Origin of the sequence: Roseateles sp., assembly GCF_047654805.1 — a bacterium.
Classification (GTDB): Bacteria; Pseudomonadota; Gammaproteobacteria; order Burkholderiales; family Burkholderiaceae_C; genus Pelomonas.
This window is the reverse complement of record NZ_JASGIV010000001.1, coordinates 1,593,633-1,651,303: the sequence shown is the minus strand read 5'-3', so window position 1 is coordinate 1,651,303 and position 57,671 is coordinate 1,593,633. Positions and strand designations below refer to the sequence as shown.

Genomic DNA, 57,671 nt, shown 5'->3' with positions numbered 1-57,671 from the left:
GCCCCACCACCATCTCCACCGAGCGTTCCATCGCGATGCCCACGCGCACGTCCGGCCCCACGCCGCATGCGATGAGCCGATGCGCCAGGCGATTCGCACGCGCGTTGAGCTCGGCGTAGCTCAGCGAGCCGCCATCGTGCGTGAGCGCCACCGCATCCGGCGTGCGCCGAACCTGCGACTCGAAGCGCTCATGCGCCCAGCCGTCACCATCACCATCACCATCACCGTCGCCGATGCCCGGCTCGCCATTCGGACCGCCGACGGCTTCGTGTCGCAGCTCCTCCGCGCCGATGCTCCACGCGCGCTGCTGCGCGTGCTCGTCCTCGTCCAACAGATCGATCTGCCGCAGCAACCGATCCGGTTCCGACGCCAGCGCTTCCAGCACCCGCAGGTAATGCCGACCGAGGCGCTCCACGGTCGCGACCTCGAACAGCTCCGCCGCATAGCTGAAGGTCCCGCTCAACCTCCCTTCGGAGGTCTCGATCGTGTGCAGCATCAGCTCCATCTGCGCCGTCTGCTCGCCCAGCGCGAAGGGCTCCAGCGTCAATCCCGGCAGCGTCGGCAGCGTCCGCAGATCGCTGCGCTGATGGTTGAACATGACCTGGAACAGCGGGCTCACCTCCAGGCTGCGCTGAGGCTGCAGCGCGTCGACGAGCTGCTCGAACGGCAGGTCCTGGTGCGCCTGCGCGCCCAGCGCCGCCTCCCGCGCCTGACGCAGCGCGTCGCGCAGGCTCATGTGGCCGTCCAGCCTGGCCTGCAGCACCTGCGTGTTGACAAACAGACCGACGACGCCGCGCGTCTCGCTGCGATGCCGGTTGGCGATGGGCACGCCCAGGCGCAGCGCGCCCGCACCCGTGTACCGATGCAGCAAGACCTGGAAGCCCGCCAGCAGCAGCATGAAGCGCGTGCAGCCTTCCGCCCTCGCCCGCGTGTCCAGCGCACGCGCCAGCGCCTGGGGCACATCGACGCTCAGACTGCCCGCCCGATAGCGGCCGTCCGGACGCCGCGGATGGTCGGTCAGCAGCTGCAGCGCGCCGGCCTCGTCGGTCTCGCCACCACCTCCCTCGCCCGCCAGATGCCCGCGCCAGTACGCCAACTGGCGGTCCTTCTCCCCTGCCTCCAACCAATGGCGTTGCCAGATCGCGTAGTCGGCGTACTGCACCTCCAGCGCCGGCAGCACCGTGGAGGGTGAGGCCCGTTCCTCGACGCCCTCGCGATAGAGCTCGACAAGCTCCTGCACGATCACCTCCATCGACGCGCCGTCCGACACCACGTGATGCATGACCAGCACCAGCACGTGCTCCCGATCCGACAGGCGCAGCATGGTGGCGCGCAGCAGCGGACCGGTCGCCAGATCGAAGGGCTCGTCGCACAGTTGCCGGGCGATACGATGCGCCTGCGCCTTCCGCTGCGTTTCAGGCACGTCGCACAGATCCAGCAGCGGGAGCGCCAGCGTCGCCTCCGCCCGAACCACCTGCTCCGGCTTGCCGTCCGCGTCGGTCGCAAAGACGGTGCGCAGCGCCTCGTGCCGCGCCGTCAGCGCGTTGAAGCCTTCGCGCAGCGCCTCCAGCCGCAACTCGCCGCGCAGCGTCAGCGCGCGGCTGATGTGATACGCGTTGCTCTCCGGCGCCAGCTGCCACAGGAACCATTGCCGCGCCTGCGCATAAGAGGCCGGGCAGCGCGCGCCCTGCGCCGCCGGCCGCCGCAGCACCGGGAACTGGCCGATCGACAGTCCCTCCGCCGTGATCTTGCGGTACACCGCGCGACGCTTCGCGTCGTCCAGTTGAGCGAATCGTTCCGCGATGCCTCGCGTCGCCACTGCGTCCATCAGGAGGTCTCCAAATCGTCGATGAAGGAATCGATGCCGGCGAGCGTCCGCGCCAACGGCACCGTCCGACGCTCCGCCTCGATGCGGCCCGCCAGTCCGGCGGGGGTCGGGTGTTGAAAGAGCTCGCGCACCGTGAGCGTCACGCCCAGCGCCGCCTGCAACCTGGCCATGGCCTGCACCGCCAAGAGTGAATGGCCGCCGAGCTCGAAAAAGTCGTCATGGCGCCCGACCTGGGGCAGATCCAGCACGGTGGCCCACAGCGCGGCCACGGCCTGCTCGGTCTCACCCACCGGCGGCTCGCCCTGCGCGCGCACGGGCGCGTCGGGCGCGGGCAAGGCCTTGCGATCGATCTTGCCGTTGGCGTTCAGAGGCAGCCGCTCCAGCACCACGATCACCGCCGGCACCATGTGCGCCGGCAAGGTCGCGGCCAGCGCCAGCCGCAGCGCCGCCGCCTCCAGCGCCGCGCCGACGCGCGGCGCGGCATGGGCCACGAGCTCGGCACCGCCTGCGCGCATGCGCACGGTCACCGCCGCCTGCGCCACGTCCGGCATCGCCAGCAGCGCGGCCTCGATCTCGCCCGGCTCGATGCGGAAACCGCGCAGCTTCACCTGCTGGTCGATCCGGCCGAGGTACTCCAGCTCGCCCGTCTCGCGCCAGCGCACGCGGTCGCCGGTGCGGTACAGCCGGCCGCCGTCGCCGAAGGGGTCGGCGATGAAGCGTTCCGCGCTCAGGCCGGGCCGGCCCAGATAGCCGCGCGCCAGTCCGGCGCCGCTCACGTAGAGCTCGCCCGCCACGCCCGCCGGCAGCGGCGCCAGCTCCGCGTCCAGCACGCGCAGACCCAGGTCGGGAATGGCCGCGCCGATGGGACTGCGGGTCGCGTCCAGGTCCGCGAACGCGATCGGTCGGTAGGTCACGTGGACCGTGGTCTCCGTGATGCCGTACATGTTGACGAAGCGCGGTCCCGACTCGCCGAAGCGCGCCACCCACGACCGCAGCCGCGCGGGATCCAGCGCCTCGCCGCCGAAGATCACGGTGCGCAGCGCCAGGCCGCGGGCATCGGGTGCGGCGTCGCCGCCGTCCGTGCGTGGCGCCTCGCGCAGGACCTCCTCCTGCAGCTGTCCGAAGGCGGACGGCGTCTGGTTGAGCACGGTGACGCCCTCACGACACAGCAGCGCCAGGAAGTCGGACGGGGAGCGGCTGATCCAGTACGGCACCACCACCAGACGACCGCCGGTGCACAGCGCGCCGAACAACTCCCAGACCGAGAAGTCGAAGGCATAGGAATGGAACAGCGACCACACGTCGCTTTCATCGAAGCGGAACCAGGCCTCGGTCGCGTCGAGCAGCCGGATCACGTTGCGGTGGCTGACCGCCGCGCCCTTGGGCTTGCCCGTCGAGCCCGAGGTGTAGATCACATACGCGAGCTGGTCCGGATGGACCGTCATCGATGGATCGTGCTCCGGCTCACCGGCCAGATCGGGCGCGTCAATGCGCAGCGTGGCGATGCCGGTCACGGGCGCGGCATCCGCCGCCCCGGCGGTCAGCACGAGGCTCACGCCGCTGTCGAGCACCATGTGGGCGAGGCGCTCACGCGGATAGTCCGGATCCAGCGGCACGTAGGCCGCGCCGACCTTGAGCACGGCCAGCAGGCCCACCACCAGCGCCGCCGAGCGCGGCGCCGCGACACCCACCTTGGCCTCCGGCCCGACGCCCAGCGCGATCAGGCGATGCGCCAGTCGATTGGCACGGGCGTTGAGCTCGGCGTAGCGCATCGACTGTCCGTCGGCCACCAGCGCGACCGCCTCCGGCCGCGCGCGGGCCTGCGCCTCGAAGCGCCGATGCAGGGCCTGCGCCCGCGCTGACTCGTGCGGGCTGGCCGGGTCGCCCCAGCGCCGGACCTGCGTCCGTTCCTCGTCGTCCAGCAGGTCGAGCTCGCCGCGGCCCTCGTCCGGGTCCAGCGACATCAGCCCCAACAGCAAACGCCGCAGATGCCGCCCGATGGTCGCCACCGCGGCGGTGTCGAACACCGCCACCGCATGGCGCAGGCTCAGCCGCAGCGTCTCGCCCGGCTGCACCACCAGCATGAGCGAATAGTGCGTCTCCTCGCACTTGATCGTCCGCGTCACGCGCAGCCCACCCGCCGCGCGATCGCGCAGGGCCTCGTCGATCGGATAGTTCTCGAAGACAAGCAAGGTATCGAACAGCCCCTGCCCCGCCTGGCCCGCCCAGCGCTGGATCTCGAAGAGCGGCACCTGGTCGTGCTCGCGCGAGGCGCCGTTCTGCGCCTGCAGCTCCCGCAGCCAGGCGGCGCCGGCCCGCGGACGCGGCGCGGTCACTACCGGCAGCGTGTTGATGAACAGGCCCACCAGGCGCTCGGCATCGGGCAACTCGGCGACACGCCCGGCGCTGGTCACGCCGAAGCACACGACGTCCTGCCCCGTGTGGGCCTGCAGCAGCAGCGCCCAGGCCGCCTGCACCAGCGTGTTGAGCGTCACCCGACGCGCCTGCGCGAAGCGCGTCAGCCGCGCGCTGTCCTCGACGTCGAGCTCCAGCCGCCACTCGTCCTGAACCGCTGCCGGTGCCGGCGTCGCCGTGGACGCGGCCACCGCAGTCGCCGTCGTGATGGCGGCATCGACGGGACGTCGCACCGACTCCGCCAGACGGCAAGGCTCGGGCAACTGATCCAGCACCGCCTGCCAGTGCAGGCGCGCCGCGCCGGCGTCGCGTCGGGCCAGGGCCACGATGTGATCGCGGAATCGGGATTGGCGCGGCGCGACCGTCTGCCCCGCGTAGCGGCCCAGCACCTCCGCCATCAGCTGCGAGGTACTCCAGCCATCCAGCAGCAGGTGATGCCAGGTCCAGATCAGGTGATGGCGGTCGCCGGGCAGGCGCACCGCGGTCATCCGCATCAGCGGCGGCGCGGCGAGATCGAAACCGCGCCGCCGGTCCGCGACGGCCAGCGCCTGCAGTCCGGTCTCGTCGATCTCCGGTTGCCGCGTCCAATCCAGCACCTGCCAGGGCAGCGTCGCCCGCTTGGCGACCCACTGCAGCGGCAGCTCTCCCGCGAGGAAGCCGGTGCGCAGCGTCTCGTGCCGATCGAGCGCGTCCTGCCACGCGGCCTGCAGGCGCGGCAGGTCCAGCGCCTCGAGGTCCAGCCGCAGCTGGTTCAGATAAGCGGTGCCCTCCGGCGCGCTGAGGCTGTGGAACATCAGCCCGGCCTGCAACGGCGACGGCGGATAGAGATCGGCGAGCTCGCGCAGCGGCAGGCGCAGTCGGTCCAGTTGCTCCTGCGTCGCGCCCGCCAGCGGGAAGTCCGACGGCGTGACGCCTTGCGGGCCGCGCGCGCAATGGTCGATGACGGCGGTCAACGCCCGCACCTGGCGGTCCAGCAGATCTTGGACGACGGCCTCCTCATGCACCGCGCCGCTGAAGGTCCAGCTCAGGCGCAGCTCGCCGCGATAGACCAGCGCGGAGACCTCCAGCCAGACGCGACGACGGCTGTGGGCCGCGCGCGCGGCGCCGGCGCTCTCCGGCGCCGGACGCCACAGCGCACCGGCGTCGACGCTTTGGTCCAGTTGACCCAAGTAGTTGAAGCTGACTTGCGGATACGCGCGCCCCGCCAGCGCCGCGCCGTCGACGCTCAGGTGGCGCAGCACGCCGTAGCCGACGCCCTTGCCGGGCACCCGCCGGAGCTGCTCCTTGACGCGACGGATCGACCGGCCGAGATCGCCCGGGTCCGGCGACAGACGCACCGGATAGAGGCTGGTGAACCAGCCCACCGTGCGCGACAGATCCGCCACCTCGTCGTCGACGCCCAGGTCCTCGCGGCCGTGGCCCTCGAGCTCGATCAACACGCTCTCGCGACCGTCCCATTCGCACAGCACCTGCGCGAGCGAGGTCAGCAGCAGGTCGTTGATCTGCGTGCGGTAGGCCTGCGAGACCTCGAACAGCAGACGCTGGGTGGTCGCCTCGTCGAGCGAGCGGCTGAGCGTGCGCGCCTGCGCGATGTGGTTGGCGCCACCGGCGTCGCCGGGCAACGAGGGCTCCGCCGGCCCGGCGACGTCCAGCCAATGCGGCAACTCGTCTCGCAGCGCGGTCGATCCCGCGGCGGCGTTCAATTGACGCGACCATTCGCGGAAGCTGGCCGACGACGGTGCGAGCTCGATCGGTCGGCCGTCACGCAGTTGGCGATGTGCGATCTGCAGATCCTCCAGGATCACGCGCCAGGACACAGTGTCCACCACCAGGTGATGGGCCACCAGCAGCAGCCGGCCCGGCCGACCGCCGCCCAGTTCCATCCAGACCGCCTTGAACGGCGCCGTCAGGCTCAGGCTGGCTTGCACCGTGTCGGCGGCCCGCGTGATGGCGGCGGAGGCGCCTTCGCGCTCCACCGCATCGCTCAGATCGAGCGACTCGAAGAACGCCGTCGGCAGACCGGAGGTCACGGCCTGCCGCCATGTTCCGGACTCCTGACGGAAGCCGGTGCGCAGCGCGGCATGCCGCAGCACGACCTGCACTACCGCCTCGCGGACCTGCGCGGGATCCACCACGTCGGTGGCGGCCAGCATCAACGACTGGTTCCAATGATGACGGGGCGCATCGCCTTGGAAAGCCGCCTCGAAGAACCAGCGCTGCACCGGCGTGAGATCGAAGCTGCCGCCGTCCTCGCCCGGCGTGGCGCTGGGCCTCGACGCGCCGGCGTCGATGGCGTCGGTGGCCGTGGTGCCATCAGCGCCGATGGCCGTCGAGCCGGTCGCCGGCAGCGCGGCGGCATCGACGCGAGGCGCGATCGCGGCGACGGTCTGCAGCTCCATCATCAGCTTGGGGCTGAGCTTGAGCCCACGGCGCCGCGCCCGCGCGACGATCTGCAGGCTCAGGATGGAGTCGCCGCCCAGTTCGAAGAAGTTGTCGTGACGACCGACGCGCGAGGTCCGCAGCACGTCGGCCCACACCTGCGCCAGCGCCTCCTCGACCTGGCCGATCGGCGCGTCGCCGTCCTGACGATGGACGCCGGAATCGGTCGCCGACGCCTCATCGGCGCGGACCAGTCCCGGCAGCGCGCGACGATCGAGCTTGCCGTTGGCCGTGAGCGGCAAGGCCGACAGCGTGGCGATCGTCGTGGGCAGCATGTAGTCCGGCAACGTCGCCGCCAGCGCCTGACGCAGCGTGTCGGTCGCCAGCGCGCGGCCCTCTGCGGGCACGACATAGGCGTGGAGCTGCGTGCGGCCGTCCTCGGTCTCGACCGGCAGCACGGCGGCATTCGCCACGCCGTCCAGCGCCAGCACGGCCTGGACCACCTCGCGCAGCTCGACGCGATAGCCGCGCACCTTGAACTGGTCGTCGAGGCGCCCCAGGAACTCCAGGCTGCCGTCGGGCCGCTGCCGCACGCGGTCACCGGTGCGGTAGAGCCGCCGGCCCGTGTCGAAGGGACTCGCGATGAAGCGCTCGGCCGTCTGGCCGGGCCGCCCCTGATAGCCGCGCGCGACCTGGACGCCGCCGAGATAGAGCTCGCCCGCCAGACCCGCGGGCACCGGCCGCAGCCAAGCGTCGAGCACATGCGCCTCGCCGCCCGCGAGCGGTCGACCCAGCGGCAGCGTCGCGGCCCGGCGATCGGCGGTGAGCGCCTCCTGCGTGAGCAGGCCGACGGTGGTCTCCGTCGGACCGTAGTGATTGAGCACCGAGGTGTCCGGGCTCAACTCGGCGACGCGCTCCAGCAGCGGCCAACGCGTGGCCTCGCCGCCCACCACCAACCGACGTCGCGGCAGCACGTGCGACGGATCGGCCGCGCTCATCAGCGCTTGCAGATGGCTGGGGACAATCTTGAGCACGTCCACCTGGTGGCGATGCATGTAGTCGGCGAAGCGGTCGGGATCGAAGGCCGTCTCGGCCGAGACCAGATGCAGCAGCCGCGCCGAGCACAGCGCGCCGAACAGCACGGTGTGCCCCAGGTCGGCGGCCACGGTGGAGACCATGGCCATGCTGGTCGCGGAATCGTCCAGGGCCAAGCGCTGCAGCACGGACCGAACGTAGTGGGCCAGCGCGCCGTGGCTGACGACCACGCCCTTGGGTCGCCCGGTGGAGCCGGAGGTGTAGATCAGGTAGGCGGCTTGCGCGGGATGCGTGGAAAGCCCGGCGAGCTCTGGAGCGCTCGCACGTTGCGCACCTTCGCTGATCGCCTCGATCTCATCGAAGCCCAGTACCGGAACGTCGGACTGCCAGCCAAGCGGCGCGGCAGCCAGGATCAGCGCGGCTGCGCTGTCCGCCACCTGATGCGCGAGCCGGTCGGCGGGTAGCGCGGGGTCCAGCGGCACATAGACGCCACCGGCCTTGAGCACGCCCAGCAGGCCGACGACCAGCGGCACCGAACGGTCCGCGCACACGCCCACGCGTGTCTCGGCGCGCACGCCACGCGCGCGCAGCACGGCGGCGAGCTGATCGCTGCGACGGTCCAGCGCCTCGAAGCTCAGCACCTCAGGCTCGGCCATCACCGCGGCCGCTTGCGGTGCCTGGCGGACCGAGGCTCGCCACAGCGACAGCACGTCCGGCGCCTCCGCGATCGCGGACGCGTCCTCAGGGACCACCACCGGCACGGCCACCGGTTGAGCGGCGTCCGGCCAGGGCAGATCGGCCACGCGGGCCTCCGGTTGTCGTGACAGCAGGTCGACCAGCCCCAGCAGCAGGCCCTCGAACAGCGTCGACAGACGCGTCATGGTCGGCTCGTCGAGGGCGCGGAGATCGTGCAGATACTCGATGCCCAACTGCTCACCGAGCTTGACGCGCAGCGTGCAGGGATAGTGGTTGCCGTAGGCGGCATGGGCCGTCCCGAACCGCAGCGGACCGTCGCCGACCCGCGTCAGGATCTCGTCGAGCGGATAGTTCTCGAAGACGATGATCGTGTCGAACAGCCCCTGTCCCGCGCCCAGGGCCGAGACCGCGGCGGCGCGCTGGATCTCGGACAGCGGCGTGTGCTCATGCTCGCGCGACGCTGCGTTCTGGTCCTGCAGCGCGGCGAGCCACTGGCGCAGCGACTGATCCGGTCGCGGATGCGCGACCACCGGCAGCGTGTTGATGAACAGCCCCAGCGCCTGCTCGATGCCGGGCACCTCGGCCGGTCGGCCGGCGGTGGTCGCGCCGAAGCACATTGGCTCGCGACCCAGCACCGCCTGCAGCGTGAGGCCCCAGGCGCCCTGGATCAGCGTGGAGACGGTGAGCCGCTCGCCGCGGGCGAAGGCCGCCAAGCGCGCGGTATCGGTGCGCGCGATGGTGGTGGCTCGCGTGCGGAAGTCTTGCGTGCGATCCAACGGCCGGCCCGCCGCGAAAGCGTCGGCCAAGCGCGTGGGCCGTTCGAGGGACGAGAGCAGCTCGTGCCAGTAATCGCGCGAGGCCCGCGCATCGGCACGAGCCAGCCAGCCGATGTAGTCGCGGTAGCGGATAGGCGGCGCTTCGGGGATCTCACCGCCGTAGTGGCGCAGCACCTCGGCCATCAGGCGAGACGTGCTCCAACCGTCGAGCAGCAGATGGTGGTGGGTCCAGATGAAGTGATGGCGGCCCTCGTCCAGCCGGACCAGCCGCAGCCGCATCAGCGGCGGCGCGGCCAGGTCGAAGCCGCGCGAGAGCTCCTCGCCGGCGAGCGCGTCCAGCGCGTCCAGCGCGGCCGCGGCGTCGGCGCGATCGCGCCAGTCCTGCTCGATCAGAGGCGGCTCGACCGAGCGGGACACCCACTGGCGCGGTGTCTCGCCGTCCAGGAAGCCGGTGCGCAGGATGGCGTGGCGGTCGAAGGCCGCGGCCCAGGCCGCCGCGAAGCGCAAGACGTCCAGTCCGTGCACGTCCACGCGCAGCTGGTTGACGTAGGTGCCGGACTCCGGATCGACGACGCTGTGGAACAGCATGCCCTGCTGCATCGGGGACAGCGGATAGAGGTCTTCCAGTCGGGCGGATTGATCGGCGCTCAGCGGCAGGTGGTCGAGCTGCGGCTGCGTGAGACCGGCCAGCGGGACGTCCGAGGGCGTGAGGCCGCGCGCGCCGGACAGGCAATGGGTCACCAGCGCGCGGAGCTCCGCGCCGAGCTGGTCGGCGAGGCGCTGCACCGCAGTGGCTTCGTGTCGAGCGGCGCTGTAGCTCAGCTGCAATCGGAGCTCACCGGCGTACACCTGACCGTTGATGGAGAGCTCGTGCGTGGCCCGCGAGGACGGATCCAGCGGTTGGCCCGCGCGCTCGCCGGCGATACGCCAGGGCGCGTCGTTGCCGAAGCTCGCGTCGAACTGGCCCAGATAGTTGAAAACGACCTGCGCGCGCGGCAGACCGCGCAAGACCTGACGCTGCGCCTCATCGCCGAAGTGCTTGAGGACGCCGAAGCCCAGTCCTCGCGTGGGCACCTGCCGCAAGGTCTCCTTGATGCGCTTGATCGCCTCGCCCGGCTCACCCTCGGCTTGCAGCAGCACCGGGAACAGGCTGGTGAACCAACCCGCCGTGCGTGAAGGGTCAACGCTCAACGCAGCCGATGCCTCGGGGGAGGTCGCCGCGCCGGCGATCGCATCGCTCAGATCCTCCCGCCCGTGGCCTTCGAGGTCGACGAGCACGCGGTCGATTCCGCCCCAGGCGCACAGCGCTCGACCCAGCGCGGTCAGCAGCAGGTCGTTGACCTGCGTGCGGTAGGCCGCCGGCGCCTGCTTGAGCAGTTGCGCGGTCGTGTCGACGTCGAGCCTCAGCTCCACCGAGCGGCGCTCCGCCACGGTGTTGCCGCCTTCGGGGTGCTCGATGGGAAGCGTTGACGGCGAGTCTCCCTGCGATTTCCAGTACACCACTTCATCCTGGTGGTGATCCGCATAGGCGCGCAGCGCGCCAGCCCAACGGCGCAGGGCTGATCTCGCGCGAGGGAGTTCGATCTCCCGACCCGCGATGCTCAACGCCTGCGCGGTGCGCAAATCCTCCAGCAGCACGCGCCAGGACACGCCATCCACCGCCAAGTGGTGGATCACCAGCAGCAGCCGCTGGCCGCCGTCCGGCAGCTCAATCAGCAGCGCGCGCAGCAGCGGGCCGCGCTCGATGTCCAGACTACGTTGGGCCTCGTCGCACAGCGCTTCAATCGCGGCGCCTTGCGTGGCGCCAGCCTGGACCTGCCGAATCCACAGCAGCTCTTGGAGCTCGCGCTCGTCCGCCGGCTCGCAGCGCTGCTCCCATCGGCCATCGGCGTCCTGGATAAAGCGCAGCCGCAGGCTGTCGTGATGACGCACCAGCGCTTGAAGAGCCGTCTTCAGCGGCTCGATGCTCAGCCGCTCGCGCGGCTGCAGCAGCACCGACTGGTTCCAGTGATGCCGAACCGGGACGTCCATCTCGAAGAACTCGGCCTGCATCGGCAGCAGCGGCAGGGGCTCGCCGTGCTCGGGGGGATCGATGAGGACAACGCCCTCGCCGTTCTCGCTGCCGACCTTGACCGCCTCGGCGACCGCCGCAAGCTGCGCCACCGTCTGGCGCTCGAAGAGCTGCCGCGGCGTGATGCGCCAGCCGCGCTGACGCAGCCTCGCCACAATCTGCAGGCTCAGGATGGAGTCGCCACCCAGCTCGAAGAAGTTGTCCTCGCGCCCGACCTGCTCGAGCTTGAGTACCTCGGACCACACGGCGGCAAGCGTCCGCTCCGCCTCACCCTGGGGGGCTTCGTGCACCCGCGCTACGGGCTCGGGCTCCGGCAAGGCCTTGCGGTCGATCTTGCCGTTGGCGTTCAGCGGCAAGCGCGACAGCACCATCAGGATGGACGGCACCATGTACTGCGGCAGCGAGACCGACAGGCGCTCGCGGATCGCGTTCACATCGATTGCACTGGCTTCGTCCTCTGCGACGTCGCTCTCGGCAGCGTCGCTCGCGCTGGCCTTCGGCGCGATGTACCCCACCAGTCGCTGCGCGCCCGTCGGTCCCGGCCGGGCCACGACCACCGCCTCGCCCACACCTGGCTGCGCCAGCAACTGCGCCTCGATCTCGCCGAGCTCGATCCGCAGCCCGCGGATCTTGACCTGATGGTCGAGTCGGCCCAGGTACTCCAGTTGACCATCGGCGCGCCAGCGCACCAGATCGCCGGTGCGGTACAGGCGCTCGCCTGGTTCGAACGGGTCGGCGACGAAGCGCTCCGCCGTGAGTGCCGGTCGGTGCAGGTAGCCGCGTGCAAGACCCACGCCGCCCAGATAGAGCTCACCGGCCACGCCACGCGGCACGGGCGCGAGCTGCGCATCGAGCACCCACGTGCGGATGCCCGCGATGGGCTTGCCGATCGGCACCGCCGCTCCGCCCTCGTCCTGGCAGTGCCAGAACGTCACGTCAATGGCTGCCTCCGTCGGGCCGTACAGGTTCTCCAGCGCCACTCCGGGCAGACGCGCCAGCACCTGCGCCTGCGCCGGCGCGGGCAGCGCCTCGCCGCTGCACACGATGCGCTTCAGCCCCGAGCAGCTCGAGGCGCCCTCATACGCGAGGAAGGCTTGCAGCATCGACGGCACGAAGTGCAGCGTCGTCACGCGTTGGTCGACGATGCGCCGCACCAGTCGCGCTGGATCGCGATGCTCGCCCGGCGCGGCCAGCGCGAGCCGCGCGCCAGTCATCAGCGGCCAGAAGAACTCCCACACCGACACGTCGAAGCCGAATGGCGTCTTCTGCAGCACCGTGTCCGACGCGTCCAGCGCGTAGGCCTGCTGCATCCAAGCGAGCCGGTTGCGCAGCCCGCGATGCCGATTGGCCGCGCCCTTGGGTCGGCCCGTCGAGCCCGACGTGTAGATCACATACGCCAGATGCTCGCCGTGCAGCGTCAAGCTCGGGTCGTGCGAGGGCTCGCCCTCGAGCAACAGCGTGTCCAGCGTCAGCACCGTGAGGTCTTTCGCGTCCCCGCGCGTTCGTGCCTCGTCAATCAGCGGCAACAGCGACGATTGCGTCAGCAGCAGCTGTACCCCGCTGTCGCTGAGCATGTAGCCGATGCGCTCGGCCGGGTACTCGGGATCGATCGGCACATACGCGCCGCCGGCCTTGAGGATGCCCAGCAGCCCCACCACCATCTCCACCGAGCGTTCCATCGCGATGCCCACGCGCACGTCCGGCCCCACGCCGCATGCGATGAGCCGATGCGCCAGGCGATTCGCACGCGCGTTGAGCTCGGCGTAGCTCAGCGAGCCGCCATCGTGCGTGAGCGCCACCGCATCCGGCGTGCGCCGAACCTGCGCTTCGAAGCGCTCGTGCGCCCAGCAATCACCGTCACCGTCACCGTCACCGTCACCGTCGCCGATGCCGATGTCCGCCTCGCCATTCGGCCTACCGACGGCCTCGTGTCGCAGCTCCTCCGCGCCGATGCTCCATGCGCGCTGCTGCGCGTGCTCGTCCTCGTCCAACAGATCGATCTGCGACAGCGGCCGATCCGCCTCCTCGACGAAGGCCGCCAGCACGCGGTCGTAGTACCGCGCCACGCGCCGCGCCGTGTCGGCGTCGAACAGATCGGTGTTGTACTCCAGCCGTCCCCGCACCCTGCCCGCGTTGATCCCGATGTCGAGCGAGAGCTCGAACTTCGCGCTGTCCTGCGCGAGCCGGATCGGCTCGACCGCCAGGCCCTCCAGGGTCAGGTCTCGCGCCGGGTCGCCCATCTGCAGCCCGAACAGCACCTGGAACACCGGATTCCTGGCCGGATCGCGCCGCTCCTTGCGCCGCGCCACGATCAGCTCGAAGGGCACCTCCATGTGCGCCATCGCCGCCAGCGTCTCGGCGCGCACGCGCCGGCACAGCTCGCGCGGCGTCGTCGCCCCGTCCATGCGGACACGGAAGACCTGCGCGCTCACGAAGCAGCCCAGCACGCCCTGCAGTTCCTCGCGATGCCGCCCCGTGACCGGCACGCCCACCGCGAAGTCCTCCTGCCCGGACAGTCGCGCCAGCAGCGTCTGCCAAGCCGCCAGCAGGACCACGAAGGGCGTGCAGCGTTCGGCGCGGCAGAAACGCTCCAGCGCCACCGCGCGCTCGGGCGCGAGCTCGACCGGCTCCTCGGCGCCGGCGAAGGTCTGGCTGGCCGGACGCGGACGATCCAGCGGCAGATCGATCGGCGCGAGCGACGGTCCGAGCACCTCGTCCCAATGACGCAGGCTGCCATCCAGATGCCCCTCGTCATGCCGCCGCCGCTGCCAGACCGCATGGTCGGCGTACTCGACGGGCGGCTCGGACAGATGAATGGGCTCGCCCGCGACGGCCTGTCGATAGGCCTGGCCCAGATCCCGCGCGAGGATGGGATTCGACCCGCCGTCGGAGGCGATGTGGTGCAGGCACAGCGCGAGCACCTGATGCCGCTCGTCCAGCCGGATCAATCGCGCGACCAGCGGAGGCGCGACGCCCAGATCGAAGACATGCCCGGCGATCTCCCGCACCGAAGCCTGCAGACGCGCCTCGCGCTCGGGCTCCGGAACGGCCGACAGGTCCACGCGCTCCAGCCGGAAGTCGACCGACCCGTTCACCCGCTGCATCGGCACGCCGTCGATCTCCTGGAAGCTGGACCGCAGCACCGCGTGACGCGTGATCACCGCCTGGAAGGCGCGCTCCAGCGCTTGCGGGTCCACCGCGCCCGTCAGCCGGAAGGCGCGCGGCAGGTTGTAGGCGGTCAGGCCCGGCCTCAGCCGTTGCAGCAGCCAGAGCTGTTCCTGGGCATGGGACAGCCGGTACGGCTGGCCCTGCGGCGCGAGTCCGCGCACGAGGGCATCAGCGTCGGCGTCGGACGCGGAGCGCCGGGCCGCGGCGGCGAGGGAGGCGATGGCCGAGTCGGAAGCTGCGTCATTCATCGTGGATGTCCGGTGGCGCTGGACGCGTCCAGGGAAGAGAGGGATGGGAGGGAAGGAAACTCGGCGTGCAAGGCGGCCGCGAGCGCGCTCGGCGTGGGGTGGTCGAACACGAGCGCATGCGCCACCTCGACCGCCAGCAGCTTGCGCAGGCGAGCCACCAGCCGGATCACGAGCAGCGAATGCCCGCCGTGATCGAAGAAGTCGTCGTCGACGCCGAGCGGCGCGCGATCCAGCAGCTCGCCCATGTGGACGGCGATCCGGCCCGCGAGGCTGTCATCGGCGGCACCAGCACCAGCACCAGCGACCGCGGTCACGGTCGCGCCCTTGTTCGCGCCTTCGTCCGCGTTCCCGCTCGCGCTTGCGTGCCCGGCGATGTTCTCGACGGGATTGACCGCTGCCTCCGTCGTGGAGGTCGTGGAGGTCGTGGCGACCTGTCCGGCCAAGGCCAGGCGATCCACCTTGCCGTTGCCCAGCCGCGGCAGTTCCACCATGAATCGATAGCGCGACGGTCGCATCGGCTCGGGCAGGCGCGCCGTCAGGTGGGCGCGCAGCGCGGGCTCCAGCGCGGCCTCGTCCGCGCCGTGTTCCGGTACGACGATGGCCGTCAGCTCCGGACCGGACGACCCCGCGCGCGCCAGGACCACGGCCTGGCGGACCTGCGCGTGCGAGAGCAACGCGGCCTCGACCTCGCCCGGCTCGATGCGGTGGCCGCGGATCTTGAGCTGGTCATCCGCCCGTCCGGCGAGTCGCAAGCCGCCCTGCGGCAGCAGCCACGCCAGATCGCCGGTGCGGTACAGGCGTCCTCCGGCATGGAAGGGATCGTCGACGACGACCTCGCCCGGCCGGTTCAGGTAGCCGCGGCACAGCTGCGCGCCGCCGATCCAGACCTCGCCCATCGCGCCGACCGGCACCGGCCGCATCGCCGCGTCGAGTACCCGCACCCGGTTGTTGGCCAGCACCGTCGACAGCGGCAACACCGCCGGCGGCGCGGCGTCACCGGCCTCGGGGCGGCGCACGGCATGCACCATCACGCCGACGGTCGTCTCCGTCGGGCCGTAGTGGTTGTGGATGTCGCAGTGCGGCGCGATGCGCCGCAGCCGCTCGATCAGCGCGCGGGGCGCCGCCTCGCCGCCCAGGACCAGGCAGCGCGGCAGGCTCGGCTGGTCGGCGTCGAGCAGCGCCTCCAGGTGCGAGGGCACGATCTTCAGCGCGTCGATCTCGCGCATGCGCATGAATCGGGAGAAGGCCTCGGGATCCTGCGAATCCCGCGACGAGGCGATCACCAGACAGGCCCCGTTGAACAGCGCGCCGAACAGCGCGGTGTTGCCCAGATCCGCCGCGACAGTGCTTGTCAGCGCCCAGCGCCGGCAGGCCTCGAGTCCCATCGCCGCGCTGGCCGCCGCCACGTAGTTGAGCAGCGCGCCGTGTTCGATGACCACGCCCTTGGGTGTCCCGGTCGAGCCCGAGGTGTAGAGCAGATAGGCGGCATCGCTCGATCGGCCGGGCTCGAACGGGGCCGGGTCGGACGCGCCGGCGCCCGGCTCTTCGCCAAGGCGCTCGATGTCGATGACGTCGCCGTCACCCTCCTCGCCTTCACGGCCGCGCAGCACCACGCGCGGCCGCGCGTCGTCCAGCACGGCCTGCCGGCGCGCGATCGGCCATTGCGGATCCAGCGGCAGATAGGCCGCGCCCGCGCGCCAGGCGGCGAGCATCGCCACGACCAGGCTTGCCGAGCGCGGCAGCGCCAGCGCCACGATGTCGCCCCGCGCCACGCCTGACGCGCGCAGCCGGCGTGCCAGCCGCAGCACCTCGTCGTCGAGCTCGCGATGGCTCAGGCGCCGGTCTCCGTCCTCCAGCGCCGGTGCGTGCGGCGTTCGCTCGGCCCACTGCGCCGTGCGCGTCGCCACCGTGGCGGTGCCGACATCCAGCGGCGCCGGGTCGGCCAGCAGCTCGGCTCGCCGCGCCGCCGGCATGAATTCCAGCGCCTCGACCGGCGTCTCCGGACGGGCCGACGCATCCTCCAGCAGCGCGAGCAGTTGCTCGCACAGCCGCTGCGCATCCGCCGCCGAGTAGTGGGAGGACGACGCCCGCACCGAGATGAGCACGGCATCAAGGTCGCCCTGCCCGCCATGCCGACGCCAATCGACGTGCACGGCCAGCTCGGTCCCGAGGCTCGCCCCATCGCCGGGTGAGCCGATCTCGCGCACCGACCAGCGCGCGCCGCCCGTGACCGCCTCCGTCCACATCGAGGCCGACGCGCCGAAGGCCAGATGACGGCGATCGGTGGGCGCGTCGACGGGCCAGTACTCCTGCGCGGCCGCATGTCGCTCCTTCGCCGCCGCGAGCCGATCAAGCCAAGCGCCGAAGCCCTCGCCGGCGACCGGGTCGACGACCAGGGGCAACAGCTTCTCGTAGGGGCCGACCGCGCCGAGCATCAGCTCGTAGTCATCCCGGCAGTCGTGCGCCCAGCCGGCGACGAAGGGCGTCCAGCCCTGCAGGCGCGACAGCAGCAGCCACCAGGCGGCATGGATCACTTCCGGCGCGCGCAGGCCGTGCGCGGTCCCGATTTCATCGATGCGCCGCGCGAGCCGGCCCTCGCAGCTCGCCGAAGCGGACTGCGCCGCGCCGGCCGAGCCGACGGCCACATCGGTCGGGGCGTCAACGGCACCCGAGGTCGCCGCTTCCACACGGTCGCGTCGGAAGGACAGGCACGCGGCCTGATCGCCGATGACCTGCGCGAGGTGATCGCTCCAGTAGGCCGCGATGGCGGACGCGTCCTCCTCGTCGGCCAGTTCCTGGCGCCAGGCCACGAACGCGTCGTACTGGAAGACCGAGGCCGGCGGCAGACTCGTCGCATAGGCCTCGGCGATCTGTCCGGCCAGCGCGATGAGACTGCCGCGGTCCGCGACCCATTCGCTCAGGCGCAGGGTCAAGGTGGTCCGCTCCGGCCCGACGGCGTTCAGCACTGCCCGCACGTTCGGCGCGTCGAGGCGGTCCTCGTCGCCCTCTTCCCGCCACCGCGGCAATGGCCCCTCCTCCATCGCCTGCCGCAGATCGCGCCGCCCGCTCACCCGCAGCAGCCGATGCCGCAGCCCCTGATGCGCGCCCAGCACACGCTCGACAGCGTCACGCAGGCGGGCCAGGTCCACGGACCCGATGACATCGAGGCTCAAGCGCCAGCCGTCGGACGCGACGTCCACCACGCCGTCGCCCTCCATCGCCGACAGCCGCGCGCACGCGGCGCTCACGCCCGGCAGCGCGCGCTGCTCGGGGCTCAACGGCAGGCTGCCCAAGACAGTCCGTTCCGGCGCGTTCATGGCGCGCCTCCCACGTCGCGCCAGCCCGCCAGATCGACCCGATCGAACATGGCGCCCATCGCCACGACGATCTTGCGCGGCCCCTCGTACGGATCACGCGCATGCGCCGCGACCATGTTGTCCAGCATCACCACGTCCCCGCGCCGCCACTCGAAGCGCACGGCGCAGTCCTCGTAGGCGCGGCCGATGATCGCCATCGTCTCGTCGGCGATGGGCGCGCCGTCGCCGTAGCGAACGTCGCGCGGCAGCCGGCCGGGACCGGCCGTCGACAGCAGGTCCTCGCGCAGCTGCGGATCCAGGCAGGCCGGATGGTGCAGCTGCACCTGGTTGAAGAAGACCCGGTCCCCGGTATGCGGATGCGTGATCACCGCCGGGCAGCGCGTGCGCGTCTGCAGCGTCCGCTCGTCCAGCCAGCTCCAGGCGATGCCGGCGCGATCCAGGCGCTGCTCGACCTCGTCGCGCCGGTCGGTCTTGTAGAAGTCCTGCCAGCTGACGTCCAGCCGCGGCGTGAAGGTGCGCACGTACAGCAGGTGGCGGCGCTCGAACTCCTCGACCAGCGCGGCCGGCAGCCGGCGCAGCATCTCGCGGCCGTCCACGATCGGCGTGGCGCCGCCGACCGGCGACGGCAGCTCGCAATAGAACCACTGCTTGCGCGGCCAGCGCTCCAGATGGGCGCTCTCGTTGTGATACAGGATCATCTGGCGCTCGGGATAGGGCGTGGACTGGTAGGTGTTGCGGCCGCCCTCCTTCTTGGGCAGGTCGCCGTAGCTGCCGTAGAGCGCCGGCTCGATGGTCTCGGCGAAGGTCTCGAACGCCTGCGGCGTGCGCAGCCCAAAGTCGCGAAAGAGCAGCGCGCCGTGCCGCCGCACCAAGGTCTCGACCTCGTCGGCATGGGCGCGGGCCCAGGCGGCGGCGTCCAGATCGGGCGTCGTCGCCTCCAGCACCAGCGGGAACTCGCGGCCGGGGGCGAGGAAGCCGCGGCGGACCTGCGCCGCGCCGCCGTCCAGCGGCTGGCCGGCGCCAGCGGCGCCGGATCGCGCGGCCAGGCGACCCAACCGGGCCAGCTTGTCCTGTGTCGAAGGCATGCTCATGGAAGAACGCTCCGGGGAAAGAGAAGGAGTCGAGGACGCGCCGACGGCGTCGGCCGGCGCGATGAGAAGGCGGTCCGGCGCGTCGACCCATTGCCGGAGCACGCGCTCCCATTGCGCGGCGAACGCGGCCACGGTGGCGCGGCGATAGAGCGCCGGGGAGAACACCCAGTCGATGCCCAGGCCGCCATCGGTCAGGGGTCGCAGGAACACGGCCAGATCAAACTTGGACGCGACCGCCGGCTGGGCCACGATCTCCACCGCGACGCCGGCCATCTCGAAGCGCTCCGGCGGCGTGTTCTGCAACACGAAGAGCACCTGCACCAGCGGATTGCGGCCGCGGTCGCGCGGCAGCGCGAGCCGGTCCACGATGCGGTCGAAGGGCATGTCCTGATGATCGAAGGCACCCAGCAGACTGTCCTTGACCCTCGCCAGCCAGGCGCGGACGGTCCCGGTCGCTCCGGCGTCCGCGTCGTCGGGCAGGCGCGAGCGCACCGGCACCACGTTGACGAAGAAGCCGATCAGGCCCTCCAGCAGCGGGTGCTCGCGACCGGCCACGTCGCTACCGACGATCAGATCGCGTTGACCGGAGCGCTCATGCAGCACCCACAGGAAGGCGGCGAGAAGCACCGTATAGGGCGTGGTGCCGGCTTCGCGGGCCAGCGCGGCCGCGGCGCGCGCGAGCGGCGCCTCCAGCCGGCCGGTGATCGTGTCGGCCGTGTGCGATGCCCGCCTCGGTCGTTCCAGATCCTCTGGCAGCGTGGACACCGCCGGCGCCTGCGCCAGGTAGTGGGTCCAGAACGCCAGACCGCGCTGCCCCGCTTCGCCGGCCAGTCGCCGCTCGTGCCAGCGCGCGTAGTCGCGGTACTGGACCGGCAGCGCCGGCAGCGCGGACGCACGCCCGTGCCGGAGCGCCTCGTGCAGGGCGCTGAACTCGCGGGCCAGCACGGCGGCCGACCAGCCGTCGAACGCGATGTGGTGGATCACCAGCACCAGCGCGTGATGCGCGGCGCCCAGGCGCACCAGGGCCGCGCGCAGTAGCGGGCCGGTCGCGAGATCGAAGGGCTGCGCGGTCAGGTCGCGGACCAGCGGCGCGAGGTCCTCCAGGGATGTGACGGCGTCCGGCGACCCGGTCGTCGAGATCGACAGTCGCCGCAGCGGCACCGGCGCCGCGTCCAACACCACGGCCGCGGGCTCCCCCGAGTCGCGCTCCGGGTACACCGTGCGCAGCGCCTCGTGCCGCGCGATGACGCCGGCCAGGGCCTGCTCGATCAGGTCGGGATCGATGTCGCCGCGCAGCGAGAGCACCGCGGGCTGGTTGTAGGCGGCGCGACCGGCGGCGTCGGCCAGCCGGTCCACCATCCAGAGCCGGCGCTGGACCGGCGACAGCGGCGAGAAGTCCTCGCGCGGCGTGGGCACGAGCGCGTCCTGCGCCCGCGGCGACAGCTGCCCCGCGACGGCGGCGGCGAGATGCGCCACCGTGGGCTGCTTGAAGAAGTCGCTCGGATGCACGCTCGCGCCGTGAGCGGCGCGGACCCGCGAGAGGATCTGCACGGCGAGCAGCGAATCGCCGCCCAGCTCGAACAGGTTGTCCTCCAGGCCGATGGGCGTCAGCCCGAGCAGCTCGCCGCAGATCTCCGCGAGCGCCAGCTGCAGCCCCTCCGAGGGCGCGACGTAGGGCGTGCGCAGCGCGGGACGGGGCTGACAGTTCCGCGGTGTCGGTACCGTCGAGGCCGGCGAGGCCGACGAGGCCGGCGAGGCCATCGCGTCGACGGTCTCTTCCCACCCCCGCAGACGCTGCCGCAGGTCGGTGGTGGACACGAGCACCTGCGCCGCCGCGGGCGCGCTCAGGATGCGCTCGAGCGCGAATCCGCCCGCTTCCGGCGCGATGCCGATGCCTTCCGGCATCGCGACGCCGGCGGCCATGCCGATGCCGCGCCAGCCGTCCCAGTTGACCGACACCAGCCGCGGGCCCGACGCGCCTCGCAGCGACGCGATCGCGTGGGCGTCGAGGTAGGCGTTGGCGCCCGCGTAGTCGATGCGGCCCAGTCCGCCGGCGATGCTGGCCAGTGACGAGCACAGGACCACGAAGGTCGGCGGACGATCGGCCAGCGCGTCCAGCAAGACCTGCGTGCCGCGGAGCTTGGGGGCGAAGACGGCCTCGACCTCGGCCTCGCCGCGAGCGCCCGGCCGTCCGGTCCCGGCCGCGCCGGCGGCATGGATCACGCCGTGCAGGTCGCCGAAGCGCTCATGGGCCTGGGCCAGCGCGACGCGGACCGACTCGGCGTCGGTGACGTCGGCCCGCAAGACGAGCAGCTCGGCGCCGAGGGCCTCGATCTCGCGCAGCTCCCGCGACAGCGCGTCGCTGGTGGGCACGGCGCCGCGGCCCACCAGGACCAGCCGCGCCTGATGATGTCGCGCGAGGTGGCGTGCCAGCGCCAGGCCGACGCCGCCCAGCCCGCCGGTGATCAGGTAAACGCCGCGCGAGCGCAGGCCCGACGGGCGGTTTCCGGTCGCCGCGCTGACGTCGAGGCGCTCGAAGTCCTTGACCCAGCGATGCGGCCCGCGCCACGCCACGACCGCCTCGTCCGGCGAGCCGAAGCCCGCGATCGATTCATCGCGCAGGCGCTCGGCCAAGTGCCGCTCGGACTCGCCGCCCGCGGACGGCATCACGATGTCCACGAGTCGGCAGGACAGGCCGCGCAGCTCCTGCGGCATCACCCGGCAGGGACCATGCAGCGTCGCCTTCTCGGCGTTGAGCGGCTCCGCGCCGGTGACGTCCTCGACGCGGTCCGTCACCACGGTCAGCCGCAGCGGTCGGTGGCCGCGCTCCGTGGCGGTCGCCTCCAGCGCCTGCGACAGGGCCAGCAGGCCGTGGAAACCGCGACGCTGTGCCGCGTCCTCGCGACCGAGGCCGCCATGGTCGCCCAGGCTGTCGAGGTGCAGGATGCGGGCGATCGGGCCGGCCTTCGCGCTCACGCGGCGCAGCAAGGCGGCGAGGCTGTCGGTGTCGGAGAGCTCGGCGTGCTCGGCGTGCTCGGCGACGGAGCCTGTGTCATCACCGTCCCGCGCGGACGAGGCTCGCCGTTCGGCCGAGTTCCTCGCGCGGATCGGCCGGTCGCCGTGTCGCTTCAGCACGGCGACGAGCGCCGTCGCCAAACTGTCGGGACCGCCCAGCAGCAGAGTCGATCCCGTGGTCGAGTCCTTGTCCACGCCCATGCCCGCGCCCACAGCCGAACCCGCGGGCACAGCCTCACCGGCCGGCTGGACCGGGGTCGCCAAGGCGGTGCGCCTCCAGGTCGGCACCAGGAACCAGTCATCCATACCGAGCGGACCGGCCCGGCCCGGTGCATCGGCGGTGGCCGCGGCGGCCCCGGCCGCGAGCGGGCGCTCATCGGCACGCGCCGCCGGTACCCAGAAGGTCGCGCGCTCGAACGGATAGGTCGGGAGCGGCACGCGGCGAAGTCGCGGGCCGGACTCGCCGACGCGCGCGCCGGCGGTGCGCACCGGACGACCCTGCGTCGCCCGCGTCTCGACGCCCGCGATCCACAGCCGCGCACGCGCGCGCGCCGGCTGGTCGCGGCTGTCGTCGGGCCGGTTCGGATGCGCCAGCGTGGACAGCGCCGGCCGCAGCGCCGTGATGCCGGGATGCAGCCGCGCGAGCGAACTCAGCGTCTCGCCGGGACCGACCTCCAGCGGCAGGCGATCGGCCTTGCCCAGCAGCAGGTCCAGCCCCTCTGCGAATCGCACGGTCGAGCGCAGATGACGGGTCCAGTAGTTCGGGCTCGTCGCCTCCTCCGGCGTGATCCAGTGGCCGGTCAGGTTGGAGATGAACGGGATCTTGGGCGCGTGCATCGGGATGCGGCGCAACTGCGCCTCGAAGTCCGCCAGCACCGGGTCGAGCAAGGCCGAGTGGAAGCCGTGCGAGACCTGCAGCCGGCGCGCGGCGACGCCCTCGGCGAGCAGCGCGCGCTCGGCGGCCGCGATCGCCTCCGGGGCGCCCGAGAGCACGCAGCGATCCGCGGCGTTGATCGCCGCCAGGTCGCAGCCGGCCGACAGCCAGCGCGCCAGCTCCTCGGGCGTGGCCTGCACCGCCAGCATGGCGCCTGGCGCCGACGCCTGCATCAGCTGCCCGCGCAGCGTGACCAGCGCCAGCGCGTCCTCCAGCGTGAAAACGCCGGCCAGGCACGCGGCGACGTACTCGCCCACGCTGTGACCGAGCAGGGCATCGGGCCGCAGGCCCCAGGACATCCAGAGCCGCGCCATCGCGTACTCCACGACGAACAGCGCGGGTTGCGTGACGGCGGTGCGCGTCAGCCGCGCGGTGGCCGCGTCGGCGTCGACCCCGGCCTCCGGATAGATCAGCGACCGCAGGTCCTCGCCCTCGAGCCGGACCTGCGCGCAGCAGTGGTCAACGAGCTCGCGCAGCAGCGGCTCGCGTTCATACAGTCCGCGCGCCATGCCCACGTGCTGGGAGCCCTGGCCGGGGAACAGAAAGGCCACGCTCGGCGCTTCGGAGAGGCGCTCGCCACGCAGCAGCCCGTTGGCGCCGGGATCACGCAGGACCCGCGCCGCCTCCGAGGTGGAACGCGCCAGTACCACGGCGCGCTGAGCGAAGCGTTTGCGGCCGACGTCGAGCGTATGGGCCGTGTCGGCCAGCGACGGCGCATGGTCGGAGGCCAGATGCTCGCCCAGGCGAACGGCCATCGCGGAAAGAGCCTCCGCGCTGCGGGCGGACAGCTTCAGGGCCAGCGGATCGGACGAAGGCTCGGGCGCTCCATCTGCCGTTCCACTGGTCAAACCCTCCGTCGGACCAGTGGTCGGACCAATCGACGAGCCGTCGGCCGAGCCGTTGACCAGGCGATCGGCCGTCGACGTCGAGACGCCGGTCCGCGGCGACTCCTCCAGCACGACGTGGACGTTGGTGCCGCCCATGCCGAAGGAGCTCACGCCCGCGCGACGCGGCGTCGCACCCGCGGGCCACGCCCGGGCCTGGGCATGCACGCGGAACGGACTCGCCTCGAAGTCGATGCGCGGATTCGGCCGCTCGAAGTTGGGACTGGGAGGCAGCGTGCGGTGCTTGAGCGCCATCACGGCCTTGATCAGCCCCGCGACGCCGGCCGCCGCGTCCAGGTGGCCGATGTTGCTCTTGACCGATCCGATGGCGCAGCCCCGCCGCGCCGCCGCCAACGGACCGAAGGCCTGCGTCAGCGCGGCGATCTCGATGGGATCGCCCAGCGTCGTGCCGGTGCCGTGCGCTTCCACATAGCCGATCGTGTCCGGCGCCACGCCCGCGAGCGTCTGCGCCGCGCGGATCACCGCGGCCTGGCCGGCGACGCTGGGCGCGGTGTAGCCGACCTTGTCCGAGCCGTCGTTGTTGACCGCGCTGCCCTTGATCACGGCATGGACCGTGTCGCCGTCGCGCAGCGCCTCGTCCAGCCGCTTGAGCACCACCACGCCCGCGCCGCTGCCCAGCACCGTGCCGTCGGCCCGCGCGTCGAAGGCGCGGCAATGGCCGTCCGAGGACAGGATGGCCCCGGGCTGATGGCGATACCCTCCTTCCTGCAGCAGGTTGAGCCACACGCCGCCGGCCAGCGCCATGTCGGATTCATGGCTCAGCAGCGATTGGCAGGCGGCGTGTACCGCCATCAGCGAGGTCGAGCACGCGGTCTGCACCGTCACCGCCGGACCGCGCAGATTCAGCTTGTAGGCGACCCGCGTGCTCAGCGCGTCCGCGGCGTTGCCGTTCATCAGACCGATCAGCCCGGCGATGTCCGAGGCGCCGGCCTGACCGTGCCGCGGCAGCAGGTGACGCATCAGGTAGAGGTTGGCGCCGGTGCCCGCGTGCACGCCCACCGCGCCGTCGATGCGGTCCACGTCCTGCCCGGCATGCTCCAGCGCCTGCCAGGCGCATTCCAGGAAAAGCCGCTGCTGCGGATCGAGCTGCTCGGCGTCGCGCGGCGAGTAGCCGAAGAAGGCCGCGTCGAAATCCGCCATGCCGTCCAGCAGCACGCCGGCCTTGACGTAGGCGGGATCGGCCAGCGCCTCGGGACTGACCCCGCGCGCCAGCAGATCCTCGTCGCTGAACGCGGTGACCGCCTCGACGCCGTCGCGCACCAGGCGCCACAGCGCATCGACGTCCGGCGCGCCCGGGAAGCGGCCCGCCATGCCGATGATCGCGATCTCCAGGCCGCTGGTCTCGTCGTCCATCGCGTCGTCCATCGCGTCGCTCATCGTCCGGTCCTCCCCGCCGTCTCGGCGTCGGAAGCGGCATTGGCGCCCTCGACGGCATCCGCGGGATCGGCGGGATCGGCGCCTTGCGCCCCTGCGCGTCCCGAGCCCGCCTGACGGCGACGGCGCAAGGCCTCGCGCTGCCGGCGGCCCCGGTCGTCGTCGTCGTCGGCCGGCGGCATGGCCGCGACCCCGTCCGTCCCCGGGCCGGCCATGCGCGCGGCCAGGCTCGCGGCCAGTCCCGCCACCGTCGGATGCTTGAACAGCTCGACCACCGACACGGCGATCCGCAGGCGCTCCTCGATCAGGCGATGGGCGCGGATCAACAGCAGCGAGTGGCCGCCCAGGTCGAAGAAGTTGTCCTGCTGCCCGACGCGTTCCAGGCCCAGCAGCCCCGCCCAGATCGCGGCGATGGTCTCGGCCACGTGGCCGCGCGGCGCCTCGAACGCCCCGCCTCCCGCGCCCAGGCCGAGCTCCGGCGCGGGCAGCGCCTTGCGATCGAGCTTGCCGTTGGCGTTGAGCGGCAGCGTCTCCAGCCACACGATCAGCGACGGCACCATGTAGTCCGGCAGGACCCGTGCGAGGCTGGCCTTGAGCGCGCCGGCATCACCGCCCGCGCCGATGGCGTCGCCGGCCTGCGCGGTGACGTAGGCCACCAGCCGCAGCCCCGCGGCCGTGGGCTGGGCCATGACGACCGCCTCGCGGATGCCGGGCTGGTCACGCAGGGCGGTCTCGACCTCGCCGAGCTCGATGCGGAAGCCGCGGATCTTGACCTGATGATCGATGCGGCCGAGGTACTCGATCTGACCGTCGGCGCGCCAGCGCACCAGGTCGCCGGTGCGATAGAGCCGCTCGCCACCGCCCGCCGGGTCGGCGACGAATCGCTCCGCCGTCAGGCCGGCCCGGTGCCAGTAGCCCCGCGCCAACCCGACGCCGCCCAGATGCAGCTCGCCCGCGACGCCCTGCGGCGCCGGGTTGAGGTCGCCGTCCAGCACATGCAGGCTCAGGCCGGCGATCGGGCGCCCGATGGGGACGGCGCGTCCGCCCTCGTCGCGGCAATCCCAGTAGCTGACCTCGATCGCAGCCTCGGTGGGGCCGTACAGGTTGAGCAGCGACGTGCCCGGGAAGGCCTGCAGCACGCGCTGCTGCAGCTCCGCGGGCAGCGCCTCGCCACTGCAGACGATGCGCCGGGGCGCGGCGCAGCGGCGCGAGGCCTCGTGCGCCATGAAGGCCTCCAGCATGGAGGGCACGAAGTGGATCGTGGTGACGCGGTGCTCGTCGATCAGCGCGGCCAGGCGCGCGGGATCGCGGTGATCGCCCGGTCCGGCCATCGCCAGCTGGGCGCCCTGCGTCAGCGGCCAGAAGAACTCCCAGAACGAGATGTCGAAGCTGAACGGCGTCTTCTGCAGCACCGTGTCCGACCGGTCCAGCGGCTGATGCCGCTGCCCCCAAGCCAGCCGGTTGCACAGCGCGCGGTGACGGTTGGCCGCGCCCTTGGGCCGTCCCGTCGAGCCGGAGGTGTAGATCACGTAGACCAGCTGCTCGCCGCTCATCGGCACGGCTGGGTCCTGGTCGGGCCGCTCGGCGAGCGCCAGCGTGTCGAGCTCGACGATTCGGCAACCCTTGGCGGCGGGCAGACGCTCGCGCAGCGCGCGCTGCGTGAGCAGCAGCCCGACGCGGCTGTCCGCCAGCATGTAGGCGATGCGATCGGCCGGGTGGTCGGGGTCGATGGGCACGTAGGCGCCGCCCGCCTTGAGGATGCCCAGCAGGCCCACGACCATCTCGATCGAGCGCTCCATCGCGATGCCCACCGTGGTCTCGGGCCGCACGCCGAGCGCGATCAGGTGATGGGCCAGCCGGTTGGCGCGCGCGTTGAGGTCGGCGTAGCTCAGCACCTGCTCGCCCATGCGCAGCGCAGGTGCCGCAGGCGTGGCCGCGACCTGGCGCTCGAACCAGACGTGCACCGTGTCCTCCGGACGGTCCAGGCCGGGACCGCCGCCGGTCCAGCCGCTCACCGCGCGCTGCTCGTCCCGCTCCGGCAGCGCGACATCGCCGACCGCCGCCGCCGGCGTGGCGACGAAGGCCCGCAGCATCCGCAGGTAGTGGCCGGCGAAGCGCGCCATCGTGGCGGGCTCGAACAGCTCGGCCGCGTAAATCAGGCGCAGCTGGGCGCCCTCGCCCGCCTGCTCGCGGACCTCCACCGACAGCTCGAACTGGGCCGCCTCGGGCTGGACCGTCGCGCCGCCCGCGCGCAGACCCGTCAGACGATCGAAGCCGCGGAGGTCCTCCCGAAGATGGTTGAACAGGACCTGGAACAGCGGCGCGTGGCTCAGGCTGCGCTCGGGTTGCAGCGCCTCGACCAGTTGCTCGAACGGCAGGTCCTCGTGCTCGCGCGCCTCCAGCGCGGCCTGGCGCACCTGGGCGAGCAGCCGCTCCAGCGGCATCCGGCCGTCGATGCGCGCGCGCATCACCTGCGTGTTGACGAACAGGCCCAACGTGCGCTCCAGCTGCGGATGACGGCGGTTGGCGGTCGGAACGCCGACACGTGTGTCGCGCTGGCCGGTGTGGCGGAACAGCAAGGCCTGCAGGCCCGCCAGCAGCACCATGAAGACGGTCGAGCCGCCGCCCGCGGCCAGCGCGGACAGATCGGCCCAAAGTGCGTCGGGCAGGCGCAGGGCGTGCACCGCAGCCCGATGACGCGCCACCGCCACGCGTGGCTGGTCCGTCGGCAACGTCAGCACCGGATGCTCGTCGCCCAGCTGCGCGCGCCAGTAGGCGAGCTGACGCTCCCGCAATCCGTCGGCCAGTTGCTCGTGGTGCCAGCGGGCGTAGTCGAGGTACTGGACCGCGGACGGCGCGCTCGTGGTCGTGGTCATGGCCGAAGTCGAGGCGGAGGCTGTCGTCGAGGCCCCCGCCGCCGTCGACTGGGCGGCAGCGAGCAGCTCGCCCAGTTCCTCCACCATGATCTGCATCGACGCCGCGTCCGTGACGATGTGATGCAGCGCCAGCACCAGCCGATGCTCGCGCTCGCCCAGGCGCAGCAACGCGGCGCGCAGCAGCGGCCCCTGCGTCAGATCGAAGGGCTCGGCCACGACGCGGGCGATCTCGTCGTCGCAGCGGATCTCGCGCACCGCCTCGGGCAGATCGGACAGATCGACGATCGGCAGGTCGACCCGGGAGGCGACGTCGGCCTCGACCGTCGTCGCGGCCGGTTGCACCAGCTGCTCGCCCAGGCCGTCCGCCCCGGAACGGAAGACCGTGCGCAGGATCTCGTGGCGCGCGACGAGCGTCTCCAGCGCCTCCCGCAACGGCGCCGGCGCCAGCTCGCCGTCCAGCCGCAGGACTCCGCCCACATGGTACGCGCTGCTCGTCGGATCGAGGCGCCACAGGAACCACTGGCGCTGCTGCGCGTGGGACAGCGGCCGCGGCTGCCTCCGGGCCTGCTCGGAGAGCGCCGGGATGCGCGCGAGCTCGCCACGACGGCGCCCCGTCGCGAGGACCCGTCGCAGCGCCTCGGCGCCGTCGGCCAGGCGGGGATGCTCGAAGAGAAGGCGGGGCGCCACCTCGACGTCCCAGCGCTCCGCCAGCCGCGCCGCGGCCTGCGTGGCCGAGATCGAATCACCGCCCGCGGTAAAGAAGTGGCTGCCCCGACCGAGGATCGCCGTCGGCTCCAATCGCAGCACCTCACGCCAGACATCGACCAGCGACTGCTCCTGCTCGTCCAGCGGCGTCACATCCGCCGTCGCGGAAGATGCCGCAGGCACCCACTCGCCGCCGCGGACGAACACGCCGTGCTGGTGGATCGCATATGCATCGATGCTGCCGTCCAGCCAGCCCCGGCGGCAGGCGTTGCGCTGCAGCTTGCCGCTGGTGGTGCGCGGCATGCCGCCCGCGTTGAGCAGCACCACGACCGACAGCGGCTCGCCGCATTGCGCGCTCACCGCGGCGCTCAGCGCCTCGACCAGCGCCGCCGGCGACACGCGGCGGCTCGCGCTGCGCGCGACCTCGACTGCCAGGCCGATGCCCTCGCCGCGCGGGCCCTCGACCGCGAAGGCCGCGCTGCGGCCCTGGCGGATCGCGTCCACCTCGGCCTCCACCGCGCGCTCCAGGTCCTGCGGATAGAGGTTGTGGCCGCGGACGATGATCAGATCCTTCAAGCGCCCCGCGACATACAGCTGACCGTCGACCTGCAAGCCGAGGTCGCCCGTGCGCAGCCAGCGCCGGCCGTCGCGTTCGACGAAGGCCGCGGCGGTCTCGCGCGGCTTGTCCCAATAGCCGCCGGCCACGCTGGGACCGCTGACCCAGATCTCGCCCACCTCGCCGTCGGCCAGCACGCGGGCGCTCTCGGGCGCCACGATCCTTAGCGCGTGTCCGCTCACCGGGAAGCCGCAGCCCACCAGCGTGCGGTCGCCGCCGTCATGGGCGCGGCTCGCGAGCCCGCCGCCGCGATGGCCGCCGGTCACGAACAGCGTCGACTCGGCCAGCCCGTAGCAGGGATAGAGCGCGTGCGCGTTGAAGCCCGCCGGCGCGCAGTGCCGCGCGAAGGCCGCCATCGTGTCCGCCCGCACCGGCTCCGCGCCGGAGAAGGCCACGGTCCAGCAGGACAGGTCCAGGCGCTCGATCTGAGCCGGCTTGACGCGCTCGACGCAGAGCCGGTAGGCGAAGTCCGGACCGCCGCTGATGGTGGCGCGATGGCGCGCGATCGCCTCCAGCCAGCGCGAGGGGCGCTCCAGGAAGTACAGCGGCGACATCAGCGCAACCGGCACGCCGCGATGCAGCGGCTGCAGCAGCCCGCCGATCAGCCCCATGTCGTGGTTCAGCGGCAGCCAGGACACGAAGCGGTCCCGCGCATCGACCGACACGCCCTCCTCCAGCGCCCGCATGTTGGCCATCAGGTTGCCGTGCGACACCATGACGCCCTTGGGCGCCGAGGTCGATCCCGAGGTGTACTGCAGGAAGGCCAGGTCGTCCGGCGCCGGTCGTCGGGGCGCCCAGTCGGCGGTCGGCGAGGACGCGGACTCGAGCGCGTCCACCGTGACCATCGGCGTCGCGCCGAAGGCGTCCGCCGCACGCGGGTCCTCGGCCAGCAGCGCGCGGACCGCGGTGCTCGTCAGGATGCAGCAGGCGCGCGCGTCCTGGGCGATGCCGACCAGGCGTCCCAGATGCTGCCGACGCGTCGATTCGGGCGGGAACACCGGCACCGCGACCAGACCGGCGTACAGGCAGGCGAAGAAGCTCGCGACGTAGTCCTCGCCGTTGTCCAGCATGATCAGCGCTCGCTCGCCCACCGCATGCCGCCGGCTCAGCAACGCGCCCAGTTCACGCGCGCGACGGTCGAGCCCCGCGTAGCTGATGGGCTGGTCCTGCGTGCGGCCGTCGCGGTCTTGCACGACGATGACCGCGGGATCGTCCGGCCGCGTGGCGGCCAGCGCCATCAGGTGGCTGACGAAGTCCGCCGGGAACGCGCGCTCCGCCGGTCGCCTTGGCACGAGGACCGCGGGGGCCCCGGAAGCCGAGGTCGGGCGATCGCCCGGTGCTGCAGTCGAGCTTGTCATGAACCGCCCTCGTGAATCTCAGAAGCGACCCAGGTTCCCGTGGCCCTGCGCCATCGCGACGACCACCTTGCGCGGGCCCTTGAACGGCGCCCGGGCATGGGCCACCAGCATGTTGTCGAGCATCAGCACGTCGCCGGCCTCCCAGCGGAAGGACACGGTCTCTGCGTCGAGCACGGCGCGCACCTCGTCCAGCAGCGCGTCCTCCAGCGGCCGACCCTCGGCGTCGTAGACGTTGCGCGGCAGGTTCTCCACGCCGAGCAAGTCCTCCAGCGACTCGCGCACCTCGGGCTGCAGGTTGGAGATGTGGAACAGGTGGGCCTGGTTGAACCAGACCTTCTCCCCGGTCACCGGATGCGTCTCCACCGCCTGGCAGCGCTGCACGGTGCGCAGCTCGTCGTCGGGCTTCCATTCCCAGCGGATGTCGTTACGCCGGCAGAAGGCCTCGACCTCGTCGCGCCGGTCCGTGTTGAACACCTGCTGCCAGGGCACGTCGAACTCGCCGTAGTTGCGCACGTACTGCAGACCGGGCTCCAGGCGCGCGCGGACCGACTCGGGCATGCGCCGGTAGACCGCGCGGCTGTCGGCGATCGGCGTCTCGCCGCCCTCCGGCGACGCCGTCACGCAGTGGAACCAGATCCGCATCGGCCACTCGCGCGTGTAGGCCTGCTCGTTGTGCAGCGGGATGTGCTGATGGGCGGGGTACTCGGTGGACGTGTAGACGCCCTGCGACGAGACGGCGCTGCGCGGCGTGGACGCGAACTCGTACTTGAGCAGCGGATGGCCGAAAGCGCTCGCGAAGCCCTGGAAGGCCGCGACGTCCGGCACCGCGAAGCCGCGCAGCAGCACGCCTCCGACGGTGAGCAGCGCGTCGTCGATGCGGCCGCGCAGCCGGTCCACCGCGTCCAGCAGCGTCTGGCCGGGCTGATCCGGCGTCATCAGCAGCGGCAGCGTGGACCCGGCGGGCGCCAGGCGGTCGAATCGGACGAGACGGTCGTTCATGGCTATTCCCTCCACTGCCACGCGAGCGCGGCCTGATATCCGGTCGGCGCGGCGATGGCCACCGCCCCGACCTCCCCCCATGCGGCGGGCTGACCGCGCACGGCCAGCGCCGCGCCGGGCCCCGGCCGCACGGCGATCGCCCGCAGGTGATCGGCGATGCCCACGCCCACGGCCTTGAGCACCGCCTCCTTGGCGACCCAGCGCCGCAAGGCGGCCGCGCCCGGATCCGGCGCCGCGACAAGCTCCTCGCATTCCCGCGCGCTGAAGGCGTGCGGCAGCAAGGCCGGCATGTCCAGGGCGCGGTCCTCCGACTCGATGTCGATTCCGACCTCGCCGATGCGCGCGCCGACCCCGATCGCGATCAGCGCATAGGCGCCGGCGTGGCTGGCGTTGAAGCGGGGCCCGTTCACCGCGAAGGGCTTGCCCTGCGGTGCGCGGTCGATGCGCACCTGTGCGGGCGCACAGTCCAGACGCCGCGCCAGCAGCTGACGCAGCGCGGCGCGCGTGCGCGCGAAGCGCACGCGGTCGGCGCGGCGGACGAAGCGCGCGACGCGGGCGCGTTCGTCCTCGCTCAGCAGCGCCAGTGCGTCGCGCGGCTCGATCAGCAGGTCGAGGTCGAGGCGATGGACCTCGATCTCGCCTGCCACGGGGTCAGGCAATGGCATGAGTCTCATGGGTTCCTCCAGGCACGGCGCCTTGCAGCCGCCGCGTCAGCGTGCGCAGCACCTCCTGCTCGCTGTGACGGATGAAGAAATGGCCGCCGTCGAACCAGTCCTCGCCGTAGGGCCCGGCGATCTCCTCGGACCAGGCGCGGATGCGCGCTGGCGCGATGTCGTCCTCTCGCCCCGCCAGGACCTGCAGCGGCACGGGCAGGCGCGGGAGCGACGGATCGGACGCCTGGCGGAAGCTGTCGCAGATGCGGTAATCGGCGCCGAGCGTGTCCAGCGTCATGCGCAGCAGCTCCGGGTGGGCGAAGACGTCGGGCGGCGTGCCGCCCTGGCGCCGCAGGTCGTCGAGCAGTCGCTCGTCGTCATGACGGCCGGCGTAGCGCTCCTGGTCGCGGCGCGAGGGCGCGGGACTGCCGGACACGATCAGCAGCCGCGGCAGGGTCATGCCTTGCGCCTGCAGGCGCCGCGTCATGCCGTAGGCGAGCAGTGCGCCCATGCTGTGCCCTAGCAGCGCGCAAGGGCCGGCGAGCGCGCCGCGATGCTCGTCGCAGAGCTGCTCGACCAGCGCGTCGAAGCGCTCGGCGAAGGGCTCGCCCAACCGGCTGCCGCGGCCGGGCAGCTCGATCGGCTGGACGGCGACCCAGGTCGGTAGCAGGCGCCGCCAGCGCAGGTACATGGTGGCGCTGGCGCCGGCACAGGGCAGGCACAGCAGCGCCAGGCGCGCCGGCACGGCGCTCACTCCGCGGCCCGGGTCCCGTCCTGCTCGGGTGCGGTGTCGGGTTGCCGCGCCATCCATTCGCGCAGGGAGCGCGGGCGCATGTCGGTCCAGGTCTTCTCGATGTGCTCGAGCACCTGCTGCTTGGGGCCCTTCACGCCGGCCACGGGGGTCCAGCCGGCCGGCACGGCCTTCCAGTGAGGCCAGAGGGAATACTGTTCTTCCTGGTTGACGAGGGCGATGAAAGTCTCGTCCTCGCGATCGAAGCAACTCGTCGACATGCGCGGTCCTCTTGCAGTTGGGTCGGATCGGAGGACGCCGCGGTGATGCCGAGGCGCCGTCCGTCCCTACAAGACGAAGCAGCCGTCGATTTGTTCAGCGCTCAGTCGAGCGGGCCGTCTCCCGACGGCGGCACCAGGCCGGTCAGCAGCCAGAGGCGGCGGGCCTTGTCGTAGGCCTGGCGATGACCGGGATCCTCGGCCAGCCAGCGCGCGAGCGCGGTCAGGGCCTCGTCGTCCCAGGTCGCGGCGTCGTGTTGACGCTGGACCCATGCCCAGGCGTCCGCCCAGACAGGATCGTCCGGGACACTTGCTTGTGTGGCGCTCATTGGCTGCGCCCGCTGCGATGGCGGGCCCCGATGCGTCGGTTCTTGATGACCGGTGATGTACCCCTGCGGGCCGCCCCACTGGGGCGGAGTGCCGGCGGATGCTAGCGACTCGCCCGGGCCGTGTCAGTCGGTGCCATCCACGAGGTGGGCGCAGGACGACAGCGCGGTCGTCACTTCCTTGATCATGGCGTTGACCGTGGCGGCGGAGCAGTCCAGCTCGGCGGCGATGTCGCGCTGGGTGGCGCCGCCCAGGCGGTACAACTCGAAAGCCCGGCGCGTACGAGCTGGGAAGCACTGCAGCAGCCGCTCGATCGCCTTGATGGCGCGCCTCTCCACAAGCGCGCGATCTGGTCGATAGCCGCCGGGACGGTCGAGCAGCTCTTCGCCGTCGGTGAAGACGCGATAGCGCTCCTCGACCATCTTCTGGCGGCAATGGTCGTAGGCCAAGTTGCGCACGACCTGACAGCAATACGCGTAGGGGCGTCGCACTTCCGGGGGACAGGAGCCATCCATCAGACGCACATAAGCGTCCTGAAGGATGTCCTCCGCAGTCTCGGGCGAATGGACGATCGACCGCGCCAGCCACAGCAACTGCCGGCGCCCGTCAATGAAGGTGCGTTGCAGACTGGGCTGTGGCCCGGACAGGCGGGTGGTGGCCTCGACAGGCAACAGGGTGGGAACGGCGAGCGGCGCCGCGCGGTGATCCGGGAACTCCATCGCGTCTCCTAGGCAACGATTCGGGACCACTAGGCGATGCGGAGGGGGGACCTGCGGCTCAGCGGCTCTGCCTCCCAAGACGTTTGACGCGGATCAAGTAGGACAGCCATAGGCTTCTGTTCGATATCGAACAAGGCCCTCCAAGTCTTAGCTGTGGCTACTGCGTGATGTTGAACGAAGCAGTATTCGCACGACACACGCAGCACGGCGAAGGGACACATGCGCAACATGGGCATCTCGAACGAGATCTCCGAGATCGCCTTGAATCACGTCCTGCAAGGCATGAAAGCCATCTACGACGTGCGGGAGGAAGTCCCCGAGCGCCGAGCCGCCCTAGAACAATGGGCGAACTTCATTGCCGAATGCGAAATGACGGCACTGCAGACCGAAAGTTCGCCGCAGACGTGCTGCGCCGGCAAGGTTGCGATAGCGTCAGACCGCCGCCTGGCACCATGAAGGCGCCTTCCCTGCGGCATTGCCCGGCCTCGCGCCGGGCATGTTTCATGAGGTCAGCATGACGTCGCTTGCTGTCTAAGTCGAAGCACTTGCGCTGCTCTGCTGGCCGAGCCAACGGAGGAGGAGTTCATGGAAGACTCGCGCACCGTGGATCTTGAGGCGACCAATTGGCTACACACGGCGATCCTGAGCGCCATCTGCAATCACCTCGGTCGCGACCCCTCGTTCTCGCTGGAGCTGTCTGAGCAGCTTGCCGTGGTCCAGGGGCGCCTTGAGGCCATGAAGGGCGGCGACGCAGTGCTCTAGATGTGAAGCGTCAAGACGTTATGTCCTGAAGCATTGAGCCTGGTCATTGGTGGGACATCGCCGATGCCGCTATGCGGGCGATGCCAGTTGTAGTGATGCATCCAGCTGGCCAGGGCGGCGGTGCGATGCCGGGAGTTCTGGTAAGTCCAGCCGTAGGCCCACTCCCGTAGCGCTGACTGGATGAAGCGCTCGGCCTTGCCGTTGGTCTGTGGTCGATAGGCCCGCGTGAAGCGATGCTGGATGCCCAACTCCTTGCAAGCCGCAGCGAAGTCGCGCGACCGGAAGGCCGCTCCGTTGTCGGTCAGAAGCCGCTTGAGCCGCACGCCCAACGACGCGTAGTACGCCGCGGCATCGCGCAGGAACTGCACGGCCTGCGGAGTCTTCTCATCGGGCTGCATCTGCGTGAAGGCGATGCGCGCGTGGTCGTCGACCGCCACGAACAAGGTTTCCCATCCAGCACCAACCACGCTGTCACGGCGGTCGCCGGTGACGCGATGGCTGGGCCGCACGATACGCCCGAGCTTCTTGGTGTCGATGTGCAGCAGATCCCCCGGCGCTTCGTGCTCGTAGCGCTGCACGGGCTCGACCGGCTTGAGGTCGCTGAGTTTGGAGAGCCCGGCGCGCGCCAGCACGCGACTGACGGTCGACTCGGAAACGCCCACCGAGCGTGCGATGCGCGCTTGCAGCAGGTGTCGGCGCCTGAGCTCCACGATCAACAGCGCCTTGGCCGCAGAGATCGAACGCGGGGATCTGGCGGGCCGTGAAGACGCGTCTTCCAGAGCAGATTCACCGCCCGCGAGATAGCGGGCCAGCCACTTGCGGGCCGTCGCCGGTGTCACGCCGTGCTCGGCTGCGGCCTGGGCGAAAGAGAACCCTTCGAAGGTGAGCTGCTGGACCATCTGGAGTCGACGCGCGAAGGTGAGTCGGGCATGCTTGTGGGTGTTCATCCGGCTGCTCTCCTGAGTGACTGGGGGTTTGGCGATTTCCAGTCTCTCAAATTCAGCCCGGGTGAACACCCGACACAACCTGTTGAAGCTTCACAGCTAGGCGCCGTCCCGATCTCGCGCGAGCACCGCGAACTGCTTCGCCAAGGCCGGAGTCCAGCGAATGTCCTTACAGCCGCCCTCGGGTGCGGGCGCCAACGGCTCGAAGTACGCGCTGGCTGCGTGCAAAGCCCTGCACGAGAACCAACGCGAGAAGCGGCTAACGGGATGCCTCTTGGTCGGTGGCTCCAACAGCCTGCGCAGCAGTCATAGGCCGAAGCGGCCAGGCATTCCGAGTAAGCGCAGCATCGCCAGCCTCACGAAGTCCCTCAAGGTAGTCGGCCCAAAGCTGCATCATGCGACGGCGCTGCTCAAGCCAAACGGTACGGTTGTAGGCACGCCCGTTCGCATCCTTCACGGCATGAGCTAGCTGCGCGTCGATGACTGCCTCGTCGACGGACAAGCGCTCTGCCAGCATGGTCCGAGCCATTGCTCGAAAGCCGTGCCCCGACATCTCTTCCTTTGGATAGCCCATGCGCCTGAGCGCCGACAGAACGGCGTTGTCGCTCATAGGACGCTCGGTCGTTCGATGGCCTGGAAAAACATACCGCCCTGAGCCAGTCAGCAGCCGCAGGTCCTTGAGGATCTCCACCGCCTGCAGGGGCAGCGGAACGAGATGCGAGATGCCGTGCGCCTTGCCCTTCTTGTCCCGCTTCATTCGCTCGGGCGGGATCTCCCAGACCCCTTCATCGAGTTGGAACTCAGCCCACTCCGCTTTGCGAAGCTCCCCCGGGCGCTGAAAGACCAGCGGTGCCAGGCGAAGTGCTGCGCGAACGACGGGCGTGCCGCGGTAGTCCACAATCGAGCGCAGCAGAGCGCCTGTTCGCACGGGATCGGTGATCGCCGCGAGGTGCGTTGACACGACGGGCTGCAGCGCGTCCTTGAGGTCGCCGGCAGGGTTGCGAGAGCAGCGCGAGGTCGCGATCCCGAAGCGAAACACCTGGCCGCACGAATCCTTCGCTCGGTGGGCCGTTTCGATCGCCCCCCTTTCCTCGATGCGGCGCAGCAGCTTCAACAGCTCCGGCGCATCCACCTGATCCATCACCTTGCGGCCGATGTAGGGAAACACGTCGGCCTCAAACCGCCTCAGGGTCCGGTCCGCGTGGGAGGCGCTGACCTTCACCCGGTGGATCTTGTCGATCCACTCGCGAGCGACGTACTCGAACGAATCGGGCAGCGGCTTGCCTTCGGCCAAGAGCTTCTCGCGCTCGCGCGCCGCGGCCACTGCCGCCTTCTTCGCACGCTTGGCTGCCACGGGGTCAGTGCCTCCCGCCAGACCCCGGCGCGCGTCGTTTCGCTTTTGCCGCGCCATGGCCAGCGTGGTGTCTGGATACGAGCCGGCGCTCATGCGGTTGGCCCTGCCATCCACCCAATAACGGATGCGCCACCAGCCGGTGCCGGAGGGTTGCGCCTCGAGCGTCAGGCCTGCGCCGTCATTTATTGTGATGACACGCCCTTCGTCCTTGGCTCGTCGCTGCGTCGCCCTGACGGCGCTGTCGCTCAAGAGATCTGTTCCTGCCATACCGCACAACTCCTGGCCGGGATCGGCCTCAAAAGGCTGTTGTGCAAATTGTTGTGCTGCCCAGGGTGGGATGCAAAGGGCGAATATGGGATGGTCTGAAAATCGGCATAGGGGGCCTCCTTGAGGAGGCGCCCCTGCCACACCACCTGGCATGCGGGTCCGCACCCGGCGGTTCGAGAGCTTGAGGTCAGGAGAGTCGGGGCAGGCCAAGTCGGTCGAACGACGCAATGTCCAGGACCGCATTGAGTCCCTTTGCGCTGTTACGCCACCAGCGTCGGCTGTTGGCCGCTACACGGTGAGCAACATCAGCGCGGGCGCCCAGCGCCAGCAGTTCCCGATACATAGTCGTTCCGCGTTTCCAGTGCTTAAGCTGTAGGGCCCTCAGCCGGTGGCGTAGCCATTCGTCCAGCTCGCGCCAGACGGTTGGTGTTTGCGCCATCCCGAAGTACGCCTTCCAACCCAGTAGATAGGGCCGCAGCCCTTGCACCACCTGCGCCATGCTGCGCCCGCCTGAGCGGCCGGTGAGTTGCCGGATGCGCGCTTTGAAGTTGTTCAGGGCCTTGTGAGCCACTTTGCATTTCACCTCGCGCCCCTTAGCCACCCACAGCGTGTAGCCCAGGAATTTGCGTCCGAAGACGCTGCAGACCGCGCTCTTGGCTTCGTTGATCTGAAGCTTCAGCTTGCCGTACAGCTTCCTGAGCCACGCCATCACCCGCTCGCCGGCCTTCACGCTGCCCACATAGACGTTGGCGTCGTCGGCATAGCGCGCGAAGCTGTAGCCCCGCGCCTCCAGTGCCTTGTCCACCTCGTCGAGCAGCACATTGGCCAGCAGCGGACTCAGTGGCCCGCCTTGCGGCGTGCCCTGGTCTCGATCCACCTTGACCCCGCCCTCCATGATCCCGGCGTTCAGGTACGCGCGGATGAGCCGCAGCACGGCCATATCCGGGATGCGTTTCTTGAGCCGGTCCATCAGGATGTCGTGGTTCACCCGGTCGAAGAACTTCGCCAGGTCTACGTCCACCACCACGCGCTTGCCGGACTGGACATACGCCCGCGCGGCTTTCACCGCGTCGTGCGCTCGCCGGCCCGGGCGGAACCCGTGGCTGTGGTCGCTGAAGCTGGGGTCGATCAGCGGTTGCAGCACTTGCAGCAGTGCCTGCTGGATCAACCGGTCCGTCACCGTCGGGATGCCCAGCTCGCGCTGGCTGCCGTCCGGTTTGGGGATCATCACCCGCCGTACCGGCGATGGCCGGTATCGCCCCGCCAGCAGCTCTTGGCGGATCTGCGGCCACTTCGTTTGCAGCAGGCGCTGGGTGTGCTCAATGTCGAGCCCGTCCACGCCCGCTGCGCCCTTGTTGGCCTTGACCCGCTTCCAGGCCGCTTGCAGGTTCTCTCTCGTCAGCGCCGCTTCCAGCAGGGTGCCAGCCCCCACCGTCTGCTTTGCCGACCCTGTGCCCTGGTGTTCATGGGACGGGCCGCAGGCTTCGTCACTGGCAGGATCACGCCCGGCTTCACCGTGCGCTACGCCTACCCGCCCGGACGCTGCCGGCATCTGACGCATGGCCTTTGGCATTCCCACGTCCTTGGTCACTCACTCCCGTTCGGTCCTTCGCCTCTCGCTGGCGGCCTCGGCGGCCCCGCTACCCAGCTACTACGACCTCTGCTGAGACCTCGCTCCGGCAGCGCCGTCGGCCTTTCAGCCATAAGGCGAGGCGTCCCCAGGTAAGGCACGCGCTCCTTCACCGCACAACCGCCGCATCTACGCCGCCTCGCCTTGATCACGAGAGCTTCGCGGTTTTCAGCCCGCTCGCCCTGCTCGGCAGCGCCTTCTATGCGGTTCTTGTTCATCGGCTCGCGGTTTGCGCTCCACGCTTCCTTCCCACGCTCGGTCGCCCTCACGCAGTTGCGCTTCGCTTCGTTCGTCGTGATCAACTTACGACGGGACTTGCACCCGTAGGAGTGCGCCCATGCTGGGCGCACTGAAAAAAGCGCCTAAGTGCTTGATTCACTTAGGCGCTTGGGTGGTCATGAACCCTCATGACACCAGAAGATGGTGGAGCCGGGGGGAATTGAACCCCCGTCCGCAAGCCATCACCGGGCAGATCTACATGTTTAGCCGGCTGATTTGAATCTCGCGGTCAACTCGCGCAGTGGCACGCTAGTCTTCCCGCCAGTCACTAAATCTCGCGCCGCACCGAGTGACCCGGTACGACACCAGCCGATGTGAGTGACTTCTCAGCCTTGCCCCTTGCGGAACTCGGCCCGGCCCATCGGCCTGCCGTTGAGAAGCTCAACCGCAATTAAGCGGCGAGTGCGAACGTAGAGTCGTTTGCAGTTACTTTGTTTCCAGTGGTTTTACGAGCGGACTGGTGCTCGACATGCCCTACTCCGGATCCGCACCCACGTCGAAACCAGGTCGGCCCCAGAACCGTGTATCTTAGGCCAAGCCGAGCTGTTTCAAGAGATCGCCGGGCGCCGCCAGTTCTATATCGGCGCCCCAGCAGCCATGATCGGCCTGCGCCCCCAGATAGCCCCAGGCCGCCACCGCCGTCGCCATGCCGGCAGCCTTCCCGGCCACGACGTCGCGCTCATCGTCTCCCACATAGAGACAGGCCTGTGGCGGTACGCCCAGACGCCGTGCTGCCTCCAGCAGCGGTGCAGGATGGGGCTTGGCGTGGCCGGTGGTGTCGCCACCGACGACGGCGGCCGCGGCCAAGCCCAGCGCGGCAGTCAGCGGCAGCGCGAAGCGCTCGGCCTTGTTGGTGACGATGCCCCAGGCCAGCCCGGCCGCAGCCAAGCCCGCCAACTCCGCCTCGATGCCCGCAAAAGGCCTGGTGCGGTCGTACATCATCCCTTCGTAGCGGTCTAGGAATTCGCGCCTGAGCTCCTCATAGCCGGCTTGGCCCGGCGCGCTGCCAAAGGCCTGGCCCAGCATGCCGCGGGCGCCCGATCCGCCGTGCGGGCGGTATTGCGCCAGCGGCAGCAACGCCAGGCCCCGCTCGGCACGCATGGTGTTGGCCGCACGTGCAAGATCCTCGGCGCTGTCGATCAGCGTGCCGTCAAGATCAAACAGCACCGCGCGCAACTGCGCCCAGCGCGGCGCCAACGTCCTCACTACAGCGGGCGCCGACAGGCCATCAGGTAGTTGACGCCCGTGTCACTGCCAAGGCTGTAGCGCTGCGTCACCGGGTTGTAGGCCAGGCCGCGGCTTGCCTGCGGCTCGAGACCCGCATCGCGGCAGAACTGCGCCAGCTCGGACGGGCGCAGGAAGCGCGCGTACTCGTGCGTGCCCTTGGGCAGCATGTTCAGCACGTACTCGGCACCGACGATGGCGAGCAAGAAAGCCTTGGCGTTGCGGTTCAGCGTCGACAGGAACACCCAGCCGCCGGGCCTGACCAGCGTCGCACAGGCCCGCACGACCGACTCTGGGTCGGGCACATGCTCCAGCATTTCCATGCAGGTCACGGCATCGAAGCCGGCCGGCTGTTCGGCCGCCAGGGCCTCGACGGCGATCTCGCGGTACTCGACGCCTTCCGTGCCGGCCTCCATTGCATGCAGTTCGGCGACGCGAAGGGGCTTGGTCGACAGGTCGATGCCCAGCACCTGGGCACCCACCCGCGCCATGGAGTCGCTCAGGATGCCGCCGCCGCAACCGACGTCCACGACGCGCTTGCCCGCCAGCGGGCAGAGCTGCTGTATCCAGCCCAGGCGCAGCGGGTTGATCTGGTGCAGGGGCTTGAAGTCACTTTCGGGATCCCACCAGCGGTGGGCCAGCTCGCCGAATTTGGCGAGCTCTTGCGGGTCGGCGTTGATCGTCATGACGGATTCGGAAAAAAGAAAAGCCCCGACGGCGGGCCGTGCGGGGCTTTGCGCAAAGCGCCCGAAGGCGCTGAGCTTACTTGTTGCGCGTACCGACGACTTCGATCTCGGTGCGGCGGTTCTTGGCGCGGCCTTCCGCGGTCTTGTTGTCGGCGACGGGCTGCTTCTCGCCCTTGCCTTCGGTGTAGACGCGGTTCGGCTCGACACCCTTGCTCACCAGATAGGCCTTGACGGCTTCCGAGCGACGGATCGACAGCTTCTGGTTGTAGGCATCGCTACCGATCGAGTCCGTGTGGCCGACGGCGATGATGACTTCCAGGTTGATGCCCTTGGTCTTGCTGACCAGGTCATCCAGCTTGGCGGTGGCTTCGGGCTTCAGCGTCGACTTGTCGAAGTCGAAGAAGGCGTCAGCAGCAAAGGTGACCTTTTCGCTGACCGGAGCGGGCGGCGGGGGCACGGGCTTCGGAGGCGCCGGCGGGGGAACCGGGGGCGGGGGAGCAACGGGCTTGGGCTCTTCGGCCTTGGGTGCCGGCTTGATTTCGCCGTCGCAACCCTTGGCAGCCGTCGCCGGCGTCCAGAAGTTGTCGCGCCAGCAGTATTCGTTGGTGCCGTTCTTCCAGACGGTGCCGTCGGTTGCGCGCCAGTTGTCAATGGCTTGTGCCGACGCCGACGATGCCGCGGCGGCGACCGCAGCCATCGCAAACAGCGACGCCACGCGATTCAGTTTCTTCATGATTCTCCTCTCAAGGAATGCCGCAGTTGCCCTGCGAGAGTCTGTACTCGAACCTCTAACCTCAGGAGAGACTTTAGGGTTTCTCCTAGGGACTCGACGATTGTGCCATGCGGGCACCGGGACGGATGCATTGTGGCGGCCTACGTTCATGGGCACCGTGACGATGTTGCGCTGCTGCTACATGGGGCGCGCCGCGTAGAATTTGCGCCTTTCACCTACACCCTGACGACGTCGCGCCCGTGTAGCGCACGCGAGATCAAGCCCGCATGACCCAGTTCGCCAAGGAAACCCTCCCGATCAGCCTCGAGGAGGAGATGCGCCGTTCCTACCTCGATTACGCGATGAGCGTGATCGTCGGCCGTGCGTTGCCCGATGCCCGCGACGGCCTCAAGCCCGTGCATCGCCGCGTTCTGTACGCGATGAACGAGATGGGCAACACCTACAACGCCAAGTACCGCAAGAGTGCACAGGCCGTGGGTGAAACGATGGGTAAATACCACCCGCACGGCGACTCGGCGATTTACGACACCATCGTCCGCATGGCGCAGCCATTCAGCCTGCGCCACATGCTGATCGACGGCCAGGGCAACTTCGGTTCGATCGACGGCGATAACGCCGCGGCAATGCGATACACCGAGATTCGCCTCGACAAGATCGCTCATGAAATGCTGGCGGACATCGACAAGGAAACCGTCGACTTCGGCCCCAACTACGACGGCAGCCATAAGGAACCCCTGGTTCTGCCCACCCGTTTGCCGCAACTGCTGGTCAACGGCTCCGCGGGTATCGCCGTGGGTATGGCGACGAATATCCCGCCGCACAACCTGAACGAGGTCGTCGACGCCTGCCTGTTCGCGCTGAAGAGCCCGGAGTGCACGGTGGACGAGCTGATGGAGATCGTCCCGGCGCCCGACTTCCCGACCGCCGGCATCATCTATGGCCTGGCCGGCGTGCGCGATGGCTACCGCACCGGCCGCGGCCGCGTGGTGATGCGCGCCAAGGTGCACTTCGAGGACATCGACAAGGGCAACCGCCAAGCGATCATCGTTGACGAGATTCCCTACCAGGTCAACAAGAAGACGCTGCTCGAACGCATTGCAGAGCTGGTGCACGAGAAGAAGATCGAGGGCATCAGCCACATCCAGGACGAGTCCGACAAGTCGGGGATGCGCGTCGTCATCGAACTCAAGCGCGGCGAAGTCCCAGAGGTGGTGCTGAATAACCTCTACAAGCAGACCCAGCTGCAGGACAGCTTCGGCATGAACATGGTCGCGCTCGTCGACGGCCAGCCCAAGCTGTGCAATCTGCGTGACATGATCATCGTGTTCCTGGAGCACCGCCGCGAGGTGGTGACCCGCCGCACGATCTACGAACTGCGCAAGGCCCGCGAGCGCGGCCACGTGCTGGAAGGTCTGGCCGTCGCGCTGGCCAACATCGACGAGTTCATCGAGACCATCAAGTCCTCGCCGACGCCCCCGGTGGCCAAGGCCGCGCTGATGAGCAAGAGCTGGGATTCGTCGCTCGTGCGCGAGATGTTGGCGCGTGCCGAGGGCGGCAGCGCTGCCTACCGCCCCGAGGGCCTGGAAGCCCAGTTCGGCATGCAGCCGGACGGCCTCTACCGCCTGTCCGAAGCACAGGCCGGCGAAATCCTGCAGATGCGCCTGCAGCGCCTGACCGGCCTGGAGCAGGACAAGATCGTCGGCGAATACAAGGAAGTGATGGCCGAGATCGCCGACCTGCTGGACATCCTGGCGACGCCCTCGCGCGTGACGACGATCATTGCCGAAGAGCTGACCCAGCTGAAGACCGAGTTCGGCCAGACCAAGCTGGGTGCGCGCCGCAGCGTCATCGAACACAACGCTCAGGAACTCGGCACCGAAGACCTGATCACGCCGACCGACATGGTCGTGACGCTCTCGCACACCGGCTACATCAAGAGCCAGGCCTTGAGCGAGTACCGGGCCCAGCGCCGCGGCGGCCGGGGCAAGCAGGCCACGGCGACCAAGGACGACGACTGGATCGACCAGCTCTTCATCGCCAACACCCACGACTGGATCCTGTGCTTCTCCAACCGCGGCCGGGTCTACTGGCTCAAGGTCTGGGAAGTACCGCAGGGAAGTCGCAATTCGCGCGGCAAGCCCATCGTCAACATGTTCCCGCTGCAGGCCGATGAGAAGATCACCGTCGTGCTTCCGCTGACGGGCGAGTTCCGCGCCTTCCCTGAAGACCACTTCATCTTCATGGCCACGGCCATGGGCACGGTGAAGAAGACGTCCCTCAAGGACTTCAGCAACCCGCGCAAGGCCGGCATCATCGCGGTCGACCTCGACGAGGGCGACCACCTCATCGGCGCCGCGCTCACCGATGGCCACCACGACGTGATGCTGTTCAGTGACGGCGGCAAGGCCGTGCGTTTCGACGAGGACGACGTGCGCCCCATGGGCCGCACCGCCCGCGGCGTGCGCGGCATGATGCTGGAACCCGACCAGCGCCTCATTGCCATGCTGGTCGCCGAGGACGAGACCCAGAGCGTGCTGACCGCCACCGAGAACGGCTACGGCAAGCGCACCTCCATCGTCGAGTACACCCGCCATGGCCGTGGCACCAAGGGCATGATCGCCATCCAGCAGAGCGAGCGCAACGGCCGCGTCGTCGCCGCCACGCTGGTGCGCCCCGAAGACGAAATCATGCTGATCACCGACAAGGGCGTGCTTGTGCGCACCCGCGTCGGCGAGATCCGCGAGCTCGGCCGTGCGACGCAGGGTGTCACGTTGATCGCGCTGGATGATGGCGCCAAGCTGTCGGGTCTGCAGCGCATCGTAGAGAACGACGCCAACGAGGCCGATACGGGCTCTGAAGGCGGCGGCGAAGCTGACTCGACCGGCGAATCCCCTGAAGCCTCCAAGGACTGACTGACATGACCTCTCGCAAGCTGGGCCTGGCCCTCGCACTGGCCCTAGCCACAGGTACCGCGCTGGCCCAGCCGTCGCCGACCAAGAAGGCCCTGATCGACAAGATCGCCGCGCTGCAACAGCAAGGGCTGGCCGAAGGCCTGACCGCCAGCATCATCCAGGGGCCGCTCTCGCAGCTGACCCAGGCGGGCCGGGCTGCGCTGCAGCATTTGCCTGCCGAGAAGCGCGAAGCCACGGCCAAGGCCATGGACGTGGAGCTGAAGAAGTTCATCGACGAGAACGTGCCCTACCTGAAGGACAAGATCTTCAAGGCCGTCCCGAATACCGCTTCGGCGCTGCTGGACGAACGCTTCAGCGAGGACGAACTGAAGCAGATCCTGGCCTGGGCAGAATCCCCGGTCAGTCAGAAGTTTGGCCTCGCCAGCATCGAGTTGCAGAAGGCCGTGGCACAGAAGGTCATGGCCGAAGTCGGCCCGACGCTGGATGGCCGCTTCAAGACACTGAACACCAACGTCGGCAAGCATCTGGGGCTGCCGGCACCCGGTGCCTCCGCGCCCAAGGCAGCGGCACCCGCTCCTGCGCCCAAGAAGTAGCTTTCACTTTTCGATGACCTCGTCCCGCCCGTTCAATTTCTCCGCCGGCCCCGCCACCCTGCCTGAACCTGTACTGAGCCGGGTGGCCGCCGAGATGCTGGACTGGCACGGCAGCGGCATGAGCGTCATGGAGATGAGCCACCGAGGCAAGGAGTTCGGCACCATCCTGGACACGGCGTTGGCCGACTTGCGCGAGCTGCTGGCGGTGCCGGCCAACTTCCGCATCCTGTTCATGCAGGGCGGTGGCCTGGGCGAGAACGCCATCGTGCCGCTGAACCTCAGCCGTGGAGGCAAGGTCGACGTCGTCGTCACCGGCTCCTGGTCGCGCAAGAGCGCGATCGAGGCGCGGCGCTACGCTGACGTGCAGATCGCCGCCGAAGGCACCGGCCGCAGCATCCCCACGGACTGGCGGCTGCGCAACGACGCCGCCTATGTGCACGTCTGCACCAACGAAACCATAGACGGCGTCGAATTCCACGACCTGCCGCACATCGCCAACGGCGTACCGCTGGTCATCGACTGCTCCTCGCACCTTCTCTCCCGCCCGATCGACTGGACCCGCGTGGGCCTGGCCTTCGGCGGCGCGCAGAAGAACATCGGCCCCGCCGGGCTGACGCTCGTCTTCGTTCGCGAAGACCTGCTGGGCCGCGCCATGGACATCTGCCCCACGGCCTTCAACTACGAGACCGTGGCGGCAAACAATTCGATGTACAACACGCCGCCAACCTTCGGCATCTACGTCGCGGGCCTGGTTTTCCAGTGGGTCAAGGGCCTCGAGTACGCCGGCCGACGCGGCCTCGCGGCCATCGAGCAGCGCAACATCGACAAGGCCGCCCTGCTCTACTCGGCGCTGGACGCATCCGGCTTCTACGAGAACCGCGTCGACGCCGCCTGCCGTTCGCGCATGAACATCCCCTTCTTCCTCAGGGACGAGGCGCTCAACGAGAGCTTCCTCGCCGAAGCCAAGTCCGCCGGCCTGCTGCAGCTCAAGGGCCACAAGTCAGTGGGCGGCATGCGCGCCTCCCTCTACAACGCCATGCCGCTGGAGGGCGTGCAGGCGCTGGTCGGCTTCCTGAAGGATTTCGAGGCCCGCCATGGCTGAACCCATCGCCTCCCAGGCCCTGCTCGCGCTGCGCGACCAGATCGACGGCCTGGACAAGCAACTGCTGGAACTGCTGAACCAGCGCGCCCGCGTCGCCGAACAGGTCGGGGAGATCAAGCGCGCCGAAGGCACACCCTTCTTTCGCCCCGACCGCGTCGCCCAGGTCATAGACAAGATCCGCGCGGCCAACCCAGGCCCTCTGAAGGCCGAACATGTGTCGGCGATCTGGCGCGAGATCATGTCCGCCTGCCTGGCGCTGGAATCGCCGCAGCGGGTCGCGGTGCTGGGCCCGGTCGGCACGTTCTGCGAGCAGGCCGCCATCGAGTATTTCGGTGGCGCTGCCGACATGACCTACTGCGCGAGCTTTGACGACGTCTTCCATGCCACGGCCAGCGGCGGCGCCCAGTTCGGTGTCGTTGGCGTCGAGAACATGACGGAGGGTGTCGTCACGCGCTCGCTGGACCTGTTCCTGCACACGCCCTGCCACGTCGTCGGCGAGGTCAGCCTGCTGATCCGGCACAACCTGATGCGCAAGGAGCCATCCATGCACGGCATCGAGGCCGTGCTGGCGCACCCGCAGGCCCTGGCCCAATGCCAGAACTGGCTGAACAAGCACCTGCCGGATGCCGAGCGTCGCGCGGTGTCCAGCAACGCCGAAGGCGCCCGCCTTGCCGCCACCAACCCGGCCTGGGCCGCCTTGGGCAGCGAGCGTGCGTCCACCCTCTTCGGTCTGCACATCACGGCCCATGCCATCCAGGACGAGGCCTACAACCGCACCCGCTTCGCCGTGATCTGCCTGCCGCAGACCATGGCCACGCCGCCGGCCACCGGCCGCGACTGCACCAGCCTGGTCGTCTCCGTGCCCAACCGGCCTGGCGCCATGCACGATCTGCTGGTGCCGCTGAAGACCCACGGCGTGTCCATGACCCGCCTGGAGTCCCGCCCAGCGCGCACCGGCCAGTGGGATTACTACTTCTACATCGACCTCGATGGCCACCCCAGCCAGCCCCATGTCGCCGCGGCGCTGGCGGAGTTGCGCGAGCTCTGCGCCTTCTTCAAGATGCTGGGCGCCTACCCGGTCAAAGCGTAAAGGCGATCCATGTTCCAGCAGCTTGGCGTGATCGGATGCGGCCTGATGGGCGGCAGCTTCGCGCTGGCAATGAAGAAGGCCGGCCTGGTGAAGCGCGTCGTCGGCTACAGCAAGTCGCCGTCGACGACAGACCTTGCCAAGAAGCTCGGCGTCATCGATGTGGCGGCCGAGTCGGCGCTGCAGGCCGTTTCGGGCTCGGACGTCGTGCTGATCGCCGTGCCAGTCTCGGCCACCGAAAGCACGCTGAAGGCCATTCGCCACCTCGTGAATCCGGGCGTGCTCTTCATGGATGTCGGCTCCACCAAGTGCGACGTCATCGAGGCCTCGCGCCGCGCCTTGGGTGAACGCGCCGCGAGCTTCGTGCCCTGCCACCCCATCGCCGGCAAGGAATCGGGCGGCGTGCAGCACGCCGAGGCCTCGCTGTACGAAGGCCGACAGGTCATCCTGACACCCCAGCCTTTCACCAACCCGGTGCTGGTGCAGCGCGCGACCGACGTCTGGTCGGCGCTGGGCTCCACGGTGCTGAAGATGCGGCCTCACAACCATGATGCCGCCTTCGCCGCCGTCAGCCACCTGCCGCACCTGCTGGCCTTCGCCTACTTCCAGGCCATTGCCGAGCAGCCCGCCGCGCGCGACTACCTGAGCCTGGCGGGCCCGGGCTTCCGCGACTTCACGCGTATCGCCGCCGGCGAGCCGGCCGTATGGCGCGACATACTGCTTGCCAACAAGCACGAGGTACTGGCTCAGTCCAAGCGCTTTCGCACCATGCTGGACCAGTTGGAGGCCTTGATCGAAGCCGGCGACGCAGCAGCACTCGAAGCCGCACTGCGGCCCATCGCCGAAGGCCGCGAAGCCTGGGGCAACACCCTTCCTGCCCTCCCTCCCGGCCGCCCGGCCGGCAAGTGATGTTCAAGATCCCCTTTCTCGACCTGCCGCCGCTGCGCGGCGCCGCAGGCACCGTGCGCCTGCCCGGCTCCAAGAGCATCTCCAACCGCGTGCTGCTGCTTGCGGCGCTAAGCGAAGGCCGCACGGTCGTCCGCGACCTGCTGGCCTCCGACGACACCGCCGTCATGCTGGAGGCGCTGCGAGCCCTTGGTTGCGGCGTCGTCAAGGATGGCGACACGGTCAGCATCGTCGGCCTCGGCGGCAGACTGCTGGCGAAGCACGCCCAGCTCTTCCTTGGCAACGCCGGCACGGCCATGCGCCCGCTGACCGCGGCACTCGCGGTGCTGGCTGCCACCCAGGGCGGCAGCTTCGAGGTCTCAGGGGTGGCTCGCATGCACGAGCGCCCCATCGGCGACCTCGTCGACGCGCTGCGCGGGCTGGGCTGCGAGATCGACGATCTCGGCAATGCCGGCTACCCGCCGCTGAGGCTGCGCGGCCCCTCCGAGCTGGCACTGGACACCCCCGTGCGCGTGCGCGGCGATGTCTCCAGCCAGTTCCTGACCGCGCTGCTGCTGGCGCTGCCGCTGGTGGCAGAGCGCGACATCCGCATCGAGGTCATCGGCGAGCTGATCTCCAAACCCTATATCGAGATCACGCTGGCACTGCTGGCACGCTTCGGCATCGCGGTGAAACGCGAGGCCTGGGAAGCCTTCGTCATCCCGGCAGGCAGCCGCTACGTCTCGCCAGGCGAAGTGTTCGTCGAAGGAGATGCGTCGTCGGCGTCCTACTTCGTGGGCCTGGGCGCCATCGCGGCCAAGGACACACCCATCCGCATCGAAGGCGTCGGCAGCGAGTCGCTGCAGGGCGATGTCCGCTTCATCGAGGCTGCCGCGGCCATGGGCGCCGAGGTGCAAGCCGGCCCGAACTGGCTGGAAGTCCGCCGCGGCGCCTGGCCGCTGAAGGGCATCACGCTGGACTGCAACCACATTCCCGACGCGGCGATGACGCTGACCGTCATGGCCCTCTATGCCGACGGCCCGACGACGTTGACCAATATCGCCAGTTGGCGCGTCAAGGAGACGGATCGCATTGCCGCCATGGCCGCCGAGCTGCGAAAGCTGGGCGCGACGGTCGAAGAAGGGCCGGACTGGATCCGCGTACAGCCGCTGCAAGCCTGGAAGGCGGCGGCCATCCATACCTACGACGACCACCGCGTCGCGATGTGTTTCTCGCTGGCCGCCTTCAACGGCCTGGTCACCAAAGCCGCCGTGCCGGTGCGCATCCTGGAACCGCACTGCGTCGCCAAGACCTTTCCGGACTACTTCGAGACGCTGTTCGGCGTCGTCAGCGTCGAAGCGACCGATGTGCCCGTCATCACCATCGACGGCCCGACCGCCTCAGGCAAGGGCACGCTGGCCGACGAGGTGGGCAAGGCGCTTGGCTTTGGCGTGCTGGATTCCGGCGCCCTCTACCGCGTCACGGGCCTGGCCGCGCGCCGCGCCGGCATCGACCTGGACGACGGCAAGGCCGTCGCCGCAATCGTGCCGACGCTGCAGCTGCGCTTCAGCGAAGGTCATGTGTTCCTGGGACAGGAGGACGTCAGCGCCCGCCTGCGCGCCGAGGCCACCGGGCTGCTGGCCTCCCAGGTCGCGGCCCACCCCGAGGTGCGGGTGGCCCTGCACCAGCTGCAACTGGATTTCCGCCGCTTGCCGGGCCTCGTCGCCGACGGCCGCGACATGGGCACAGCGATCTTCCCGGACGCCACGCTCAAGGTCTTCCTGACCGCCAGCGCTGCCACGCGCGCCGAACGCCGATATAAGCAATTGATTTCCAAAGGAATTTCCGCTAATATCGAGGGCTTGCGCGAAGATCTGGAGGCGCGGGACGAACGGGACAAGAACCGCTCGGCCTCGCCGCTGGTCGCAGCGCAGGACGCGCAGATGCTCGACAACTCGGCGCTGACCATCGAAGCCTCGGTGGATCAGGTGCTCGGTTGGTGGCAAAAGCGCAGGCCCTTCTGACCGCGGTTTCGACAACGGTCAGCGCGGCCCAGGCCTGAGAAGCCACGCCGCAAGGCACAAGGCCCGCCGGCCAGCGCCGAACGCCAGTTCGGTTGCCATGAGTAACGCAAGTTGCCCGTGGCCGGCGATGTCAACAACCTAACCCCGTAGGCTTGCCTACACCGCCGCGCCCGGTGGCTCCCATTGGCTGCCGGCGCATCAGGATCTAACCAACATGTCCCAAACCCAAACCGCCCAAGCTTCTGGCATGGAATCCTTTGCCGCCATGTTCGAGGAGTCGCTGCAGCGCTCCGACATGCGCGCTGGCGAAGTGATCTCGGCCGAGGTCGTTCGTGTCGAGCACAACTTCGTCGTCGTCAACGCCGGCCTGAAGTCCGAGGCCTATGTGCCCATCGACGAATTCAAGAACGACCAGGGCGAACTGGAAGTCCAGGTCGGCGACTTCGTCTCCGTCGCCATCGACGCCATCGAGAACGGCTACGGCGACACCATTCTGTCGCGCGACAAGGCCAAGCGCCTGGCCTCCTGGCTGAGCCTGGAAACGGCCCTTGAGTCCGGCGATTTCGTGACCGGCACCGTCTCCGGCAAGGTCAAGGGTGGCCTGACCGTTCTCGTGAACGGCATCCGCGCCTTCCTGCCCGGATCGCTCCTGGACACCCGCCCGGTGAAGGACATGAGCCCGTTCGAGGGCAAGACCATGGAATTCAAGGTCATCAAGCTCGACCGCAAGCGCAACAACGTTGTGCTGTCGCGTCGTGCCGTGGTCGAAGCCTCCATGGGTGAAGAGCGCGCGAAGCTGCTGGAGACGCTGTCCGAAGGCGCCATCGTCAACGGCGTGGTCAAGAACATCACCGAGTACGGTGCGTTCGTGGACCTGGGCGGCATCGACGGCCTGCTGCACATCACCGACATGGCCTGGCGCCGTGTCCGTCACCCGAGCGAAGTGGTGACGGTCGGCCAGGAACTGACGGCCAAGGTCCTGAAGTTCGACGCCGAGAAGAACCGCGTCTCGCTGGGCATCAAGCAGCTGGGCGACGACCCCTGGTTCGGCGTGGCCCGCCGCTACCCGACCGGCACGCGCCTGTTCGGCAAGGTCACGAACATCGCCGACTACGGTGCGTTCGTCGAGATCGAGCCGGGCATCGAAGGCCTGGTGCACGTTTCCGAGATGGACTGGACCAACAAGAACATCGCCCCCAGCAAGCTGGTCTCGCTGGGCGACGAAGTCGAAGTCATGGTCCTGGAAATCGACGAAGACAAGCGTCGCATCTCCCTGGGCATGAAGCAGTGCAAGGCCAACCCGTGGGAAGAGTTCGCCGAGAACGTCAAGCGCGGCGACAAGGTCAAGGGTCCGGTCAAGTCCATCACCGACTTCGGCGTGTTCGTGGGCCTGGCCCAGGGCATCGATGGTCTGGTGCACCTGTCCGACCTGTCTTGGGACGAGTCCGGCGAAACCGCCGTTCGCAACTTCAAGAAGGGCCAGGAAGTCGAAGCCGTCGTGCTGGCCGTGGACGTCGAGCGCGAGCGCATCTCGCTGGGCATCAAGCAGCTGGACAGCGACCCCTTCACCGCCTTCACCACGATCAACGACCGTGGCGCCTCGGTGACCGGCAAGGTCAAGACCGTGGATCCGCGCGGTGCTGAAGTCGAACTGGCTGACGGTGTGATGGCCTACCTGCGCGCTTCGGAAATCTCCCGCGACCGCGTGGAAGACGCCCGCAACGTGCTGAAGGAAGGCGACGAAGTCACCGCCGTCATCGTCAACGTCGACCGCAAGACCCGCAACATCCAGCTGTCCATCAAGGCCAAGGACAATGCGGACCAGCAAGAAGCCATGCAGCGCATCAGCCAGTCGAACGAGCGTGAGAACGCCGGCACGACCAGCCTGGGCGCCCTGCTGCGCGCCAAGCTGGACAACCAGGGCAACTAAGCCCTCGGTTGACCGCCCGGCCCCGAGCCATTCGCTCTGGGGCCGGGTATGCTCCCCACAGGCTCGCCGGCCTCGCCAGCGGGCCTGTTTCAATTCCAAGATCTACAAAGCCGCTCTGCCATGACCCGCTCCGACCTCGTCGCCGTGCTCGCCGAACGATTTGGCCAACTGACCCAACGCGATACCGAGTTCGCGGTCAAGACCATCCTCGACGCGATGAGTGACGCCCTGGCGCGCGGCCACCGCATCGAGATCCGTGGCTTCGGCAGCTTCTCCATCAGCCGCCGTCCGCCCCGCGTGGGCCGCAACCCGCGCAGCGGCGAGCAAGTCATGATCCCCGAGAAGCTGGCCCCTCACTTCAAGCCCGGCAAGGCGCTGCGCGAAGCTGTCGACAAGCATCTTCCCGTGACGGACGCCTGAGGTCGGCTGAGTCAAAATCCGGCGCCATGCGCACCCTCGTCTGGATCCTGCGGGCCCTGCTCTTCTTCACGCTGTTCGCCTTCGCGCTGAACAACAGCCACGAGGCCGTGGTGCACTGGTTCTTCGGCCACGAATGGCGTGCGCCGCAAGTCATCATCGTGCTGCTGGCCTTCGGCTTCGGCGCCGCCTTCGGCGTGCTGGCCATGGTGCCCGCCTGGTGGCGCCACCGCCGCGCCGCGCAACGCGCCGAACCCTCGCCCGACACTCCCGCCCCTGTGCCCGAGTCGCCCGCAACGCCCTTCGCCGCCCACCAAGATGGAGTTTGATCCGCGCTGGCTGCTCTTCGTCCTGCCCGTCGTCTTCGTTCTCGGCTGGCTGGCTTCCAAGCTCGACTCGCGGCAGTGGAAGCTCGAACAGCGTGAGTCTCCCAAGGCGTACTTCAAGGGCCTGAACCTGCTGCTCAACGAGCAGCAGGACAAGGCCATCGATGCCTTCATCGAAGCCGTCCAGAACGACCCCGACACCTCCGAGCTGCACTTTGCGCTTGGGAGCCTGTTCCGCCGCCGCGGCGAGACCGAGCGCGCTGTGCGCGTGCACGAGCACCTGCTGCGCCGGGGCGACTTGGCACAGGCCGACCGCGACCGCGCCCAGCACGAGCTGGCGCAGGACTTCTTCAAGGCTGGCCTGTTCGACCGCGCCGAGGCAGCCTATGCCGAACTGCGAGGCACCGCGTTCGAGCGCGAGGCGCGCCTGGCCCTGCTGTCGCTCTACGAACGCTCGCGGGACTGGTCCAAGGCCGCCGAGGTCGCCGCCGAACTGGAGGCTGCCGGCACCGGTTCATTCTCCGGCCGCATCGCCCACTACCTGTGCGAGCAGGCCCTGGTCGCACAGTCCCAGGGCCATGCGGACCTCTCCCAGGAGCTGCTGGGCCAGGCCCAGCGCCGCGAGCCCGAGGCTGCTCGTGCCTATGTGCTGCAAGGCCAGCTGCTGCTGAAGGCAGGTCAGTCCGAAGCGGCCTTTGCGGCCTTCAGCAAGCTGCTGGCGGCCAACCCTGCGGCCTTCAACCTCGTTGCCGCAGACTGCGCCACGGCCGCCCTGAACCTGGGCCAGCCCGAGCGCGCCATTGCGCTGCTGCTGGAGCAGTACCAGCGCGCACCCAGCATGCACCTGCTGCGTGCGCTGGCACTGCTGCAGCCTGGTCCGCAGCGCGAGCGCCTGGCTGCGCATCTGCGCGAGCAACCTGCCCTATCCGCCGCGACCGAGCTGCTGAAGCTCAATGCTCCGGCCCTGCCCGCCGACGAGGCCGGCCCCCTGGTACAGACGCTGGAGAAGGCCACCAAGCCGCTGCTGCGCTATCGCTGCGCCGCCTGCGGCTTCGAGGCCGCGCACTATTTCTGGCAATGCCCCGGTTGCCTCAACTGGGATACCTACCCGCCACGCCACGTGGAAGAGCTCTAGACCGATGCGCACCATCGTCTGCATGAAATGGGGCACCAAGTACGGCCCCGAATACGTCAACCGCCTCTACGCGATGGTGCGCCGACACCTGCGCGGCGACTTCGACTTCGTCTGCCTGACAGATCGCACCGAAGGCATCCGCGGCGAAGTGAAGTGCTTCCCCATCCCCGAGCTGACGCTGCCCAACGGCGAGCCCGAGCGCGGCTGGAAGAAGCTGACGACCTTCAGCCCCGTCCTCGTCAACGAGTACGGCCTCAACGGCACCGCACTCTTTCTCGACCTTGACGTCGTCATCGTCGACGACATCACGCCCTTCTTCGAGGTGCAGGGCGACTTCCTCATCATCCACGACTGGAAGCGCCCCTGGCGCGTCACAGGGAACTCCTCGGTCTATCGTTGGACGCTGGGCGCCCACCAGGATGTGCTGACCGAGTTCGTTGCCGACCAGGCCAAGGCCAAGGCCGAGTACCGCAATGAGCAGGCCTTCCTCTCCGCCGTGCTGCATCGCCAGGGCAAGCTGCAGTACTGGGATGCCGCCTGGTGCGCCAGCTACAAGTACCACTGCATCCCGGCCTGGCCGACGAGCTACTGGCGTGATCCCTTCGTGCCCCCCGGCGCACGCATCCTGATCTTCCATGGCGTCATGAATCCACCTGACGCGTTGGCCGGCCGCAGCAACGGGAACTGGCGCCACGCCCGGCCGGCACGCTGGATCGCCGATCACTGGCGCGAATGAGCGTCCTGCCGCTCGCGCTGCTGGCCATCATGGCCGGCCTGCTGCTTCGCGAACTCGCCGTGCTGCTACGGGCTCGCGTGCCGGCACAGACGCGCGCCGTCATGGTGGGCGACAACGCGCCGCTATGCCAGGATGAGATTCCCAAGATCATCTGGACCTACTGGCAGCCCTCGCCGGCACCGGCTTTCATCCAGGCCTGCCTGGACAACTGGCGCCGCTGCGCTCCCGACCACGAGCTGCGGCTGCTGGACCCCGCCAGCGTCGGTCAATGGCTCCCCGAGCTGCGCGCCGACTTCGACGCCCTGCCCGCCCACTGCCAGGCCGACTGGCTGCGCGTCCAACTGCTCGCCCGGCATGGCGGCGTGTGGATGGACGCATCCATGCTGCTCAGCCGCGACCTGGCCTGGCTGCACGAGACGCGCCGGCGGCGCGCCGCGGACTATGTGGGCTTCTACATCGACCGCTGCACGACACGCCCGCAATTGCCCGTCATCGCAACCTGGCTGATGGCCTCGGTACCCGGCGGGCGCTTCGTCACGGCGCTGGCCCGGGCCTTTGACCAGGCGCGGGACGAAGGGGCCGAGGCGCTGTTGCAGCGGCTGCATGCCGAGGGCCGGCACGCCCGCGTCGTGCAGGGCCTGACCGAGGGTCCGCAGCGTCATTTGCTAGCGCACGTCGCCGCCAGCGAGTTGCTGGACCGCGATCCGCAGCTTGCGCGCCTGGTGCTGCTGCGTGCCGAGGATGGCCCATTCGCCTGGCATGCCGGCGTGGGCTGGGACAAGCGCCGCCTGTACGCCCGCCTGGCCCTGGTACCTTGCCCCCGCGTCTTGCCCGCAGTGCTCAAGCTGCGCAGCAGCGACCGTGAGGTCGTCGAGCGCAACTGGCGGCGCGGCCTGGTGTCACCATTCAGCGCGCTGCGCCATCTTCTTGCCCGCGACTCCTGAGCCCCGCAAGACGGCGCGTCAGGCACAGGCGATGAATCACCAGCCCGCCACCATCGCCGATACTTGAAACCTTGACCGCCAGGCGGGCGTAAGCCCTGCGTTTGCCCATGAGTTCCCTGTTCCTAAGCAATCTCGCCGAGCACCTGCAACTGATGCAGATCCTGGGGACGCTCGACCCGCAGGTGCTATCTGCCGGCAGACGCCTGTCCGGCGTTCTGGCCTCCGGCGGCAAGCTGATGTTCTGCGGCAATGGCGGCTCTGCGGCCGACTGCCAGCACCTGGCCTCCGAACTGACCGGCCGCTTCATCAAGGACCGTCGGCCGCTGGCGGGCCTGGCCCTCACCACCGACAGCTCGGCACTGACCTGCATCGGCAACGACTACAGTTTCGACGACGTCTTCATGCGCCAGGTACAAGGCCTCGGCCGCGCGGGTGACGGACTGGTTGCCATCTCCACCTCAGGCAACTCGGCCAACGTGCTGCGCGCCGTCGAGGCCGCCAAGTCCATGGGCATCTACACGCTGGGCCTGCTGGGCCGCGATGGCGGGAAGCTCGGCGCACTGTGTGACGACAGCATCATCGTGCCGCACGCCGTGACCGCTCGCATCCAGGAAGCTCACCTGTTAATCGGACACACGCTGTGTGGCCTGATCGAATCCGAAATGGGCTTTGCCTGATGAGCGCCCTGCCCAGCCGCGAACAGCTTGCCGCCCGCCGCATCCTCGTCGTCGGCGACGTGATGCTGGACCGCTACTGGCACGGCGCCGTCGAGCGCATATCTCCCGAGGCGCCGGTGCCGGTCGTGCGCATCGAGCGCGAGGAGGAACGGCTGGGCGGAGCAGCCAACGTGGCGCTCAACATCCGCACACTTGGCGCACGGGCCACGCTGCTGACGGTCGTCGGCAATGACGAGCCGGCCCGTCGCCTGCGCGAGCTGCTGCAGGCGCGCGACATCGAGACCGTGTTGCGCGAGGACAAGCAGCTCTACACCATCGTCAAGCTGCGCGTCATCGGCCGCGCGCAGCAGCTGCTGCGCGTCGACTTCGAGAACGAACCCGACCACGAGGCGCTGGGCGAGATGCTGGACGACTTCGCGGCCCAGCTGCCGCAGCATGACGTCGTGCTGTTCTCCGACTACGGCAAGGGCGGCCTCACCCACATCCCACGCATGATCGAGATGGCTCGCTC

General features: G+C 69.7%; 31 protein-coding genes, 1 other RNA gene and 3 pseudogenes (2 of these 35 cut by a window edge). 16 read left to right on the top strand and 19 right to left on the bottom strand.

The genetic code is table 11. The features are described 5' to 3' along the window. From QM732_RS07460 to QM732_RS07405, 12 genes and pseudogenes are all read right to left on the bottom strand, one after another. Positions 1 to 1,828, bottom strand: a pseudogene (locus QM732_RS07460) (amino acid adenylation domain-containing protein) (its annotated part extends 4,334 nt beyond the left edge of the window); the annotation flags it as partial. Then, a complete protein-coding gene (locus QM732_RS07455) occupies positions 1,828 to 14,616 on the bottom strand; it encodes an amino acid adenylation domain-containing protein (RefSeq protein ID WP_415655540.1) in 12,789 nt (4,262 codons plus the stop codon). The gene QM732_RS07455 and the pseudogene QM732_RS07460, both read right to left, overlap by 1 nt. After that, the gene (locus tag QM732_RS07450) at positions 14,613 to 17,933 is read right to left on the bottom strand and encodes an amino acid adenylation domain-containing protein (RefSeq protein WP_415655539.1); all 3,321 of its coding nucleotides are present in this window, start codon (positions 17,931 to 17,933) and stop codon (positions 14,613 to 14,615) included. Before QM732_RS07450 ends, QM732_RS07455 begins: the two co-directional genes overlap by 4 nt. Then, positions 17,930 to 21,490 (bottom strand): annotated as a pseudogene (locus QM732_RS07445) (SDR family NAD(P)-dependent oxidoreductase); the annotation flags it as partial. The gene QM732_RS07450 and the pseudogene QM732_RS07445, both read right to left, overlap by 4 nt. A 759-nt stretch (positions 21,491 to 22,249) precedes the next feature. Next, positions 22,250 to 25,243, bottom strand: a pseudogene (locus tag QM732_RS07440) (type I polyketide synthase); the annotation flags it as partial. Positions 25,244 to 25,251: 8 nt separating this feature from the next. Then, a complete protein-coding gene (locus tag QM732_RS07435) occupies positions 25,252 to 30,807 on the bottom strand; it encodes an amino acid adenylation domain-containing protein (protein WP_415655538.1) in 5,556 nt (1,851 codons plus the stop codon). An 18-nt stretch (positions 30,808 to 30,825) separates the two neighbouring features. Then, a complete protein-coding gene (locus tag QM732_RS07430; protein ID WP_415655537.1) occupies positions 30,826 to 31,806 on the bottom strand; it encodes a TauD/TfdA family dioxygenase in 981 nt (326 codons plus the stop codon). A gap of 2 nt (positions 31,807 to 31,808) precedes the next feature. After that, positions 31,809 to 32,480, bottom strand: a complete 672-nt coding sequence (locus tag QM732_RS07425; protein ID WP_415655536.1) for a 4'-phosphopantetheinyl transferase family protein — start codon at positions 32,478 to 32,480, stop codon at positions 31,809 to 31,811. Then, the gene (locus QM732_RS07420; protein WP_415655535.1) at positions 32,458 to 33,204 is read right to left on the bottom strand and encodes a thioesterase II family protein; all 747 of its coding nucleotides are present in this window, start codon (positions 33,202 to 33,204) and stop codon (positions 32,458 to 32,460) included. The genes QM732_RS07425 and QM732_RS07420 overlap by 23 nt, the downstream gene beginning before the upstream one ends. A 5-nt stretch (positions 33,205 to 33,209) precedes the next feature. After that, the gene (locus tag QM732_RS07415) at positions 33,210 to 33,470 is read right to left on the bottom strand and encodes an MbtH family protein (RefSeq protein WP_415655534.1); all 261 of its coding nucleotides are present in this window, start codon (positions 33,468 to 33,470) and stop codon (positions 33,210 to 33,212) included. Positions 33,471 to 33,571: 101 nt separating this feature from the next. After that, a complete protein-coding gene (locus QM732_RS07410) occupies positions 33,572 to 33,796 on the bottom strand; it encodes a FecR/PupR family sigma factor regulator (RefSeq protein WP_415655533.1) in 225 nt (74 codons plus the stop codon). A gap of 123 nt (positions 33,797 to 33,919) precedes the next feature. Continuing rightward, complete coding sequence (locus tag QM732_RS07405; protein ID WP_415655532.1) at positions 33,920 to 34,513, bottom strand: sigma-70 family RNA polymerase sigma factor; 594 nt, start codon at positions 34,511 to 34,513, stop codon at positions 33,920 to 33,922. A gap of 219 nt (positions 34,514 to 34,732) precedes the next feature. Here QM732_RS07405 and QM732_RS07400 point away from each other — a divergent pair, with 219 nt between their 5' ends. Together QM732_RS07400 and QM732_RS07395 are read left to right on the top strand one after the other, a co-directional pair. Next, the gene (locus QM732_RS07400) at positions 34,733 to 34,969 is read left to right on the top strand and encodes a hypothetical protein (RefSeq protein WP_415655531.1); all 237 of its coding nucleotides are present in this window, start codon (positions 34,733 to 34,735) and stop codon (positions 34,967 to 34,969) included. 129 nt (positions 34,970 to 35,098) lie between these two features. Continuing rightward, entirely contained in the window at positions 35,099 to 35,275 is a 177-nt protein-coding gene (locus QM732_RS07395; RefSeq protein ID WP_415655530.1) for a hypothetical protein, read from the top strand. Here QM732_RS07395 and QM732_RS07390 read toward each other — a convergent pair. The 7 genes from QM732_RS07390 to ompA form a co-directional block, all read right to left on the bottom strand. Further along, positions 35,272 to 36,222 carry an IS481 family transposase gene (locus tag QM732_RS07390; protein ID WP_415659348.1) on the bottom strand — a complete coding sequence of 317 codons (951 nt, stop codon included), beginning with the start codon at positions 36,220 to 36,222 and terminating at the stop codon, positions 35,272 to 35,274. The two genes, QM732_RS07395 and QM732_RS07390, sit on opposite strands and share 4 nt — an antisense overlap. A 256-nt stretch (positions 36,223 to 36,478) precedes the next feature. Continuing rightward, positions 36,479 to 37,822 (bottom strand): tyrosine-type recombinase/integrase, encoded by a 1,344-nt coding sequence (locus tag QM732_RS07385; protein WP_415655529.1) that lies wholly within the window; start codon positions 37,820 to 37,822, stop codon positions 36,479 to 36,481. A gap of 205 nt (positions 37,823 to 38,027) precedes the next feature. Continuing rightward, entirely contained in the window at positions 38,028 to 39,419 is a 1,392-nt protein-coding gene (gene ltrA / locus QM732_RS07380) for a group II intron reverse transcriptase/maturase (RefSeq protein WP_415659321.1), read from the bottom strand. 472 nt (positions 39,420 to 39,891) lie between these two features. Further along, positions 39,892 to 40,264: a transfer-messenger RNA gene (gene ssrA / locus QM732_RS07375) on the bottom strand. Between the two features lie 13 nt (positions 40,265 to 40,277). After that, complete coding sequence (locus QM732_RS07370) at positions 40,278 to 40,946, bottom strand: HAD-IA family hydrolase (RefSeq protein WP_415655528.1); 669 nt, start codon at positions 40,944 to 40,946, stop codon at positions 40,278 to 40,280. Positions 40,947 to 40,954: 8 nt separating this feature from the next. Further along, positions 40,955 to 41,659 (bottom strand): bifunctional 2-polyprenyl-6-hydroxyphenol methylase/3-demethylubiquinol 3-O-methyltransferase UbiG, encoded by a 705-nt coding sequence (gene ubiG / locus QM732_RS07365; protein ID WP_415655527.1) that lies wholly within the window; start codon positions 41,657 to 41,659, stop codon positions 40,955 to 40,957. A 76-nt stretch (positions 41,660 to 41,735) separates the two neighbouring features. After that, a complete protein-coding gene (ompA, locus tag QM732_RS07360) occupies positions 41,736 to 42,392 on the bottom strand; it encodes an outer membrane protein OmpA (RefSeq protein WP_415655526.1) in 657 nt (218 codons plus the stop codon). Between the two features lie 266 nt (positions 42,393 to 42,658). On the opposite strand from ompA, the gene gyrA reads away from it, so the two are divergent. From gyrA to rfaE1, 14 genes are all read left to right on the top strand, one after another. Continuing rightward, entirely contained in the window at positions 42,659 to 45,304 is a 2,646-nt protein-coding gene (gene gyrA / locus QM732_RS07355) for a DNA gyrase subunit A (RefSeq protein WP_415655525.1), read from the top strand. A gap of 5 nt (positions 45,305 to 45,309) precedes the next feature. Next, positions 45,310 to 45,897: a DUF2059 domain-containing protein gene (locus QM732_RS07350; RefSeq protein WP_415655524.1), complete on the top strand. Its 588-nt coding sequence runs from the start codon at positions 45,310 to 45,312 to the stop codon at positions 45,895 to 45,897. A gap of 13 nt (positions 45,898 to 45,910) precedes the next feature. Further along, the gene (gene serC / locus QM732_RS07345; protein ID WP_415655523.1) at positions 45,911 to 46,999 is read left to right on the top strand and encodes a 3-phosphoserine/phosphohydroxythreonine transaminase; all 1,089 of its coding nucleotides are present in this window, start codon (positions 45,911 to 45,913) and stop codon (positions 46,997 to 46,999) included. Then, on the top strand, positions 46,992 to 48,089 hold the full coding sequence (gene pheA, locus QM732_RS07340; RefSeq protein ID WP_415655522.1) for a prephenate dehydratase: 1,098 nt from the start codon (positions 46,992 to 46,994) through the stop codon (positions 48,087 to 48,089). The genes serC and pheA overlap by 8 nt, the downstream gene beginning before the upstream one ends. 9 nt (positions 48,090 to 48,098) lie before the next feature. Further along, positions 48,099 to 48,995: a prephenate dehydrogenase gene (locus QM732_RS07335; protein ID WP_415655521.1), complete on the top strand. Its 897-nt coding sequence runs from the start codon at positions 48,099 to 48,101 to the stop codon at positions 48,993 to 48,995. Then, on the top strand, positions 48,995 to 50,995 hold the full coding sequence (locus QM732_RS07330) for a bifunctional 3-phosphoshikimate 1-carboxyvinyltransferase/cytidylate kinase (RefSeq protein ID WP_415655520.1): 2,001 nt from the start codon (positions 48,995 to 48,997) through the stop codon (positions 50,993 to 50,995). The genes QM732_RS07335 and QM732_RS07330 overlap by 1 nt, the downstream gene beginning before the upstream one ends. Positions 50,996 to 51,209: 214 nt before the next feature. Further along, the gene (gene rpsA / locus QM732_RS07325) at positions 51,210 to 52,925 is read left to right on the top strand and encodes a 30S ribosomal protein S1 (RefSeq protein ID WP_415655519.1); all 1,716 of its coding nucleotides are present in this window, start codon (positions 51,210 to 51,212) and stop codon (positions 52,923 to 52,925) included. A gap of 120 nt (positions 52,926 to 53,045) precedes the next feature. Further along, a complete protein-coding gene (locus QM732_RS07320) occupies positions 53,046 to 53,345 on the top strand; it encodes an integration host factor subunit beta (RefSeq protein ID WP_056202110.1) in 300 nt (99 codons plus the stop codon). Positions 53,346 to 53,371: 26 nt separating this feature from the next. After that, positions 53,372 to 53,671: a LapA family protein gene (locus tag QM732_RS07315; protein ID WP_415655518.1), complete on the top strand. Its 300-nt coding sequence runs from the start codon at positions 53,372 to 53,374 to the stop codon at positions 53,669 to 53,671. Further along, the gene (gene lapB, locus QM732_RS07310) at positions 53,661 to 54,803 is read left to right on the top strand and encodes a lipopolysaccharide assembly protein LapB (protein ID WP_415655517.1); all 1,143 of its coding nucleotides are present in this window, start codon (positions 53,661 to 53,663) and stop codon (positions 54,801 to 54,803) included. The genes QM732_RS07315 and lapB overlap by 11 nt, the downstream gene beginning before the upstream one ends. A 22-nt stretch (positions 54,804 to 54,825) precedes the next feature. Next, a complete protein-coding gene (locus QM732_RS07305) occupies positions 54,826 to 55,539 on the top strand; it encodes a glycosyltransferase (RefSeq protein WP_415655516.1) in 714 nt (237 codons plus the stop codon). Then, positions 55,536 to 56,483: a glycosyltransferase family 32 protein gene (locus QM732_RS07300; RefSeq protein ID WP_415655515.1), complete on the top strand. Its 948-nt coding sequence runs from the start codon at positions 55,536 to 55,538 to the stop codon at positions 56,481 to 56,483. Before QM732_RS07305 ends, QM732_RS07300 begins: the two co-directional genes overlap by 4 nt. 107 nt (positions 56,484 to 56,590) lie before the next feature. After that, entirely contained in the window at positions 56,591 to 57,160 is a 570-nt protein-coding gene (locus QM732_RS07295) for an SIS domain-containing protein (protein WP_415655514.1), read from the top strand. Continuing rightward, a protein-coding gene (rfaE1, locus tag QM732_RS07290; RefSeq protein ID WP_415655513.1) for a D-glycero-beta-D-manno-heptose-7-phosphate kinase crosses the window boundary here: on the top strand, positions 57,160 to 57,671 show its 5' portion. It continues 424 nt past the right edge of the window; 512 of the gene's 936 nt are visible here — the first part of the coding sequence; its start codon is at positions 57,160 to 57,162; its stop codon lies off the right edge, out of view. Before QM732_RS07295 ends, rfaE1 begins: the two co-directional genes overlap by 1 nt.

Bases quoted from the DNA above. Each gene is read 5' to 3' on its own strand.
- QM732_RS07315 (WP_415655518.1), top strand. From the start codon at position 53,372: ATGCGCACCCTCGTCTGGATCCTGCGGGCCCTGCTCTTCTTCACGCTG.
- QM732_RS07320 (WP_056202110.1), top strand. From the start codon at position 53,046: ATGACCCGCTCCGACCTCGTCGCCGTGCTCGCCGAACGATTTGGCCAA.
- QM732_RS07400 (WP_415655531.1), top strand. From the start codon at position 34,733: ATGCGCAACATGGGCATCTCGAACGAGATCTCCGAGATCGCCTTGAAT.
- QM732_RS07305 (WP_415655516.1), top strand. From the start codon at position 54,826: ATGAAATGGGGCACCAAGTACGGCCCCGAATACGTCAACCGCCTCTAC.
- QM732_RS07410 (WP_415655533.1), bottom strand. From the start codon at position 33,796: ATGAGCGCCACACAAGCAAGTGTCCCGGACGATCCTGTCTGGGCGGAC.
- ubiG (WP_415655527.1), bottom strand. From the start codon at position 41,659: ATGACGATCAACGCCGACCCGCAAGAGCTCGCCAAATTCGGCGAGCTG.
- QM732_RS07450 (WP_415655539.1), bottom strand. From the start codon at position 17,933: ATGAACGCGCCGGAACGGACTGTCTTGGGCAGCCTGCCGTTGAGCCCC.
- QM732_RS07405 (WP_415655532.1), bottom strand. From the start codon at position 34,513: ATGGAGTTCCCGGATCACCGCGCGGCGCCGCTCGCCGTTCCCACCCTG.
- gyrA (WP_415655525.1), top strand. From the start codon at position 42,659: ATGACCCAGTTCGCCAAGGAAACCCTCCCGATCAGCCTCGAGGAGGAG.
- QM732_RS07415 (WP_415655534.1), bottom strand. From the start codon at position 33,470: ATGTCGACGAGTTGCTTCGATCGCGAGGACGAGACTTTCATCGCCCTC.
- QM732_RS07335 (WP_415655521.1), top strand. From the start codon at position 48,099: ATGTTCCAGCAGCTTGGCGTGATCGGATGCGGCCTGATGGGCGGCAGC.
- QM732_RS07435 (WP_415655538.1), bottom strand. From the start codon at position 30,807: ATGACAAGCTCGACTGCAGCACCGGGCGATCGCCCGACCTCGGCTTCC.
- pheA (WP_415655522.1), top strand. From the start codon at position 46,992: ATGGCTGAACCCATCGCCTCCCAGGCCCTGCTCGCGCTGCGCGACCAG.
- QM732_RS07395 (WP_415655530.1), top strand. From the start codon at position 35,099: ATGGAAGACTCGCGCACCGTGGATCTTGAGGCGACCAATTGGCTACAC.
- QM732_RS07430 (WP_415655537.1), bottom strand. From the start codon at position 31,806: ATGAACGACCGTCTCGTCCGATTCGACCGCCTGGCGCCCGCCGGGTCC.
- ompA (WP_415655526.1), bottom strand. From the start codon at position 42,392: ATGAAGAAACTGAATCGCGTGGCGTCGCTGTTTGCGATGGCTGCGGTC.
- lapB (WP_415655517.1), top strand. From the start codon at position 53,661: ATGGAGTTTGATCCGCGCTGGCTGCTCTTCGTCCTGCCCGTCGTCTTC.
- serC (WP_415655523.1), top strand. From the start codon at position 45,911: ATGACCTCGTCCCGCCCGTTCAATTTCTCCGCCGGCCCCGCCACCCTG.
- QM732_RS07330 (WP_415655520.1), top strand. From the start codon at position 48,995: ATGTTCAAGATCCCCTTTCTCGACCTGCCGCCGCTGCGCGGCGCCGCA.
- QM732_RS07390 (WP_415659348.1), bottom strand. From the start codon at position 36,222: ATGAACACCCACAAGCATGCCCGACTCACCTTCGCGCGTCGACTCCAG.
- rpsA (WP_415655519.1), top strand. From the start codon at position 51,210: ATGTCCCAAACCCAAACCGCCCAAGCTTCTGGCATGGAATCCTTTGCC.
- QM732_RS07300 (WP_415655515.1), top strand. From the start codon at position 55,536: ATGAGCGTCCTGCCGCTCGCGCTGCTGGCCATCATGGCCGGCCTGCTG.
- QM732_RS07350 (WP_415655524.1), top strand. From the start codon at position 45,310: ATGACCTCTCGCAAGCTGGGCCTGGCCCTCGCACTGGCCCTAGCCACA.
- QM732_RS07455 (WP_415655540.1), bottom strand. From the start codon at position 14,616: ATGAATGACGCAGCTTCCGACTCGGCCATCGCCTCCCTCGCCGCCGCG.
- QM732_RS07425 (WP_415655536.1), bottom strand. From the start codon at position 32,480: ATGAGACTCATGCCATTGCCTGACCCCGTGGCAGGCGAGATCGAGGTC.
- QM732_RS07295 (WP_415655514.1), top strand. From the start codon at position 56,591: ATGAGTTCCCTGTTCCTAAGCAATCTCGCCGAGCACCTGCAACTGATG.